General features: G+C 64.6%; 51 protein-coding genes and 1 pseudogene (1 of these 52 only partly in view). 18 read left to right on the top strand and 34 right to left on the bottom strand.

The window, feature by feature from the left end; translation table 11 throughout:
* The 9 genes from hypD to Q362_RS24080 all read left to right on the top strand — a co-directional run.
* Positions 1–367: the final stretch of a hydrogenase formation protein HypD gene (gene hypD / locus Q362_RS0111220; RefSeq protein ID WP_028318772.1), read on the top strand. 734 nt of this gene lie to the left of the window's left edge; the window shows 367 of its 1,101 coding nt (coding positions 735–1,101); its start codon lies off the left edge, out of view; its stop codon occupies positions 365–367.
* Between the two features lie 57 nt (positions 368–424).
* Positions 425–1,051 (top strand): hypothetical protein, encoded by a 627-nt coding sequence (locus Q362_RS0111215; RefSeq protein ID WP_211248482.1) that lies wholly within the window; start codon positions 425–427, stop codon positions 1,049–1,051.
* 103 nt (positions 1,052–1,154) lie between these two features.
* Positions 1,155–2,168, top strand: coding sequence for a hydrogenase expression/formation protein HypE (gene hypE, locus Q362_RS0111210; protein ID WP_028318770.1), 1,014 nt, complete (start codon positions 1,155–1,157; stop codon positions 2,166–2,168).
* Between the two features lie 32 nt (positions 2,169–2,200).
* Positions 2,201–2,587, top strand: coding sequence for a hydrogenase maturation nickel metallochaperone HypA/HybF (locus Q362_RS0111205; protein WP_028318769.1), 387 nt, complete (start codon positions 2,201–2,203; stop codon positions 2,585–2,587).
* Between the two features lie 4 nt (positions 2,588–2,591).
* Positions 2,592–3,320, top strand: a complete 729-nt coding sequence (gene hypB, locus Q362_RS0111200; RefSeq protein WP_028318768.1) for a hydrogenase nickel incorporation protein HypB — start codon at positions 2,592–2,594, stop codon at positions 3,318–3,320.
* Between the two features lie 251 nt (positions 3,321–3,571).
* Entirely contained in the window at positions 3,572–6,022 is a 2,451-nt protein-coding gene (locus Q362_RS0111195; RefSeq protein WP_028318767.1) for a c-type heme family protein, read from the top strand.
* Positions 6,019–7,476, top strand: coding sequence for a sigma-54-dependent transcriptional regulator (locus tag Q362_RS0111190; protein ID WP_051554158.1), 1,458 nt, complete (start codon positions 6,019–6,021; stop codon positions 7,474–7,476). Before Q362_RS0111195 ends, Q362_RS0111190 begins: the two co-directional genes overlap by 4 nt.
* A 108-nt stretch (positions 7,477–7,584) precedes the next feature.
* On the top strand, positions 7,585–9,357 hold the full coding sequence (locus Q362_RS0111185; RefSeq protein ID WP_051554156.1) for a putative sulfate exporter family transporter: 1,773 nt from the start codon (positions 7,585–7,587) through the stop codon (positions 9,355–9,357).
* A 15-nt stretch (positions 9,358–9,372) separates the two neighbouring features.
* On the top strand, positions 9,373–9,546 hold the full coding sequence (locus Q362_RS24080) for a hypothetical protein (protein WP_169737410.1): 174 nt from the start codon (positions 9,373–9,375) through the stop codon (positions 9,544–9,546).
* 12 nt (positions 9,547–9,558) lie between these two features.
* Here Q362_RS24080 and Q362_RS0111175 read toward each other — a convergent pair whose 3' ends face one another.
* The 4 genes from Q362_RS0111175 to Q362_RS0111160 all read right to left on the bottom strand — a co-directional run bounded on the left by Q362_RS0111175 (position 9,559) and on the right by Q362_RS0111160 (position 12,643).
* Positions 9,559–9,837, bottom strand: a complete 279-nt coding sequence (locus tag Q362_RS0111175; protein WP_028318764.1) for a hypothetical protein — start codon at positions 9,835–9,837, stop codon at positions 9,559–9,561.
* Between the two features lie 43 nt (positions 9,838–9,880).
* Entirely contained in the window at positions 9,881–10,576 is a 696-nt protein-coding gene (locus tag Q362_RS0111170) for a DUF2284 domain-containing protein (protein WP_084312604.1), read from the bottom strand.
* 118 nt (positions 10,577–10,694) lie between these two features.
* The gene (locus tag Q362_RS0111165; protein WP_051554154.1) at positions 10,695–11,183 is read right to left on the bottom strand and encodes a flavodoxin family protein; all 489 of its coding nucleotides are present in this window, start codon (positions 11,181–11,183) and stop codon (positions 10,695–10,697) included.
* Entirely contained in the window at positions 11,183–12,643 is a 1,461-nt protein-coding gene (locus Q362_RS0111160) for a succinate-semialdehyde dehydrogenase (RefSeq protein WP_028318761.1), read from the bottom strand. Before Q362_RS0111160 ends, Q362_RS0111165 begins: the two co-directional genes overlap by 1 nt.
* Before the next feature lie 281 nt (positions 12,644–12,924).
* Here Q362_RS0111160 and Q362_RS0111155 point away from each other — a divergent pair, with 281 nt between their 5' ends.
* Positions 12,925–13,572 carry a metallophosphoesterase gene (locus tag Q362_RS0111155; protein WP_028318760.1) on the top strand — a complete coding sequence of 216 codons (648 nt, stop codon included), beginning with the start codon at positions 12,925–12,927 and terminating at the stop codon, positions 13,570–13,572.
* On the opposite strand, the gene Q362_RS20280 is transcribed toward Q362_RS0111155, so the two are convergent.
* Genes Q362_RS20280 through Q362_RS0111120 form a run of 7 tightly spaced genes read right to left on the bottom strand, consistent with a single transcriptional unit; the run spans position 13,563 to position 24,064 of the window.
* Positions 13,563–16,250, bottom strand: a complete 2,688-nt coding sequence (locus Q362_RS20280; RefSeq protein ID WP_051554152.1) for a PEP/pyruvate-binding domain-containing protein — start codon at positions 16,248–16,250, stop codon at positions 13,563–13,565. The two genes, Q362_RS0111155 and Q362_RS20280, sit on opposite strands and share 10 nt — an antisense overlap.
* Positions 16,237–18,882 carry a PEP-utilizing enzyme gene (locus Q362_RS0111145; protein WP_028318759.1) on the bottom strand — a complete coding sequence of 882 codons (2,646 nt, stop codon included), beginning with the start codon at positions 18,880–18,882 and terminating at the stop codon, positions 16,237–16,239. The genes Q362_RS20280 and Q362_RS0111145 overlap by 14 nt, the downstream gene beginning before the upstream one ends.
* Positions 18,883–18,888: 6 nt before the next feature.
* Positions 18,889–19,308 (bottom strand): response regulator, encoded by a 420-nt coding sequence (locus tag Q362_RS0111140; RefSeq protein WP_028318758.1) that lies wholly within the window; start codon positions 19,306–19,308, stop codon positions 18,889–18,891.
* A gap of 4 nt (positions 19,309–19,312) precedes the next feature.
* On the bottom strand, positions 19,313–21,886 hold the full coding sequence (locus Q362_RS20275) for a PEP/pyruvate-binding domain-containing protein (RefSeq protein ID WP_035216455.1): 2,574 nt from the start codon (positions 21,884–21,886) through the stop codon (positions 19,313–19,315).
* 12 nt (positions 21,887–21,898) lie between these two features.
* Positions 21,899–22,672, bottom strand: a complete 774-nt coding sequence (locus Q362_RS0111130; protein WP_028318757.1) for a TIGR02186 family protein — start codon at positions 22,670–22,672, stop codon at positions 21,899–21,901.
* 1 nt (position 22,673) lies between these two features.
* Positions 22,674–23,612 carry a TSUP family transporter gene (locus Q362_RS0111125; protein WP_028318756.1) on the bottom strand — a complete coding sequence of 313 codons (939 nt, stop codon included), beginning with the start codon at positions 23,610–23,612 and terminating at the stop codon, positions 22,674–22,676.
* Positions 23,613–23,626: 14 nt separating this feature from the next.
* Positions 23,627–24,064 (bottom strand): universal stress protein, encoded by a 438-nt coding sequence (locus tag Q362_RS0111120; protein ID WP_051554150.1) that lies wholly within the window; start codon positions 24,062–24,064, stop codon positions 23,627–23,629.
* 198 nt (positions 24,065–24,262) lie between these two features.
* On the opposite strand from Q362_RS0111120, the gene Q362_RS20270 reads away from it, so the two are divergent.
* The gene (locus Q362_RS20270) at positions 24,263–25,756 is read left to right on the top strand and encodes a sensor histidine kinase (RefSeq protein ID WP_051554148.1); all 1,494 of its coding nucleotides are present in this window, start codon (positions 24,263–24,265) and stop codon (positions 25,754–25,756) included.
* On the top strand, positions 25,753–27,099 hold the full coding sequence (locus Q362_RS0111110; protein ID WP_028318754.1) for a sigma-54-dependent transcriptional regulator: 1,347 nt from the start codon (positions 25,753–25,755) through the stop codon (positions 27,097–27,099). Before Q362_RS20270 ends, Q362_RS0111110 begins: the two co-directional genes overlap by 4 nt.
* Positions 27,100–27,105: 6 nt before the next feature.
* Here the strand turns inward: Q362_RS0111110 and Q362_RS20265 are convergent, their stop codons facing one another.
* The 5 genes from Q362_RS20265 to Q362_RS0111085 form a co-directional block, all read right to left on the bottom strand.
* Complete coding sequence (locus tag Q362_RS20265) at positions 27,106–28,566, bottom strand: efflux transporter outer membrane subunit (protein ID WP_051554145.1); 1,461 nt, start codon at positions 28,564–28,566, stop codon at positions 27,106–27,108.
* A 2-nt stretch (positions 28,567–28,568) separates the two neighbouring features.
* Positions 28,569–30,104 carry a DHA2 family efflux MFS transporter permease subunit gene (locus tag Q362_RS0111100; RefSeq protein ID WP_035216454.1) on the bottom strand — a complete coding sequence of 512 codons (1,536 nt, stop codon included), beginning with the start codon at positions 30,102–30,104 and terminating at the stop codon, positions 28,569–28,571.
* Positions 30,105–30,106: 2 nt separating this feature from the next.
* Positions 30,107–31,168, bottom strand: a complete 1,062-nt coding sequence (locus Q362_RS0111095; RefSeq protein WP_028318752.1) for an HlyD family secretion protein — start codon at positions 31,166–31,168, stop codon at positions 30,107–30,109.
* The gene (locus Q362_RS0111090) at positions 31,165–31,869 is read right to left on the bottom strand and encodes a CerR family C-terminal domain-containing protein (protein ID WP_028318751.1); all 705 of its coding nucleotides are present in this window, start codon (positions 31,867–31,869) and stop codon (positions 31,165–31,167) included. Before Q362_RS0111090 ends, Q362_RS0111095 begins: the two co-directional genes overlap by 4 nt.
* Before the next feature lie 263 nt (positions 31,870–32,132).
* Positions 32,133–32,447: a YdhR family protein gene (locus Q362_RS0111085; RefSeq protein ID WP_028318750.1), complete on the bottom strand. Its 315-nt coding sequence runs from the start codon at positions 32,445–32,447 to the stop codon at positions 32,133–32,135.
* A gap of 96 nt (positions 32,448–32,543) precedes the next feature.
* Here Q362_RS0111085 and Q362_RS0111080 point away from each other — a divergent pair, with 96 nt between their 5' ends.
* Positions 32,544–33,764 (top strand): amidohydrolase family protein, encoded by a 1,221-nt coding sequence (locus Q362_RS0111080; RefSeq protein WP_028318749.1) that lies wholly within the window; start codon positions 32,544–32,546, stop codon positions 33,762–33,764.
* Here the strand turns inward: Q362_RS0111080 and arsB are convergent.
* The 10 genes from arsB to Q362_RS0111030 form a co-directional block, all read right to left on the bottom strand.
* Complete coding sequence (gene arsB, locus Q362_RS0111075; RefSeq protein WP_028318748.1) at positions 33,761–34,834, bottom strand: ACR3 family arsenite efflux transporter; 1,074 nt, start codon at positions 34,832–34,834, stop codon at positions 33,761–33,763. The genes Q362_RS0111080 and arsB overlap by 4 nt on opposite strands.
* Before the next feature lie 13 nt (positions 34,835–34,847).
* On the bottom strand, positions 34,848–35,321 hold the full coding sequence (locus Q362_RS0111070; protein ID WP_028318747.1) for an arsenate reductase ArsC: 474 nt from the start codon (positions 35,319–35,321) through the stop codon (positions 34,848–34,850).
* Entirely contained in the window at positions 35,318–36,169 is an 852-nt protein-coding gene (gene arsM / locus Q362_RS0111065; RefSeq protein WP_028318746.1) for an arsenite methyltransferase, read from the bottom strand. Before arsM ends, Q362_RS0111070 begins: the two co-directional genes overlap by 4 nt.
* Before the next feature lie 77 nt (positions 36,170–36,246).
* Entirely contained in the window at positions 36,247–36,609 is a 363-nt protein-coding gene (locus Q362_RS0111060; protein WP_028318745.1) for an ArsR/SmtB family transcription factor, read from the bottom strand.
* 119 nt (positions 36,610–36,728) lie between these two features.
* The gene (locus tag Q362_RS0111055; RefSeq protein ID WP_028318744.1) at positions 36,729–37,070 is read right to left on the bottom strand and encodes a cupin domain-containing protein; all 342 of its coding nucleotides are present in this window, start codon (positions 37,068–37,070) and stop codon (positions 36,729–36,731) included.
* 73 nt (positions 37,071–37,143) lie between these two features.
* Positions 37,144–38,019 carry a transglutaminase family protein gene (locus tag Q362_RS0111050; RefSeq protein ID WP_028318743.1) on the bottom strand — a complete coding sequence of 292 codons (876 nt, stop codon included), beginning with the start codon at positions 38,017–38,019 and terminating at the stop codon, positions 37,144–37,146.
* Positions 38,016–40,529, bottom strand: coding sequence for a circularly permuted type 2 ATP-grasp protein (locus Q362_RS0111045; RefSeq protein ID WP_028318742.1), 2,514 nt, complete (start codon positions 40,527–40,529; stop codon positions 38,016–38,018). The genes Q362_RS0111050 and Q362_RS0111045 overlap by 4 nt, the downstream gene beginning before the upstream one ends.
* A 6-nt stretch (positions 40,530–40,535) precedes the next feature.
* Positions 40,536–43,865, bottom strand: coding sequence for a transglutaminase family protein (locus Q362_RS0111040; RefSeq protein WP_028318741.1), 3,330 nt, complete (start codon positions 43,863–43,865; stop codon positions 40,536–40,538).
* Between the two features lie 90 nt (positions 43,866–43,955).
* Positions 43,956–44,930, bottom strand: coding sequence for an alpha-E domain-containing protein (locus tag Q362_RS0111035; RefSeq protein WP_028318740.1), 975 nt, complete (start codon positions 44,928–44,930; stop codon positions 43,956–43,958).
* Positions 44,931–44,952: 22 nt separating this feature from the next.
* Positions 44,953–46,383, bottom strand: coding sequence for a circularly permuted type 2 ATP-grasp protein (locus Q362_RS0111030; protein WP_028318739.1), 1,431 nt, complete (start codon positions 46,381–46,383; stop codon positions 44,953–44,955).
* A 787-nt stretch (positions 46,384–47,170) separates the two neighbouring features.
* Here Q362_RS0111030 and Q362_RS0111025 point away from each other — a divergent pair.
* Positions 47,171–47,491, top strand: a complete 321-nt coding sequence (locus tag Q362_RS0111025) for a hypothetical protein (RefSeq protein WP_028318738.1) — start codon at positions 47,171–47,173, stop codon at positions 47,489–47,491.
* Between the two features lie 34 nt (positions 47,492–47,525).
* Here Q362_RS0111025 and Q362_RS0111020 read toward each other — a convergent pair whose 3' ends face one another.
* The 4 genes from Q362_RS0111020 to Q362_RS0111005 form a co-directional block, all read right to left on the bottom strand.
* The gene (locus Q362_RS0111020; RefSeq protein WP_028318737.1) at positions 47,526–48,314 is read right to left on the bottom strand and encodes an alpha/beta hydrolase; all 789 of its coding nucleotides are present in this window, start codon (positions 48,312–48,314) and stop codon (positions 47,526–47,528) included.
* Positions 48,315–48,425: 111 nt separating this feature from the next.
* The gene (locus Q362_RS0111015) at positions 48,426–49,211 is read right to left on the bottom strand and encodes an ABC transporter permease (RefSeq protein WP_028318736.1); all 786 of its coding nucleotides are present in this window, start codon (positions 49,209–49,211) and stop codon (positions 48,426–48,428) included.
* Positions 49,208–50,146 carry an ABC transporter ATP-binding protein gene (locus tag Q362_RS0111010; protein ID WP_028318735.1) on the bottom strand — a complete coding sequence of 313 codons (939 nt, stop codon included), beginning with the start codon at positions 50,144–50,146 and terminating at the stop codon, positions 49,208–49,210. Before Q362_RS0111010 ends, Q362_RS0111015 begins: the two co-directional genes overlap by 4 nt.
* A gap of 11 nt (positions 50,147–50,157) precedes the next feature.
* Entirely contained in the window at positions 50,158–51,204 is a 1,047-nt protein-coding gene (locus Q362_RS0111005; protein ID WP_028318734.1) for a hotdog domain-containing protein, read from the bottom strand.
* Between the two features lie 322 nt (positions 51,205–51,526).
* On the opposite strand from Q362_RS0111005, the gene Q362_RS0111000 reads away from it, so the two are divergent.
* Positions 51,527–52,132 carry a superoxide dismutase gene (locus tag Q362_RS0111000; protein ID WP_028318733.1) on the top strand — a complete coding sequence of 202 codons (606 nt, stop codon included), beginning with the start codon at positions 51,527–51,529 and terminating at the stop codon, positions 52,130–52,132.
* Here the strand turns inward: Q362_RS0111000 and Q362_RS24270 are convergent.
* On the bottom strand, positions 52,125–52,295 hold the full coding sequence (locus Q362_RS24270; protein WP_211248480.1) for a hypothetical protein: 171 nt from the start codon (positions 52,293–52,295) through the stop codon (positions 52,125–52,127). The two genes, Q362_RS0111000 and Q362_RS24270, sit on opposite strands and share 8 nt — an antisense overlap.
* A gap of 44 nt (positions 52,296–52,339) precedes the next feature.
* Between Q362_RS24270 and Q362_RS0110990 the strand changes: the two genes are divergently transcribed.
* The 3 genes from Q362_RS0110990 (at position 52,340) to Q362_RS22840 (ending at position 54,263) form a co-directional block, all read left to right on the top strand.
* Positions 52,340–52,894, top strand: coding sequence for an NADPH-dependent FMN reductase (locus Q362_RS0110990; protein WP_028318732.1), 555 nt, complete (start codon positions 52,340–52,342; stop codon positions 52,892–52,894).
* Between the two features lie 90 nt (positions 52,895–52,984).
* On the top strand, positions 52,985–53,710 hold the full coding sequence (locus Q362_RS0110985; RefSeq protein ID WP_051554141.1) for an MgtC/SapB family protein: 726 nt from the start codon (positions 52,985–52,987) through the stop codon (positions 53,708–53,710).
* 145 nt (positions 53,711–53,855) lie between these two features.
* Positions 53,856–54,263 carry a bacteriohemerythrin gene (locus Q362_RS22840; protein WP_169737409.1) on the top strand — a complete coding sequence of 136 codons (408 nt, stop codon included), beginning with the start codon at positions 53,856–53,858 and terminating at the stop codon, positions 54,261–54,263.
* Positions 54,264–54,376: 113 nt separating this feature from the next.
* Here Q362_RS22840 and Q362_RS0110975 read toward each other — a convergent pair whose 3' ends face one another.
* From Q362_RS0110975 to Q362_RS23585, 3 genes and pseudogenes are all read right to left on the bottom strand, one after another.
* Positions 54,377–55,180, bottom strand: coding sequence for a family 1 encapsulin nanocompartment shell protein (locus Q362_RS0110975; RefSeq protein WP_028318729.1), 804 nt, complete (start codon positions 55,178–55,180; stop codon positions 54,377–54,379).
* A gap of 24 nt (positions 55,181–55,204) precedes the next feature.
* Positions 55,205–55,576 carry a ferritin family protein gene (locus Q362_RS0110970; RefSeq protein WP_028318728.1) on the bottom strand — a complete coding sequence of 124 codons (372 nt, stop codon included), beginning with the start codon at positions 55,574–55,576 and terminating at the stop codon, positions 55,205–55,207.
* Positions 55,577–55,878: 302 nt separating this feature from the next.
* Positions 55,879–56,145, bottom strand: a pseudogene (locus Q362_RS23585) (hypothetical protein); the annotation flags it as partial.

Here is a 56,145-nt window from a genome sequence, read left to right as displayed (position 1 = left end):
CTGTTACACCAGGGCGGTAACCGCCGCGGGCAATGGCCGGGCCCTGGACCTGATCGACCGGGTTTTCGAACCGGCGGACAGCGAATGGCGCGGCCTGGGTACGATTGCCGGCAGCGGCCTGCGCCTGCGGGAGCGCTATCGTCGCTTCGACGGCATCGCCCGGCTGGGCCTCGACGTGCAGCCGGCCCAGGAACCCAAGGGGTGCCGTTGCGGCGAGATCCTCAAGGGCCGGATGCTGCCGCCCGACTGCCCGCTGTACGGCAAAGCCTGCACGCCCCTGCGGCCAGTCGGCCCCTGCATGGTCTCCAACGAGGGCACCTGCGCGGCGTATTACAGATATATCGGTGTCGCTCAAGAAAGGGTGTGAATGCGCGTAGAACAGCCGGCGGGCTCGCGGGGAAGCCTCAAGTGGATACAACGGCTCGTGGAGCACAATCCAAGCGCTCTTGATTCACGATTGCAGGAAGTTGGCGCACTGGCCGGCCGGCGTCTTGTTTGGCTGTCACCGCTCTTCGAAGATGCCTATGCAGAGTATGGGGATACGGACTTCCTCAATCGCATAGGCCAGGGACACCTCGCCTTGGCACTGAAGGGATTCTGGCCGCAACGGGGTCCGCAATGGGATGCCCTGGCTTCGGACGGGGACGAGCGGGTCTTTCTGTTTGAAGCGAAGGCTCATGCAGCGGAGATGGCATCGACCTGCCAGGCCGGAAGCTCGTCACGCCAGAAAATAATTGCCGCGTGTAACGAAACAAAACATGTCGTTGGCGCCGGACCTCACACGGATTGGCTTGATGGCTATTACCAGTACGCAAATCGGATCGCCCATTTATATTTTCTTCGGAAGCACCAGGTGGAGGCGTGGCTCGTCTTTTTGTATTTTCTTGGTGACAAGGACATGAGCGGACCGGATTCAGAGGCAGGATGGGGGCCGCACATCGAAGCGGCCCATCGCCACCTCGGATTGAAAAGCCAGGTGCAGTGGGTTGCTTCGCTCTTTCAGCCCACGGCGGATTTGCAAGGGGCGGATTCCGTCCGTCCGACAATATGACAATACGGCCGTCTTTCCGCCCGGCATCCGGCCCCGCCAAAAATTGCTATCGAAAACCTTATTTCTTCAACGCCCAACCATTTGATTCTGTTAACGCTTGCGCATGGACACCTTCATCAGCCTCGACCACGGCAGCGGCGGCCTGGCCAGCCAGAACCTGATCGGCAACCTCTTCCTCAAATACCTGACCTGTCCCCAGTTGCGCGACCTGGAAGACTGCGCCGTGCTCGGCGAATATTCCGGCCGCATCGCCCTGTCCACCGACAGCTATGTGGTCGACCCGCTGTTTTTTCCCGGCGGCGACATCGGTTGCCTGGCCGTGCACGGCACCATCAACGACCTGGCCATGCGCGGCGCCCGGCCGCTGGCCCTCAGCCTGGCCCTGATCATCGAGGAGGGGTTTTCCCTGCATAGTCTGGAAAAGGTGATCGCCTCCGTGGCCGCCGCCTCCGAGGCGGCCGGGGTGGCCGTGGTCACCGGCGATACCAAGGTGGTGCCCAGGGGCAAGGCGGACGGGCTGTTCATCAACACCACCGGCATCGGCCTGGCCTCGCACCGGCACGACATCTCGGGCAAGAAGGCCCAGCCGGGCGACGCGGTCATCCTCTCCGGCACCCTGGGCGACCATGGCATCACCATCATGAGCCGTCAGGCCGGCATCGACATCGGCGGCGACATCGCCAGCGATACCCGGCCGCTGCACCGTCTGGTCGGCGCCCTGCTCGAAAACGATGCCGGCGAGGTCCATGTGCTGCGCGATCCGACCCGGGGCGGCCTGGCCACCACCTTGTGCGAAATCGCCGCGGCCTCCGGGGTGGATATCGCCATCGAGGAAGAGCGGTTGCCGATCCGGCCCGCGGTCGGCACCGCCTGCGAGTTGATCGGTCTCGATCCGCTCTACCTGGCCAACGAGGGCAAGTGCATCGTGGTGTGCGACCGCGATCGGGCCGAGGAGATTTTGCAGATCATCCGCCGCCTGCCCGAGGGCCGGGACGGTGCCCTGATCGGCTGGGTGGGCGAGAGTCGGACCGGTGGGCGGGTCAGCCTCACCACCGGCATCGGCGGCTCCCGGCTGCTCGAACCGCTCGCCGGCCAGCCGCTGCCGCGCATCTGCTGACCGCGAGCCACGGCAAAGGAGAAAGCAGCCTCATGCACGAACTGTCCCTGGCCCAGAGCCTGATCGAACAAATTCTCGCCCTTGCCGCGGAACACCGGGCCCGGCGGGTCAACCGGGTGGTGGTGACCCTGGGGCCGTTTTCCGGCGTGGTCCGCGATTCGTTCGAGTTCGGCTTCAACATCCTCAAGCAAGAGCAGGAGCCGGTGCGGGAGGCCGTCCTCGAGTTGGAGACGCCCGATCCGGAATATGTCTGCCGCGATTGCGACAAAGTGGCAGTCATTCCCTTTCCCCGGCAGAGCGAACGGCTGGAACTGGCCCGTTGCGGCCTGGCGGCGAAGAAATGTCCCTGGTGCGGTTCGAACCGCCTCTCACCCCGAGGCGGCACCGAACTGATCCTCAATCAACTCGAAATGGAGTAGCGTCATGTGTGATACCTGCGGCTGTCAACTGCACGAGCACCATCATCACGACACCAAGGTGGTCGAGGTCAACCGGAGCCTTTTGGAGGCCAATCAGAAACAGGCGGAGTCGAACCGCCACCATATCGAGCACATGGGCGCGGTGGCCATCAATCTGATCTCCAGTCCGGGCTCGGGCAAGACCACGCTGCTGGAGCGGACCATCGACGAGCTGAAGGCGAGTTGCAGCATCGGGGTGATCGAGGGCGACATCGAGACCGAACGCGACGCCGACCGCATCCGCGCCAAGGGCGTGCCGGCGGTGCAGTTGACCACCGGCGGCGCCTGCCATCTCGACGCCCCCATGGTGCACGGTGGCCTGCACGTGCTCGAACATTTCGCCAAGGGCCGGCCGCTCGACCTGATTTTCATCGAAAACGTCGGCAACCTGGTCTGCCCGGCCACCTTCGATCTCGGCGAACACCGGCGGGTGGTGCTGCTCTCCACCCCGGAAGGCTCGGACAAGCCGGCCAAGTATCCGGCCACCTTCAAGAGCGCCGACCTCATGCTCATCACCAAAGTCGACCTGCTGCCCCATTTCGATTTTTCTGTGGAGGAGGCCGCCGGCCAGGCACGGGCGCTCAAGCCGGAGCTCGAGATCATCACCCTGTCCGCCACCACCGGCGACGGTTTCGCCGGGTGGCTGGCCTATCTGCGCGGCCTGCTGGCCCAGCGAACCGCGCATGAACATTGACAGATCCCGCCTGCCAACCCTCTCGTCGTTCAAAGTGACAACACAAGTTTTCGTACAATGAAAACTCGTGTTGTCACTTGAGCGCCGCCCGCATTGATCCGGACAGTTTCCTTATTTTCAACATCTCGTTATTCCGTTAAAAAATAAAATACAGCGACTGGCACGCCTTTTGATTGGCATTGTCTGACGTGCCGCGTCCGCGCGGCGTGCCATCCCTGACCCGAGAACGGACGAATACCCGCTGAAACGCCATGCATCTGCCCAAGCCACACACGATTCAAACCAAATTCCTCTCCGGTTTGATGCTGGCAGCCCTGTTTCTCGGGATCGCCTTTTCCGTCGGCTTTTATTTCCACATGCGCAATGTCCTGGAGGAAGAGGTGCGCGACAAGGCCAGACTGATCCTCACCCACGTGGATTCGGTCCAGCACTATGTGCGCGACGTCCTGCGGCCGGCGATGTACGAGCGGCTGCCGTCCAGGTTCATCATCCAGGCGATGTCGTCGTCCTACATCTCCCGGCAGATCATGGCCACCATCAATGCCCCCCAGGAAGGGACCATCTTCCGCCGGGTGGCGGTCGATGCCCGCAATCCCGACTACGAGGCCAACGACCAGGAGCGCGAGCTGATCCGCTACTTCCGCGCCAATGCCAGGCAGGATCTGTGGCAGGGCTACCGGGTCATCAGCGGCGAGCAGTACTATCTCATGGTGCGGCCGGTCCGTTTCGACGAAAGCTGCATGTACTGCCACGGCCGTGCCCAGGATGCGCCGGCGGAGCTGATCAACCTGTACGGCGAGCGCGGTTTCGGCAAGCATCCCGGCGACGTGGCCGGCGTCGATTTCGTCGGTATCTCGGTGCACGGCAGCGTCGGCCGGCTGGAACAGACCATTCTCAGCTATTTCGCCTTTTTCGCCCTGGCGATGCTGCTGGTTTTCTTCAGCGCCAACCTGCTGTTCCGGGTGCTGGTGGTCAATAACCTAAAGCGTCTCAACACCGTGTTCCGCCGCAATGTCACCGATGCCGAGGGCTCGGCCCTCTTGCACCGGCTGGAGCAGGGCGACGAGATCGAGGAACTGGTGGACGGCATGGAACAGATGGGCGAGCACCTGTTCGAGGCGCGCCGCCAGTTGCAGAATTACGCCGAAAACCTGCGCAAGATGGTCGACGAGCGCACCGATGCCCTGAGCGGCGAGGTGGAGGCGCGGCGGGCTGACGTGCATCTTTTTGTCCGGCTGCTGGAGGACATGTACCGCAGCCGCTCGCGGGCCGAACTCTGGCATTTCTCCCTGCCCAGGATCTGCCGGCGGTTCGCGGCCGAGCGGATCGCCTATGTCTGTACCATGGGATCGCAGAGTTCCTTTGTCTGGCCGGAAACGGAATCGTTGCCCCAAATGCCCGCGAATTTTGTCGAGGTGCTGACCGGCAGCACCTGCGTGGCCATGGACCGGCGCATCTTCGTGCCGGTCGAGTCGAGCACCGGCAACGCGGAGGGGCTGCTCGCCCTGCAATGGCCGACCGAGGCCGAGGCGGCGCGGCACGACCGGGATGTCCTTCTGGCCCTGGGCCGGCAACTGGGCATAGCCGCCGAGAACCTCACCGCCATCGACAGTCTGTTCCGGCAGATGAACATCCTGGAGTCGATCGTCGAGGGCATTTCCGATCCCCTGGTGCTCATGGACAACAACTGCGCCGTGCTCATGGCCAACGAGGCCGCCCGGACCCTGGCCCAGGAACTGACCCACGGCGAGCGGACCGACGGCAACATCCTGGTCCTGTTCGGCGATCTTCGGGCGGAACATTGTCCCTTGCGGGAGATGATCGGCCGCGGCGTCCCGGATCTGCGCGAGGTGAGCCTGGAGGGAGGGCGGACCTTCGCGCTTTCCCTTTATCCGGTCCGGGGACGCGAGGGCGTTGCCGATCAGGTGGTCGTCTACCTGCGGGAAACGACCATGGAAAAACGGATGCGCATGCAGGTGTGGCAGTCGGAGCGCATGGCCACCGTGGGCAAGCTCACCGCCGGCCTGGCCCATGAGATCAACAATCCCCTGGGGGTGATTCTCTGCTACGCCGGCCTGTTGCGGCAATCGATCGTCGATCCGCAGCAGGTCACCGACCTGGAGGTCATCGAGCGCCATACCCGCCAGGCCCAGCGGGTCCTGCAGGACCTGCTCAACTTCGCCCGGCCCAAGGCCGCCGGCTCGGGAACCGCCGACGCCGGCGCCGTGGCCGCGGCCATCGTCGAGGTTTTTTCGGTGCAGGCCGTGAAGAAGGGCGTGCGCATCACCCTGGTCTGCGCGGAACAACCACTGATGGTCCGCATGGGGGTCGGCGAACTGGAGCAGGTACTCGGCAACCTGATGATCAACGGGCTCGACGCGGCTGCCGAACGGACCGGCGTCATCCGCGTCCGCGTGGCCCCGGCGGACAACGACATGGTCGGTATCGAGGTCGAGGACAACGGCCCCGGCGTGGCCGCCGAGCACGAGGCCCACATCTTCGACCCCTTTTTCTCCACCAAGGAGATCGGCGCCGGCAGTGGCCTGGGGCTGACCGTGGTCTACGGCATGGTCACCGACGTCGGCGGCACGGTCGAGATCGACCGTTCGCCCGATCTGGGCGGGGCGCGATTCATGGTGACGCTGCCGCGCGCGCTTGCGCCGACGGCCCCTGAAACAACCGCAACGGAGGGTACGGCATGAACAGTTTGACCGCGCCGCCGCCCCACGGCCCGGCGGACCAGATCAACATCGTCATCGTCGACGACGAGCAGGACTTCGCCCGCGGCCTGGTCCGGCTGGTGGCCGGTCATTTCGGCGGGACACGGGTCGAAGCGGCCCACAGCGGCAAAGAGGCCCTCGGGCTGCTCGCCAGCGGCCCGTTCCACCTGATGATCACCGATCTGCGCATGCCGGAAATGAGCGGCATGCAGCTGCTCGCCGAAGCCCTCGCGCTCCAGCCCGACCTGAGCGTGGTGGTGCTGAGCGCCTACGGCACCATCGAGACCGCGGTGGAGGCCCTGCACGCCGGCGCCTACGATTTCCTCACCAAACCCATTGAGCCGGAGCAGCTCTTCCGGGTGGTGGCCAAGGGACTGGAGCGGAGCCGGCTGCTGGCGGAAAACAACCGGCTGCGCCAGATCGTCTCCCGCCAGGAAACCCAGGAGGAGCTGATCGGCGAAGGCCCGGCCATGCGCAAGCTGCGCCAGACCGTGGCCGCGGTGGCCCAATCGGAGTACGCGGTGCTGATCCGCGGCGAATCGGGCACCGGCAAGGAACTGGTGGCCCGGCTGATCCACCGCACCGGCCCCAGGGCGGCCCGGCCGTTCCTGGCGGTCAACTGCCCCTCCATCCCGGAGAATCTGCTGGAAAGCGAACTGTTCGGCCATGTCAGGGGCGCGTTTACCGGCGCGGACCGGGACCACAAGGGTCTTTTCTCGGCGGCCCACACCGGCACCATCCATCTCGACGAGATCGGCGACATCAGCCCGGCGGTGCAGATCAAGCTCCTGCGCTGCCTGCAGAACGGCGAGATCCGGCCGGTGGGTGCCAACGGCAATCAGACCGTGGACGTACGGGTCGTTTCCTCCACCAACCAGGACCTGGAGGCGAGCCTGCACGCCAAAACCTTCCGCGAGGATCTGTACTACCGTCTCAACGTCCTCACCGTCACCCTGCCGCCCCTGCGGGAGCGGGTCGAGGACATTCCCCTGCTGGCCCAGCATTTCCTGCGCCGGACCTGCCGGGAGATGGGGTTGCCCGACAAGGAGCTGACCCCGGAGGTCTTGCAGTGGATGTCGGCCTGCCCCTGGCCGGGCAACGTGCGGGAATTGCAGAGCTTCATCCGCAGGATGACCGTGTTCTGCACCGGCGAGCGCATGGATCTGGCCCTGGTGGAGACCGTCCTCGGCAAAACGGACCGGCCGCAGCAGAGCCACCAATCAGGCTCCAAGGGGAGGCCGATGGCATACAAGGAGGCCAAGGCGGAGGTGGTCAACGCCTTTACCCTCGAATATGTCCGCGATCTGCTGACCCGAACCAGGGGCAACGTTTCCGAGGCCGCCCGCATCTCGGGGCTGTCGCGGGTGGCGGTCCAGAAGATCCTGGCGCGGTTGGGCGAGCAGGCGGCCGCCTTCCGTACCAAGAGCAATAGGTAACATCCTGTTCCGCGTGCACCGGGCGGTGGGCGCGGCAGGGACGCAGGGAAAAGACCGTGAAATCACAGCCGGTTTCGCGGGATTGTCACTCACAATAAAGGAGGTTGTATGTCACAAGAAAACACGCACGGCAAACTGGAGGGAGGAGGAGGCTGGATCAGCGAGGATTGGCTGGCGCTGATCCTGGGTCTCGTCATCTTCGCCCTCAGTCTGGGGTCATTCAAGGGAATGGATATCCTGGGCTGGGGCGCAAAAATGGGCGTCTGGGTCGATCCGGGCAAGGCGGTCAGCGCCATTTCATCCAAGTACAAGGGGGTGGAAGGGGAGATCGCCAAGATCGACGGCCAGAAACTGACCCTGAAAACCAAGGACGGCAAGGAAGCGACGGTGACCGCCGACGGCGATGTCTCCGCCCTGCAGGTGGGCCAGCAGTACAAGAAGGCGGGCATGGCGCCCATCGTGACGGTGGTGCTGACCTACCTGTTCGCCCTGGTGATCATGACCCTGGGCGCGGTCGCCCTGGGGGCCAACGTGCCGAAATTCATGTTCGGCTTCACCCTGGCCTTCTGGCTCAGCTACCTCTGCTGGTTCATGGGCCATTGGGGCTACATCGCCGCCACCAAGCAGCAGGCCGCCAAGTTCGGCATCCCCTGGGCGCTGAGCATGAGCGGCGAGTTCGGCTACATCCTGGCCCTGATCCTCGGCCTGCTCATCGGCAACCTGTTCCCGGGACTCGCCAACCTGATGAAGGAAGCGGCCCGGCCCGAGCTGTACATCAAGACCGGTATCGTCATCATGGGCGCCGGCCTGGGCATCAAGGCCGCCGAGTCCTTCGGTCTGGCCTCGAACATCATGTTCCGGGGCTTCTGCGCCATTGTCGAGGCCTATCTCATCTACTGGGCCGTGGTCTACTACATCTCGCGGAAATATTTCAAGTTCAGCCGGGAATGGTCGGCACCGCTGGCCTCCGGCATCTCGATCTGCGGCGTGTCCGCTTCCATCGCCACCGGCGGCGCCATCCGCGCCCGGCCCATCGTGCCGATCATGGTTTCCTCGCTGGTGGTCATCTTCGTGGCCATCGAGATGGTGATCCTGCCGTTTCTGGCCAAGTTCTTCCTGTGGACCGAACCACTGGTCGCCGGCGCCTGGATGGGCCTGGCGGTGAAATCGGACGGCGGCGCCATTGCCAGCGGCGCCATCACCGACGCCCTGATCCGCGCCCAGGCGCTTGATGCCGCCGGCATCAACTATGCCGAGGGCTGGATCACCATGACCGCCACCACGGTCAAGATGTTCATCGATATCTTCATCGGCGTCTGGGCCTTCCTGCTGGCCTACATCTGGGTGGCCAAGATCGACGTCAAACCCGGCCAGAAGGTCGATGCCGGCGAAATCTGGCACCGGTTCCCCAAATTCGTCATCGGCTACGTGCTCACCTTCGCCATTCTGGTGGCCATGTGCTGGCCGGCCGCCAAGGTGTTGGGACCGGCCGACAAGGAACTGGCCGAACTGAAGGCCTCGGTTACCTCGATCGAGACCAAGATGAAGGCCACCACCGACGCCACGGTGCTGGCCGGTTTGAAAACGGAACTCGATGGCGTCAAGGCCAAGCAGAAGGAAGTGGGCGAGAAGATCAAGGAACCCAAGAGTTTCCTGGGCAAGGCCAAATCGTCCAGCAGTCAGGGCGATGTCTTCAGGGGGCTGTTTTTCCTGCTCTGCTTCTTCACCATCGGCCTGGTGTCCAACTTCAAGAAGCTGATGCAGGAGGGGCTGGGCAAGCTGGCGGCGGTCTACTGCATCAGCCTGTTCGGCTTCATCATCTGGGTCGGCCTGTTCATCTCATGGCTCTTTTTCCACGGCGTCAAGCCGCCAACCATTTAGCACGGAGGTTTCACTATGGCACAACAGCAAGAGCAGCAACCGAAAGTGGCTGACGAAATCAAACAGATGGAATATGAACCCCTCCTGCCCGCCGAATTGTCACTGATCCGGTGGTCCATCGGCATCGGGGTCGGTTCCCTGTTCATCCTCTACTGGCTCAGCCATCTGCTCTTTCCGGGCGGCCACTGATCCGTCTGTCACTTAAGACCGCGAGGCCGTGATCCGCATCATGGCCAGGGCCTTGCGATACTCTTCGAGGCGCTGTTCCCATTGGGGCAGCGCCTCGACGTCTTCCTGCCACGCGGCCAACTCCTTGGCCGTGATGTCCAGGCGGCCCTCGGCGGCTGCCCGGACCGCCTCGGCATAGTCCATATTGTAGCGCTGCCGCCGCTTTTCCAGGTCGGCCCGGATTTTTTTGACCACATGCTGATGATGGTTCAGTTCGCGGCCAATGGAGATTTCGTATTCGTCGGTATGCATCGTTATGCTCTTTGTTCTGAAAGGACGGAAAAATAAGCTGTTGTCAATCGAGCAGCACCAGGCCGGCCATAAGGCCCATGGCCGGCTCGCTGCCGACCGCCGCATCGGCATCGATGCGGGCAAAGGGCCAGCCGGCTTGGGCGGCCAGTGCCGCGAAGTCGATGCCCACGGCGGAGATCGAGGGCCGGGCTAGGTCCGGATGGCGGCAGGGCCGGGCGCCGTGCAGCACGGCGCAGTCTGCCTCATCGGCACAGAACAGCTCCCGGCAGGAACCGGCGGCCATGCCGCGGGCGCGGGCAAAGCCGGATGAGCGGGCGGCCTGCTCCAGACCGGCGGCAATCCGATGGATGGCTTGGGCGACTGATTTGCGGTTGTCGCTGAGCAGGTCCGCGGCCGGGGCGTCGATCTTGAAGACCAGCACAAGGCGATAGCCAGCCAGGCAAGCGCGGAAGGCGGCCGGCGACGGCGCGTGCGGCGGGCATCCGGGCGTGAGGCCATAACTGGGGCAGCGATGCGGCGCGGCGCACAGGGCGGCATATCGATCATTGATGACAAGAACGTCGGCCGGCAGCAGCACCGCGGCCGTGGCGCCAAGGTCCTGAGCCAGGGCGAGAAATCGGTCGGGCGCAAGTGAGGCCGCCTGCGGGCCGCATTCCGCCAACCGCCCCGCTGAACGTTGGGCTTCGCTCCGTTCCGCCCGACCTTGCTGCTGCTGTTGCATGGATGGTCTTCGCTGCATGATAGTTTCCCGGTCAGGGATGAGAAATCCGCAAGAGAATTGCCTGCAGGGCGGGCATAACCAAAAAAACACGGGTCACGTCAGTTCGGCGGTTATCCGGGAGGTTACGGATCATTGCTCAGAAGATGCCGAAAGCCAGCCCGGCGGCCAGGGTCTGGCCCAGTTCTTCCATCGCCGCGCAATCCTGCGCCGTGGGCGGGCCGACCACCCTCGCGTGCTCCTGCACCTTGCGCCACTTGTATCCGGCCGCGAGCCGTTCCATCTGGGCGAGGGCGCCCCGGCCGTCGTTGCCGGCACAGACAAAGAGCACGAACGGCAGGCCGACGGTTTTGTCCCGGGCCGCCTCGAAGGTGCGGTCGAAGAAATCCTTGATCATGCCGGCCATGGTGCCGAAGTATTCGGGCGAGCCGACGGCGATGGCGTCGCAGCCCAGCAGGTCGTCGAGCCCGGCCTCCCGCGCCTGTTTGAGGCTGACGGCGACTTCCTCCTCCCTGGCCGCGCCCTGGGCAAAACAGTGGGCCAGCCGCGCCATGGTGCCGGACTGGGAGTGGTAGAGCACCAGAATTTTTTTCCTGCGGGCCACGCGCTCAGAAACCGGCAGGCCCATTACATCCCGGCCAGGGCAATGTATTTTAGTTCCAGGTACTCCTCCAGCCCCTCCCTGGCGCCCTCGCGGCCCAGTCCCGATTGCTTGACGCCGCCGAACGGCGCCACCTCCGTGGAGAGCAGGCCGCTGTTGACGCAGACCATGCCGGCCTCGATCGCCGTCGCCACCCGGAGCACGCGGCCGATGTCGCGGGCGTAGAAATAGGCGGCCAGGCCGAATTCGCTGGCGTTGGCCATGGCGATGGCCTCCTGATCGGTACGGAAGCGGAACAGCGGTGCCACCGGGCCAAAGGTCTCCTCGCGCGCCACCTGCATCTGCTGGGTGACATCGGTGAGCACGGTCGGCTCGAAAAAGAGACCGCCGCGCGCGTGGGGTTTGCCGCCCACCAGCACCCGCGCGCCGCCGGCCAAGGCGTCGGCGATGTGTTCCTTCACCTTGGTCAGCGCCGCCGGCTCGATCAGCGGCCCGATCGCCACGTCCGGCTCGGTGCCCGCGCCCACCTTCATAGCCCGGACCCTGGCTGCCAGCTTGTCGGCAAAGGCATCGTAGACGCCGTCCTGGACATAGAGCCGGTTGGCGCACACGCAGGTCTGGCCGGCATTGCGGTATTTCGAGGCCAGGGCGCCGTCGACCGCCGCATCCAGGTCGGCGTCGTCAAAGACGATGAACGGCGCGTTGCCGCCCAGCTCCAGCGACAGCTTCTTCACGGTGTCGGCCGATTGCCGCATGAGCAGCCGGCCGACCGCGGTGGAGCCGGTGAACGACAGCTTGCGCACCAGGGGGCTGGCGCAGAGCACGCGGCCGACCTCCGGCACGCGGGCGCCGTCGCAGGTGACGATGTTCAGGACCCCCGGCGGCAGACCGGCCCGTTCGGCCAGCACGGCCAAGGCCAGGGCGGTCAGCGGCGTCGCCTCCGCCGGCTTGCAGACCACGGTGCATCCCGCCGCCAGGGCCGGCGCCACTTTGCGGGTGATCATGGCCAGGGGAAAATTCCACGGGGTGATGGCGGCGCAGACGCCGATCGGCTGCTTGATGGTCAGCAGCATGCGGTCGTTCTGGTTGCTCGGAATCACCGTGCCGTAGGCGCGCCGGGCCTCCTCGGCGAACCATTCCACGAAAGAGGCGCCGTAGCTGACCTCGCCGCGGGCCTCGGCCAGGGGCTTGCCCTGTTCGGCGGTGATGAGCTGGGCCAGGTCCTCGGCATGGGCCAGGATCAGCTCGAACCACCGTTTGAGCACAGCGGCCCGCTCCTTGGCGGTCAGGGCGCGCCAGGCCGGCCAGGCTTCGCTGGCCGCGGCAATCGCCGCCTCGGTCTCGGTGGGACCCATGTCGGCCACCTCGGCCAGCAGGGCGCTGGTGGCCGGATCGATGACCGGATAGACCGCACCGTCGCAGGCCGCCTGCCAGCGGCCGTCGATGTAACCCAGGTTTCGGAGCAGGGTCGTGTCGGTGAGTGGCATGGTCATGACGAAACCTCCCGCGTTGTGGTGGAATTATGTCATCGGCATAGCTTTATTAAAATACCGCGATGCATATGGGTACAATTTTCTTCCCCGGCAACCGTCCCCGCCGCAGGTCCAGGGAACGAGCGTCAAAGGGGGTGCAATCGCCCTTGTTTTCATCTAAAATGCACGGAGTTTTGATAACGACGGCAGGGGCGGCATCGGTGCCTGTTCCCGCAGACGTCGTTTGACTCGCCCCGATAAAGGGCCCGAGCAACGCTTAAAGGAGCGCCCCTGATATGCCGAAGCTTTTCGCCATCGGCGATATCCACGGCTGCCATCGGCAATTACTGTCCCTGCTGGATCGCCTGCCGCTGGACAAGGCGGAAGACACCCTGGTTTTCCTGGGCGATTACATCAATCGCGGCCCGGACTCGCGCAAGGTGCTCGACACCCTGCTCGCCCTGGAGCGCAGTTGCCGGCATGCGGTTTTTCTGAAGGGCAACCATGAACAGGCCCTTCTGGAGTATGCCCTGAGCGGAGAGCCGGAGGGCCTGCACCTGCTGCGGGTCATGGGGGTGGAAACCACGGCCGGAAGCTACGGCGCCCCCCTGCGCCGTCTGCTCGATCTCTCCTGCCTGCCGCCCGAACACCAGCAGTTCCTCTTTGCGCTCAAACTGACCTTCGCCTGGGACGGCTATCTCTTCACCCATGCCGATTACGATCCGTCCGCGCCGCCCGACACCGAGGCCACTTTACTGGCCAGCCGGCGCCTGGCCGGGGAGGATCGCCTCCTCGCCGCCGCGGGGCCGGTGGTGGTGTTCGGCCATCTGCCCTATGCCATGCCCCTGGTCAAGCCGGACCGCATCGGCATCGATACCGGCGCGGTGTACGGCAACATGCTGACCGCGGTTCAACTCCCGGAACGAAAATTCTATCACGCCTGAGCGTCGTCCATCGCCGCCAGGACGACCAGACTGTCGTACTGCCCCGCCAGAAAGGCGTCGGCCAGGCGCAGCGGCACCTCGTCATCGCGCATCGCTCCGTCCAGAAAACGGCTGAAGCCGAACAGCCGGCCGACCATCGCCAGTTGGCCGGCAATGCGTTCCCTGCCGGCGCCGCTCAGGGATGCGGTCACCAGGTCACCGGCCACCGTGGTATAGAAACCGTTGCGCTCGAGCACCTGCTGCAAGAACAGCGCCCGCCGGTGGCTGCGCGCAAGACCCGCGCCGCCGCCCTTGAACCGGAAGCGGATGTAGTTGGCGTGGCTGTCCCGGCCGCAGACCGCGTCTACCATGGCGAAATGGCATTCCACCCGGGCGTTGAGGTTGAGATAGTCGCGGGCGACCAGGGCGTAGTTGCAGGCGCCCACGGGCCGGGCGCCGCGCTGGTCGTGCATGGTGCGGGAAAGGATTTCCGGCAGGGCGCCGAGATCGGCGGGGACGTGCCAGCGCAGGCCGGGCGTGGTCATGCCGTCGCAGAGGGCGGCCAGGGGCGCGGACAGCACGTCGTCCCGGCCCAGGGTGCGGCGCAGGGAAAGACGTCTGCGCCCGGTTCGGGGGGTGGCGCGGCGGATGCCGCCGCCCAGGTCGATCACCAGGAAGGAAAAGGGCACGCCGATGTCCATGGGCCGCAGCAGGCCGCCCGCATCCTCGATGACCTGATCGCCGGCGGAAAACATGGTCAGCACCGCCATCTCGTGGGCATAGCGGACGATGTCGTGCAGGGAGCGGCATTCCGCCAGGGAAAAGGTCGGGCCGTAGGCATCGGTCAGGTTGAGTGCGACGATCCGCTCGCGTAGGTTGTGGCGGGCTGGGGAAAGCGCGAGCGCCGGGGAAGCGGCCGGTTCCGGTCGGCCGGTCTGGCGGCGGGGAGACGAGAGAACCTGCTGCCGCACCGATTCCGGCGCCGCCACCACCAGGCCGTGGTCGGCATCGACCATGAGCCATTGCCGGTCGTGCAGGTCGGCCAGCCCGGTCTGCATGCCGGTGACCATGGGCACGGCGTGCTCACGGGCCACGCAGGCCAGGTGATCGGTGGGATTGCCCATGTCCACCAGGATGCCGGCGCAGTGCGGCAGCAACCGGGCCGCGTCGACAATGCTGTGCGGCAGCACCAGAATGAGCGGCCCTTCGGCGATGGTTTCGGGCAGCCGCTCCTCGAGCCGGTGCAGTTCGGCGACGGAACGGACCAGCCGCACCCGGCCCACCGCCTTGCCGGACGAGGCGCAGAAGCCGGTGCCCAGCGGCGCGGCCGGGTGCGGCGCCTGCGGCCGCTGGCCGGAACCTGCCGCCAGCCGCAGGGGCCGGGCCTGGAGGATATGCAGCCTGCCCTGGACACAGGCCCACTCCACATCCTGAGGCAGGCCTTCCAGCTCCTCGATGGTGCGGCCGATCTCGACCAGCTGCGCCAGCAGCGGCCGGGAGAGCAGGGGTTGGTCCGCCTCCGCCCCGGCGACCGTCTCCCGGCGCAGGCCGCCGGCCGGATCGGGGACTTCCCGCTGGGTTTTGCGGGCGATATGTATGTCCACCCATTCTGCCTCGATAGGGGAGCGGTCCTGTGGCGCAACGCGCAGCGGCCGGTAGAGGTCTGCCGGCGCGGCCCCGCCCACGGCGGTGGTGCCCAGGCCGGGCACGGCGCTGATCAACATGCGGCCGCTCTCCGGTTGCGAGGGATCGACCGTGAACAGGACCCCCGCCGTCTCGGCCGCCACCATAACCTGCACCAGGACCGCCAGATCGAAATCAAAGGGCGGCAGGCCGGCATTGATGCGGTAGGCGATGGCCCGAGTGCTGAAGCCGCTGGCGATCACCTGACGGCAGGCGGCCAGCAGCGCCTTCTCCCCCCGGACATTGAGCAGCGAGGTGAACTGGCCGGCAAAGGAATGCTCGATGTCGTCCTCCGCCGCGCCGCTGCTGCGGACCGAGACCGCAAGCGATGTTGTGGCATCGTCCCCCTCGGCCTCGGCCAAGTGCCGGTAGGCGTTCGTCACGGCAATCACCATGTCTGGCGGCAGCGGAGCGGCGAGGACCAGTTCCCGGATGCGGGTTGCGGCCGCCGGAACGGCTAGGCGCCCGATTTCCGCCTCGTGCAGCAGGTGCCGGAGGCGCTCGGCCAGTTGGCCGCCGCGGAGAAAATTTTTGCAGGCCCGCACCGTGCAGACAAAACCGTTGGGGACCGGCAGGCCCATCTGCCGCAGGCGGGCCAGGTGAACCGCCTTGGCTCCGGCCTGGAGCAGGGCTGTGGGTTCCAGCTGGTCCAGCCCGATGCAGGCCGCGCGCGCCAGGGCTATCTGTCCCAGGTTGCGCAGGTCGGCGTCGATCTGCTCCGCCAGGCGACCATGCAGGGCATAGAGGACTGCGTAGCGGTCGGCGGCCAGCAGGTTGAGGCCATCGACCATCTCGCCGCTCACTTCGATGAATGTTTCGACCGCGGCGCGGACATCGGCGGGTTCGGCCCGGTGCAGCAGGCCGTCTACGGCGACGATCGACTCCAGCGCCCTGCCGTTGTTTTCGAGAAAGACGCGAAAGGCGTGGTAGCGGGCCTTGAGTTCGGTCAGGGCGGCCTGCTCGCGGGCCTGCCGCCGCTGTTTGAACCGGCGCAGCACGGCATCAACGAGCTTCATCGCCGCCTCCTGCGCGCGCCGCCGGATGGGGCTGGCGGAAGGCCGTGAGAAAGGTGGCGGCAAAATCGGCGAAGCGGTCCTCGATATCCGCCTCGCTGCGCATGTTGGTGTCCTGCTGGCGGGTCGAGGCGGTCAGGGCGCCCAGGGCAACGAGCGCCTCCTGAAGAATGGCGGTGTCCGCCAGCTTGAGGCGGGCGGTGACCAAATCTCCTTTGATGGCGGTCTTGAACTCCATGGCGGCCAGCACCCTGGCGATGAACCGCGCCCGCCGGTTGCGCCGCTCCTGGTCGGCAAATCCGCCGGCGAACCGGAAATAGACGAAGTTGCGGCTGCTGTCCTCGCCCAGATAGGCGTCGATGACACTGAAGTGATAGCCCATGCGCAGGCTGAGGTTGAGGTATTCGGCGCCGATGATGGCCAGATTGGCCCCCAGGGTGTCGGCCGGCGCGGCGAGCAGCCCCACGCTGCGGGGCATGCCGGCCAGGATGTCGCGCATCCCCAGGCTGGGGGCGGCGGTGTCCCAGGCCTGGGGAGCGAGCAGACCCCGGAGAAAGGCGGCAAGGGGGAGGGAGCCGATCTGCTCCGGCAGGGGATTGGGGGCGGCCTGCGGTTGGATGCCGCCGCCGATGTCGAGGAGGCGGATATCCATGGGCAGCCCCAAGGCCAGGGGGCGGATGCACAGGGCGCCCAGCTCGTGCCGCCGCTCCTGGAAATGGGCCAGTTCGTCCACCGCCATCTCGTGGCAGAAGTGGATGATGTCGTGGAAGGTGCGGCAGCCCTCGGCGGAAAAATCTGGCGCCTCCGGGTTGACCAGGTTCAGGGGCTGGATAAAGCGGAGCAGGCGGCGCAGCATCCGGTATTCCCGGTCCTGGGGGGTGAGATCCATGGGCTGGGCGCCGTATCGCAGCAGCTCTGCGACCGCGCCCGCGTAGACCGTGGCCTCGCCGCCATCGACCGTGACCTCGGTGCCGGGAGGCAGCAGGGCGAGGGCGGCGGGCAGGCCGAAGACGGCAGGCAGGCGGAGTTCCCGCGCCACCGTGGCGAGATGCCCGGCCGCCGAGCCGAATTCGGTGACCAGCGCCGCGGCGCGGTGCAGTATTGGGGTCAGGTCGGGCGAGGCGGTCCTGGCCACCGCCACCGCGCCGGGCGGAAAGGTTTCCGGGTCCGTGGCCTCGTTGACATGGACCACCGGGCCCGCACCCACGCCGGCCTGGCCGGACTGCCCGCCCTGGCAGAGGACGACCGCCTCGGGTGGCTGGCCGGCGGCTGGCGCGGACTCTGCCCCGGCAGCAATGGCCAGCGGCCGGAGCCGGACGATCCGGCAGGCACCGTCGGCCCAGAGCTGCCAGTGGATGTCCAGGGGCGCGCCGAAGAGCCGTTCCAGGAGCATGGCTGTTTTGGCGAGCGCCTGCAATAGGCCCGGTGCAAGGAGGGCGGAACCCCGGCTCAAATGCGGCTGGTCGCCCGCCGCATCCGAGGCGCGCCGCTGGTCGGCGAACCGGTGGCCGTTGGGCCTGGGGGCAATGCGGGATTGGAGCAGCGAGAAGGGATGGGTCCGCCGCAGCAGGTAGGTGTCACCCGCTGCTCCGTCCGCCGGCGCGGCGTCAACGACCAGGCCGTCCGTTGCCGCCAGCGCATCGTTGCTGCCGACGCGGGTATGGATCGTGCCTTTAAGCAGCGCCTCGGGCTGGGGGCAGACAAAGAGGCAGAGGTTGGCCAGGCCGGATTGGTCGGTCGCATGGATGGCCGCAGCGTGGGCGATCTGCTCGAGGGCGTGGGCAAGAAGCGCCACGACCGCGCCCGCCTCCGGCTCCTGGACCGCGTTGCCGCTAGACTGGCGGTCGTCGGCCAGGACAATGCGGCTGTTGGCCGGCACAAGCGGAACTTCGCCGCGCAGGGTTGCAATCAACGCTTCCCGGCGCTCGCCGTCCACGTCGATCCGGCAGCAGCCGATCTCGCGCAGCGGCTGCTCGTCCCCGCCGACCAGGGTCAGGGTGGCGGTCAGGGCCGCGCCGGCACACCGTTTGGTCAGGTTGCGCAGATGGTCGGTCAGGGCGGCCCGCGTCTCCCCGGCGCGCTGACCGTCGTCCGCCCGTGCCCCGGAAGAGGGAGGAACATTGCCGGCCAGGGCGCGGAGTCCTTCGGCTGTGACGACAAAGCCGTCGACCGGGGCGATTCCCGGATGGTTGCGCAATTCGGCCAGGCACACCAAGTCCATGCCCACCAGCGGCTCGTGTTCCCAGCCGATGGCGTCCAGGGGCAGCACCGCCTCGTCGGCCAGGGCATGCACGTTGTTGGCGAGGATGTCGTCCAGCAGGGTGCGGATTTCCTGATAGCGGTCGTACAGGGGGACATGGCGGTTGGCGGTCAGGGCGTTGAGGCTGTAGGCGACGTGGTGCACCCGGTTGGCGATGGTGCTGACCGAGGATTCCAGAAAGGCGCGGTCAAAGATGTATTCGCCGCCCAGGGCCCGTTCCATCTTGGCCATCTCTTCGAGGACGGCATTGTTGAGCGTCAGGATCCGCTTGAAATTGTTGAACAGGGCGTGCAGGCGCCAGAGGTCGATTTGCGGGCGTTCGCCCTCCTGCGGCGCGGTCGGCCGGCCGGCCCATCTGCGGATGGCGGCGAACATGCCGGGCTACCGCTCGGCTTCGGTCGGCAGGCCCCGGCGCTTGTCCTCGATCCGCTTGACGCAATCGAGGATGTCCCGCAGTTTGAAGGGCTTGGCGATGAAGTCGAAGGCGCCTTTGCGGTAGGATTCCTTGGCGGTTTCCAGGGTGGCGAAGCCGGTGATGACGATCACCTGGGTGTCGGCCGCGGAATCCTTGGCGCCGTTGAGGATCTGCATGCCGTCCGCCCCCTCCATTTTCAGATCGGTGACGACCACATCGAAGCGCGCCTCCCGCAGACGGGCGAGCGCGGCGTTGCTGTCGGTGAAGGTTTCCACCTCGTGCCCCATTTTCTGGAAGGCCGGCTTGAGCCGCTTGCAGACGATGGGCTCGTCGTCCAGGATCAGAATCCGCAGCGGGGCCGCTGCGCCGTCGGTTGCCGTTGTCATCCCGTCATCCTCCCGTCCGTTCCTGTTCCTGCATGACCTGAAGGAAATGCGCTACATGGTGGTCGATATCGCTGTCGGCGTGCATGCGGACGTCCAACTGCCGGGTGTAGCCGATCAGGCCGCCCAGCATCCGCATCCGTTGAACCATGCGCGGCAGCGAGAGCTTTTTCAGCCGGCCGACCACCAGATCGCCATGCACCTCGACCCGAAAGTCGTACCGCGCCAGCACCTTGGCGATGAAGGCCACCCGCCGCGACCGGCGGATGAACCCCGTCACCCCGCCCAGGAAACGGAAATAGATAGAGTTGTCGTTGACCGCCTCCGCGAGGTAGGCGTCGATAATGGTGAAATGATAGCCCAGCCGCATGTTGATGTTCATGTAATGCGCCAGCACCACCGCCAGGTTTCTGCCGATTGCGCCGGGGCCGGACAGCGAGGCGGGAACGGTGCGGGTGAAGCTCGACATGAAACTGCCCAGGTCCACCGCCACCGGCTCCGTGCACCACATGCCCATGCCGGCCATGCCCTGGAGCAGCTCCCGCAGCGGCAGGCAGGCGATCTGCTCGACGGTGAGGGTCGGCGATTCCGGGGCGCAGGTCGTGCCGCCGCCGCCGTCGATTACCATCAGCCCCAGGGGTAGCCCAGTTTCCAGCCGCTTCGGCGCGGAAAGGTGCCGGGCTCCCTGCTTTTCGCTGAGATGAATCAGTTCCTCCACCGCCTTTTCATGGATGAAGCGGGTGATGTCGTGGTAGGTGCGGCAGGCCGCCGGGGTAAAGCCCTCGCTCTGCGGATCGAGCAGGTGCAGGGGGCTGATGCATTTGAGCAGGCGCCCCAGCAGCCGGTATTCGTAGGAATCCTCGAACACCTCCTCCTCGATCAGCTGGAAATGATTCAGCGCGACGATGATGCCACGATACACGATATTCTGGGTGGCATCCAAGGTGATTTCATCGCCGGTGCGCAGAAGCGAGGTGGCGACTTCGGTATTGACCAGGGTCGGCAGCCGGTATTCGCGCGCCAGGGTGGCCATGTGGCCGGTGTGCGAGCCGACATCGGTGATGATGCCGCGGGCGATGGGCATGACCGCGGCATAGCGGGGCGAGGTATAGCGCGACAGCAGAATGGCGCCGTAGGGAAAGGCAGCCAGATCCTCGTCGTTGTCCACGCGATGGACCCTGCCCACCGCGATGCCCTGCTGAACGACCAGCCCTCTGCCGGAAAAGACGATTTCCGCGTCGCGGGTGGCCTCGACGAGTTCCCGGCCCGGAACGGCAGCTTCTTCCTGCAGGCGGAGCGGCCGCGACTGGAGAATGGTGAGGGTGCCGCCGGGGCCAAAGGTCCACTCGATTTCCTGAGGCCGTTTGTAATAGCGTTCGATGCGCATGGACGCACGGGCGAGCGTCGCCATCTGCTCCGGCGTCATGCTGGCGGCCCGCTGGAGATGCCCGGGCACCGCCTGCCATTCGGTGCCGCCATCGGCTGCTGGCACCAGTTGCCTGGGTTTGTCGGCAATGGCGAGGTCAAGCAGCGGATAGGGCGGCTTGCGGCCGAGCACCATGGTATCGGCGGGCTGGTCGCCCTGGACGATCGGGGCGCAGAGGCCCCAGGAGGCATTGACCAGCATGGCGCCGTCGGCGCGATGCGGGGCATAGGTATGCAGCACGCCGCTGGCCGGCCCCTCGATCACCACCTGGCAGCCCACCGCCATGGCGGTCTCGCTTTCGTGGAAACCTTTGCTCAGGCGGTACTGCCAGGTCTCGAACGAGTAGGCGCTGGCCACGACCCGGCGGTAGGCGTCGATGAGCCGGTCGCGGCCGACATTGAGCACGGATTGGTACTGACCGGCAAAACTGCTGCCGCCGTCTTCGCCCCAGGCGCTGCTGCGCAGGGCGACCAGGAGACGGCGCTGTCCCTGCCGCCTGGCCAGGTCGTCGAAGGCGGCCAGAATCCGCTGACCGAGCCGGCGCGGCAGGGTCGCCGCCAGAATGCGCTGCTGCATTTCTTCGGCCAGGCGGCGCAGGGCGTCGAGGTCCTGATCCCGCCAATACTGTTCCGCCGCCTCGGTCCTGGCGAAGAGGTTGTTGCGCTGGAAGAAGTCGAAAAAGGTACGGGTGGTGATGACAAAGCCATCCGGCGCGGCCAATTCCAGGCGGTTGCGGATATCGCCCAGGGTAGCCATCTTGGCGCCGACCAACTCGCTCTGCTCGTGGCCGATGGCCGCCATGTCCAGAATCGGTTCGCCGGCGGTCAGGATGCGGTGGCCGGCGAGTTCCTCCTGGATGGCGAAGCGGATTCGTTCGAAGGCGAGAAAGAGATCGGCGTTCTGGTGCTGATTGAGAATGCTGTAGTCGGAGATCAGCTTGAAGACATGATCGCCCAGCTTTTCCGAAACCTCGACGAGATAGTGGCTGTCAAAAACATACTCGCCTCCCAGCTTGTCCCCCATGTCTGCCATGAGTTCCAGGATGAGGTTGTTGCGTTCGAGGATGCTCTGGAATTTCTTGAAGAGCACCGTGAACGGCAGCACATCCCGTTGGGGACGCCAGAAGGCGAGTCGTCGCATGAGGCCGCTGGCCATGCCATCACCACGTCAATGGGCACCCTTGCTCTGGAAGACGAGGCCGATCGCCAGGCCGCTGACAATGGCGATCACCGTGGCCATGACGCCGTACAGCGCGCTTTTCTGGTAGGCCAGTTCGCTCAGCCACTTGGGAAACCCGGCCAGGGCCGCGGTGATCGTGGCGCTGGTACTGCCGACCACGGCGTTGTCCCGCAGGGCGATGGCCTCCACCTGATACGTGCCCGGTTTCAGCGAGGAAGGCATGCCGACGCGGGCGGTGAAGGGCTGCATCCCGCCCTGCTCCGGTCCCAGGGAAATACCCTCGGCACCTTCCCGGTACAGGCCTTCCCTGGACTTGAGCAGCAGCAGTTCATGAGGGATATCGACGGATTGATCGCCACCCTGCTGTTCCACGCCGATCGCCTTGGTCAGGGCGTCGAGGCGGAAGGATGCCGCCACCGGACCCAGTTGCGCCAAGGGGCGGCTGGCGGCGATCAGGCAGACAGAGGGAACATTGCTCAACGTCACCTTGCCGACATTCATCCACAACAGGCCGAAGACCTTGCCCTTTTCCCGCAGATGCAGCTCGCCGGGCGTGCCGGTCACCCGGACCAGTACATCCGCGCCGGTGGGCACGCTACCGGTTACCGTGAGATCGACGCCACTGTACTGCGCGTCCATGACGATGCTGGCCGGGGTCACATTCAGGGTGTTGGCAGGTCCCGCCGCCGCGAGGCAGGGAACGGCCGCGAGCAGGGCCGTCAGGGCCAGCCGTTTGAAAAAAACCGAAACCGTGGGTCGCATGTCAATGTCCTCCCGCGTAGGTGAGCAGAATGTCCGGCCGGGCCAGCAGGTCGTAGAGCATTTTCACCATGACGACGAGGACCAGCGAGGCCAGCAGAATTTTGAGATGTTCGCCGCCCAGCTTCTTGCCGACCTTGGCGCCGAGCTGGGCGCCGATGGCCGAGCCGAGCAGCAGCAGCAGCGCGAGGATGAAATCCACGGTGTGGTTCTGCGCGGCCTGCATGACCGTGACGTTCATGCAGGTGAAGAGAATCTGGAACAGGCTGGTGCCGACGACCACATGCATGGGCATGCGCAGCAGGTAGACCATCACCGGGACCATGATGAAACCGCCGCCGACGCCCATGATGGCGGCCAGCACGCCCACCAGCATGCCGAGCAGGAACGGCATCATCACGGACAGGCGGATGCCGGAGCGTTTGAAGTCGAGCTGTAGCGGCATGGTGCGCATCATCCGGGCGTACAGGGATTCGCCCCTGGGCGATTCGCTCCGGCCTGCCGCATCGGAGGACTTGCGCATGGCCTGCAAGCTCTCCAGAAACATGTAGCCGCCGACAAAGCCCAGCATGAGCACGTAGGTGATGCTGATCAGGAAATCGGCGTTGCCCATGCGGCGGAGCACGGCGATGATCTGCACTCCCAGGGAGCCGCCGACGATGCCGCCGACCAACAGCAGCAGGCCCATCTTGATGTCCACGTTGCCCTGGCGGAAATGGGCCAGGGTGCCCGAGGTCGAGGCGCCGACGATCTGGTTGGAATCCGATGCCGCCGCCACGGTCGGCGGAATGCCCATCATGATCAGCAGCGGGGTCATGAGAAACCCGCCACCGACGCCAAAGATGCCGGACAGCAGGCCGACGACGCCGCCAAGACCGAAAATCGCCAGGCAATTGACACTGGCGCCGGCGATGGGTAGGTACAGACTCATTGAAAGACTCATGTGCTCCTCTTGTGTTATTCAGGTATGTTTTTGATCGGTGCCACGATTTCCATCGTGCACATCAGGCGATGACGGAGGGCGCGCAGCGCCGCGACTTCCCTGGCCGCCAGGCGGGCCTCCCTTTCCCTCGCTTCATGGATCAACAGCGCCACCTTGTGCTGGGCGACGAAGGTGATCACCTCCTCTTCATACTGACCCTCCGTCATGAAATAGTTGATGGCGATGCCTTCGCTCTTCGCGGTTTCCAGGAGCAGTTCCAGCCGTTTCCTGATGGCCTCGCCTATGCCGTCGTCCCGGTCGTCTCCCTTGCCGGGAGACGGCGGCGCGACCAGCAGCACGTTGAGATCGACCTGGACCCGCTTGGCCAGGGAGCAGGCATGGGAAAGCGCTGCCCATGCCCCGTGCCGGCCGTCAATTGCCACCAGAATTTTCTCCATGTTCCCCCGGTGCATTTCTCGTCTGCTCTGTGCAGAGCAAGCATGGTGCCAAACGAAGCGACTTTGAATATTCTGTATTTTCAAGTTGTTGCAAAAAAGAAGATGGGTGTGCCCGGTTTTTTCGTTTCATTATGGAATAAAATTGCATATTGTTGCCGATGTTTGTTTCAAAATGAAATGAACGAAAGAGCCGACTGCGACGGGAGGAACAGAATGGAGACCTGTGTGGGAAAATGGGGGCGGCAGGTGGTGGGCGCCGGCAGCCGGCTGATCAACCCCGGCTCGATCAAGGGGAAGATCTTTATAGTCTTTTCGGTGGCGTTTGTGTCGATTGCCGCGCTCGCCGGCCTCAACCAATGGAACCTCATGACCCTCAGGGCGCGGTTGCTGCTCAGCGAGCGCTACGACGATCTGCTCAACAACATTCTCGAGGTTCGCCGCTTCGAGAAAAATTTCCTGATCTACGGCGATCAGCACAGCCTGCTGGAAAGCAAGGGGTATCTCGAGCGCATCGACGAGCTGGTGGAAGAACTCTCCACGGATCTGACGCAACTGACCAGCCAGCGCTCCTTTCAGGAGTTCAAAGGCAATCTGCACAGGTATCGCGGCATGGTCGAGAGCCTCAGCGCCGATGCCAAAAGTTCGCCGGAAGCGCTGCGCACCATCGGCAAGCAGCTGACCGACGATGCCGATCATTTCCGCGAACTCAAGCGCACGCGCATCCATGCCGCCATCCTGCGCATCTCGACGCTGCCTTTCGCGTTTTTCGCGATCCTGCTTTCGCTGATGATCCTGGTGGGCTGGCTCATTTCCCACGGACTGCTGCGCCCCTTGAACGTGATCGTGAAGACCACCCGCTCGGTGGGACGCGGCGATTTCAGCCCGATCCGCTACGATGGCGTGCCTTTGGAGGAAATTTCCGGCCTGATCGAGGCCTTCAACCACATGGCCAGCGAGTTGGAGGCGCACCAGGAAGACCTGATCCAAGCCCGGAAAATCGCCGCCATCGGCACCTTCACCGCCGGCATTGCCCATGAGCTGAACAACCCGATCAACAACATCGCCCTGACCGCGGAGAGCCTGCAGGAAACACTGGAGGAGCAGGCGGAGCCGGACACCATGGAAATGCTCGACGATATTCTCGATCAGGCCCGGCGGGCGGCGGACATCGTCAGGAACCTGCTCGACTTCAGCCGCACCGAGAAGCCGGTGTTCAGCGAGCTTGCCCCGGAGCAGATCCTCACCAGCAGCATCAACCTGGTCAAGAACCAGTTCAAGATCGTGGGCCTGCAATTCGAGACCTCAATGGCCGAGGGACTGCCGCGCATCCGCGGCAACCTGGGCAACCTCCAGCAGGTGTTCACCAATCTGCTGCTCAATGCCATCCAGGCCACGCCCCAGGGCGAAACCATCCGCATGCGGGTCGAGTATGCCGACAACAGGCCGGGGTTCATCAGCTTTGCCGTGCAGGACAGGGGCGAGGGCATTCCGCCGGATATTCAGCATAAAATTTTCGAGCCCTTTTTCTCGACCAAGGAGGTCGGCAAGGGCACGGGGCTCGGGCTGGCGGTGAGCTACGCCATCGTCAAACGGCACGGCGGCCGGATCGAGGTGAGCAGCGAGCCCGGCCGCGGCACCACTTTCACCGTGCTGCTGCCCCATGTGGCCGGCCCCGTTCTCAGCGATCTGCCGTGGGGGATCATATGACCAAGCTGCGCCTGGCCATTGTCGACGACGAGGAGATTGTCTGCCGCCGCCTGAGCCAGGCGCTGGCGCGGGAGGAATTCGAGATCGAGCCGTTCATCATGGGACGTTCCTTTTTGGAACGCATGATGCAGCAGCCCTTTGACATCGTTCTGCTGGACCTGCGCCTACCGGACATGGACGGCCTGGACATCCTCAGCCGTATCAAGAAGCTCCGTGCCGAAACCGAAGTGATCATCGTCACCGGCTACCAGAGCGTGGAGACGGCGGTGGAAGCCATCCGCAAAGGGGCGTTCCACTACATTGCCAAGCCGGTCAACCTGGCCGAGATTCGGCTCTTGGTGAGGAGCGTGCAGGAAAAAATCGCCATGCGCCAGGAGAACCAGCGGCTGCGGGAGGCGCTCAAGGGCGATTCGGGCCTGACCGCGATCGTCGGCACCAGCCCGGTGATCCAGGAACTGTTTGCTCTGATCCGCAAGGTGGCCCCGGTGGACTGCAACGTGCTCATCCAGGGCGGCAGCGGCACCGGCAAGGCCCTGGTCGCCCGCGCCATCCATCAGTTGAGCCCGAACAAGGACCATCCCTTCGTGGCTTTCAACTGCGGCGGCTTCACCGACGAACTGATCAACAGCGAACTGTTCGGCTACGAACGCGGCGCCTTCACCGGAGCGGCGGCCACCAAGGTGGGCCTGTTGGAGTCCGCGGCGGGCGGCACGGTGTTTTTGGACGAGATCGGCGAGATGCCGCTGGCCATGCAGGTCAAGCTGCTGCATGTCATCCAGGAGCGGCGCATTCTGCGGGTGGGCGGCACCAAGCCCATCGAACTCGATATCCGCATCATCGCCGCCACCAACAAGGACCTCAAGCACGAGGTGGAGATCGGCGCCTTCCGCGAGGACCTCTATTTCCGCCTCAACGTGGTCTCGATCGCCCTGCCGACGCTGTCCCAGCGGCGGGAGGACATCCCCCTGCTCGTGCGCTTCTTCATCGAGAAATACAGCCTCGCCTTCCATAAGCAGGTGACCGGAATCGAACCGCAGGCCCTGGATATCCTGTGCAATTACAGCTATCCCGGCAATGTGCGCGAGCTGGAGAACATCGTCGAGCGGGCCGTGGCCCTGACCGACGGCCGGGAGATCGGCCCGCAGGATCTGCCCAAGGACCTGCAGAACCTCGAATTCGACACCCTGGAAGGCGGCGGCATGCCGACCCTGGCGGAGATGGAGCGCCGCTATATCGCCAAGGTGCTGGCCGACACCAACCGCAACAAGGGCGTCACCGCCCAGATCCTCGACATCCCGCGGACCACGCTTTGGCGCAAGCTCAAGGCCTACGGTCTGGAATAGCCGGCCTCAGCGCGCAGCGGTTGCCTCGGTGGCCTGCGGCTGGCCGCCGCCCAGGGCGAGATAGAGGAGGGCCGTGTCCTGATAGCGGCGAATCCGGGCCTGGGCCAAGCCCAGACGGGCCTGGTTGGAGAGCCGCTCGGCGTCCAGCACCTGGAGCACGCCGATATTGCCGGCACCGTAGCTGAGCCGGGCCAGGCGCAACGATTCCTGGGCCGTGTCCAGGGCATGCTGCTGGGCCTCGACCTGCTGGGCATCGTGCTCCAGGGCCTTGAGCACATCCGCCACCTGGGCAAAGGCCGCGAGCACCACCTGGCGGTAATGGGCCAAGGCCGCGCGACAAGCCTGTTCGGCGGCGCGTTTTTGGGCCAGCAGGCTGCCGCCGTTGAAGATCGGCGCGGTCAGATGGGCGCCGAAATCGAAGGTATGGCTGGACGACTCGAACAGCGATCCCACGGTCAGCGACTCCTGCACCGAGTCGGCGCTCAGGGTCAGGCTGGGATAGAGTTGGGCCGTGGCCACGCCGATGGCGGCGGTGGCCGTGTGCACCTGGGCCTCGGCGGCCTGGATGTCCGGCCGGACCCGCGCCAGTTCCGAGGGCAGCCGCAGGGGCAGATGCTCGGGCAGGGTAAAGGAGGTGAGCGCAAACGGCGGCGGCTGCCAGTTTGCCGGGGATTGCCCGACCAGGAGAGCGAGCGCATGCTCGGCCACACTCAACTGCTGGCGCAGGGGCGGCAGCAGGGCCTGATCGCTGGCCAGTTGGCTGCGGGAGCTGAGCACGTCGGTTTCGGTGGCGGCACCCGCTTTGCGGGAGATTTCAACCAGTTCTTCGTTTTTGCGGTCATCGGCAATGATGTCTTCCAGGACCGCCAACTGCTCCCTGGCCGAGGCCAGGACCAGGGCCTGATCCATCACCTGGCCGGTGAGGGCCAGGCGGGCGGCGTCATACCGGTAGCGCTCAGACTGCGCCAGGGCGCCCTGCCGCTCCACCGCCCGCCGTTCGCCGCCGGCGAAGTCGAGCAGATAGCTGATCCGCGGCCCCAGGGTGTAGGCGGTAAAAGCGGGGATGGTGACGTCGGGGCCCAACTCCGCCACGCCGAACTTCTGCCGCCCGGCGGAACCGTCGAGCGTCACCTGCGGCCAGAGGGCTTCGCCGGTAACGGCCCGCAGTTCCTCTCCGGCCCGGGCCAGGGTCGCCTGGGCCTCCTCCAGGCTGTTGTTGCTCTGCAGGGCCTGAGTCATGACCCGGTCCAGGGAAGAAGAGCGGAAGGAGCGCCACCATGCGGATTCCGGTTCATGGCCTACGCTCACCACCTGGCCGCCGTGTGGGCCGGTGTCGCCATCGGCGGTATAGGCCGCGCTTTGCGGCGGCTGGGGCGGCACGTAATCCGGGCCGACCGCGCAGGACGACAGCGCCAGCAGGGCGGCCAGGGCCACGACGGGATGATATACACATCGAAACAGCAACATACTCACTCCATGACCACGGTATGCCCGTGGTCCTCCTTCCGGCCGCGCCGGAACAGCAGCAACAGCGGCGCCATCAGCAGGGTCACCACCATCATCAGGTAAAAATCGTTCAGATAGGCGATCATGCTTCCCTGGCGGGTGACTTCGCCGTTCAGCAGGATCAGGCTGTGCGGGTCGGCCAGCTTGAGGCCGGTGGCGTGCAGGCCGAAATTGCCCTCCGCGTTGTAGGGGAGGACCCGGCTGGCCAGACTGCTGTGCAGCACCTGGATGTTACGGGTCAACAGGGCCTGCACCACCGAGATGCCGATACTGCTGCCGAGGTTGCGCAGCAGGTTGAAAAAGGCGGCACCCTCGGTGCGCAGATGGCTCGGCAGGGTGGCAAAGGCCACGGTGGCCAGGGGGATGTAGACGAAGCCGATGCCGAATCCCTGCATGGCGCCGGAGACGATGACCGGCCATTTGTCCATCAGCAGCGAAAAATGGGCCATCTGATGGAGTGAGGTTGCGGTCAGGGCCAGGCCGATGGCCATCAGGATGCGGATGTCGACCCGGCCGATCACCCGGCCGACCACGATCATCGCCAGCATCAGCCCCATGCCCCTGGGGGCGGTGACCAGGCCGGTGATCAGAACCGGATAATCGAACAGCCCTTGCAGCATCGGCGGCAGCAGAGCCAGGGTGGCGAAGAGGACCACCCCGATGATGAAGATGAAAACATTGCCGACCACGAAGTTGGCGTCGGCGAACAGGGCGGTGTTGATGAACGGCCGCGCGTGGCTCAGGGTGTGAACCAGGAACACGTAGAAGCCGCCGGCGGCGACGATGCCCTCCGCCAGGATCTCGGGCGAGGCGAACCAGCCCTTGAGTTCGCCCCGGTCGAGCATGAGCTGCAGGGCGCCCACGGCCACGGAAAGGGCGATGAAACCGAAGAAGTCGAAGCGCTTGGCGGTGCGGTCACGATTGGCCGGCAGGAAGAACAGCAGGCCGCAGAAGGCCAGGATGCCGATGGGGATGTTGATGTAGAACACCCAGCGCCAGTTGTAGTCCTCGGTCAGCCAGCCGCCCAGCATCGGCCCCAGAATCGGCCCCAGGGTCACGCCGATGCCCCAGAACGACATAGCCCGGCCGTGCTGCTCACGGGGGTTGATGTCGAAGAGGATCGCCTGGGACAACGGCACCAGGGCCGCGCCGCTGATGCCCTGCAGCAGGCGGAACAGCACGATCTGTCCCAGGTTGACCGACATGCCGCACAAAGCCGACGCCACGGTGAAGCCGGCGATGGACAGCAGGAAGACCAGCTTGCGGTCGTAGCGGGTGGCCAGCCAGCCGGTCAGGGGGATGGTGATGGCCGCGGCCACGATATAGGAGGTCAGCACCCAGACCATCTGGTCCTGGCTGGCAGCGAACGACCCTTGCATGTGCGGCAGGGCCACGTTGGCGATGGTGGTGTCCAGCGACTGCATGATCGTGGCCAGCATCACCGAAAAGGTGATCAGGAGCCGGTTGGGCACCGGGGTGAAGGAGGCGGACTTGTCCATGGTCAGCGGCTCAGGCCCAGGCGGCTGTGGCCGGTGTCGACCTCGGCGGTCACGCTCAACCCGGACTGCAAGGCCAGGTTGCCGGCATCCTTGTCCAGTTCGATACGCACCGGCACCCGCTGCACGATCTTGACCCAGTTGCCGGTGGCATTCTCCGGCGGCAGCAGCGAAAACGAGCTGCCGGTGCCGGGGCTGAGGCTGACCACCGTCCCGGAGAGGCTGCGGTCTGCGTGGGCGTCGACCAGGATGCTCGCCTTCTGGCCGGGGCGCATGTGGGCGAGCGCGGTTTCCTTGAAGTTGGCCTCCACCCAGCGGTTGGTGGCGGAGACCAGGGCAAAGAGCGCGGCCCCCTTGGTGATGTAATCGCCGACCTGCAACTGCTCGACCTTGGTGACGATGCCGTCCATGGGCGCCGCCACGGTGGTGTAGGAGAGGTTCAGCCGGGCCTGGTCCAGCTTGGCGTGGGCCGCCTGGACCGACGGATGGTCATCCACCTGGATCTCCGCGTTGCCGCCGAGGTTGGCCAGGGCGGTATCCGCTTCCTGCCGCCGGGCCACGGCCTCCTGCCGGGCGGTCTGCGCCAGCTGTTCGGCCTTCTCCAGCTGGGCCTGGGAGGAAATGCCGGACTCGGCCAGCTTCTTCTGGCGGCTGTAATCCCGCTCCTGGTAGGCAAGCGTGGACTCGGCCGCCCGCAGATCGGCCAGCTTCTGCCGGTAATTGGCCTTCATCGCCACCACCTGCAGCCGCGCCCCCTCCAGTTGCGCCGAGGCTTCCTGTTCGGCGATGGCAAAGGGGCGGGCATCGATCCGCACAAGGACGTCTCCCGTGCGGACCTGCTGGTTCTCCGCCAGGGGAATCTCGCTGATCCGGCCGGAGATATCGGCGCTCACCGCCACCCGCGCCGCCCGGATGTAGGCGTCGTCGGTGCTGACATAGCGGCCGCCGGTGAGATACAGCACCAGGCCGGCTCCGGCCAGAAGAAGCGGCACGCCGTACAGGAGCAGCCGCCGGTGCCGTCCGATCCAGTTCTGTTCATTGTTCAATGCACTCTGACTGGTGTTCATAGTTCGCTGTCCTTGTTGCGATGGGCCGCCATCACGGCCCTGACGTTGTCGGAGACGATCCGTTCGATGGCCGCCATCCGCTCCTCGCCGTACTTCTGCCATCCCATGTGCTGCAACACGGTGACCCGCGAGGATTTGAAAATCACCACCTGCCCGATTAGGGTCTGGGTGATCAGCTTCACCTCCAGGCTGCGGACATCCATGCCGAGGATGACGGCCACCAGCGCCTCGTGCGTCTCGCGCATCTTCTTGATGAAGCCGTTATACAAGCGCTCGAAGCCGCTGGTCGGGTCGAGTTGCTCGCGGATGTAGATCCGCGAAATTTGCGAGCAGTCGTCGCTTTCGCGCAGGACGAAGTGCACCATCAGGCGCATGTACTCGTCCAGCAGGGCAAGGTAGCCGTCGCGGGTGGTCGTCGGTTCGGCCAGGGCCTGCTCGATCCGTTCGAGGCAGGGGCCGAAATGGGTGAGATAGTGCGCGACGATGTGGTCGAGCACCGCATGGTAGAGCCCTTCCTTATTGCCGAAGTAGTAGGGGATGGCGGCAATGTTGACCCCGGCGGCGGAGGCCAGGCGGCGGGTCGGGGCGCTCTGGTAGCCCACTTCGCTGTAGATCTTCAACCCGGCCTCGATCAGTTTCCTGCGGGCGGTGTCGCCGCGTTCCCGGTTGGCGCAGTCCGGCGGTTGTGCGTTGGTATTCATGGTCGTTCCGTTGAAATGATGTACTGGTTGTGTTCGGGAGGACAGGAAAATAAATCAATCGATTGATTTAATCAAGTGCTGAGATAAAAACGGGTGGGAAGAGGGGCAGCGGCCCCGAACAGGGCGTGGTGCGGGAGGAGGGGACGGCGATGCAGGACGCCCGCCGGCGGGCAGGGTGCCCGGCATGCTTTGATCAAGTTGCCGGCATCACCTGGGGGGATGCCGGCAACTTTTTCCGGTTCGTCTTGTTTGAACCGGTGCCGCTATTTTTCGGCAACGATTTCGTGGCTCAGGTTGTCGACCACCACCGGTGTGGCCAGGTAGGTCAGGGAGGGATCGGAGCCGTACTTGGCGCGGACAAACGCCTTCCATTCCTCGGTGTACACCCGCTCCGCATCCTGCCGCGATTGCCACAAATAGATGCCCCCGGCCTCGGTGCCGCCGTCGTTGAGGAAATAGTATTTCCGGATCAGCCCCGGCTTGTCCAGGTATTTGGGGGCCGTGCCCAGGAAGATTTCCTTGGCCTGCTGGAGAGAAATCGGTTGCGGCAGTTTGAAGGCAACAAGTACGGTGATCATCTTCGTCCTCCGTTTGGCGTGAAGAAAGGGGCAGAAATCCATTTTCCCGGGTGATCGCATAAGTAGCATGACCGTGAGGAGAAGCAAGCACTATCCATGGACCGGACACGTTTTATAGTGGCAGGAAGCCTGATCGACGGCACCGGCGCCGGCGTGCGCCGCAATGCCGTGCTGATTGTCGAGGACGGCATCATCACAGCCGTGGGCGGGAGGGAGAATCTGCCCCGCGATCCCGGCGCACCTGTCGACGATCTGTCGCCCTGTACCATCGTGCCGGCGCTGGTGGACGGCAGCGTCTTCCTGGGCCGGTCGCCGGCTATTGACCCGAAAATGCGGGGGCTCCCGGAAGAGGCCAGCAGGGAACAGCGGCTCGCGCTGCGTGCACGGCACCTCCGTTACTGCCACGACCACGGCGTGCTCGGCGTGGTCGATGGCGACGATCCCTTCGGTCTGGCGCGGCACCGTGCCGATGGCACCATGCCGGGCGGCCCGGTCGCCCTGCGCACTGCCGGCCCGTTGTGCCGCAGTTGGGATGAGGCGGCAGGTGGCAGCTCGGACCGCGATTTCCTCAGGATCGGGTATTCCCCCGACATTAATGCGGCCGAGGCGACTCAACCCCGGATGAGCCGGGAAGAACTCCGTCGCATCGTGCAGCACGGCCCGGACTGCAAGAAGATCGTGGTGGCCAACGGCCGCGAGGCTGTGGCCGAGGCGCTGGCAGCGGGGTGCGACGCCATTGAGCAGGGCTTTGGCATGGGCGAGGACAACCTCAGGACCATGGCCGCGAGGCAGGTGCTGTGGCTGCCCGGCGTGGTGCGGGCCAAGAACGGGCTGGACGGCTCCGCTTCGGGCGGCGAGGTGTGCTGCCGCTTTTCCCTGCGGTTTGCCGCGCCGGGCCAGGCGAATCCGGGCGCGGAGGCCTTTTGGAAGGCGACGCTCGCCGGCCAACTCGCGCAACTGCGGCTCGCCCGCGCCCTGGGCGTGCCCACGGCGGTCGGCACCGGCGCCGGCAGTCCGGGCATCCTCCACGGCGAGTCCGTGGTCGAGGAAATCAAATTGTTCATCAAGGCCGGCTTTCCGCTGGCAGAGGCCATCGCCGGCGCCTCGGCTGTGGGCGCCGGATTTTTCGGCATGGAGGCCTTGGGGCCGCTCACCGTCGGTCGACGGGCGACCTTCCTGGTCACCAGGGGCACGCCGCAGCAACTGCCGCGAAAGCTCGGCTATCTGGAAAACATCTACATTGACGGCGCGCCCAGCCGCGCCTACCGGAAAGATCCGGTGAAGGCGGCAGGGCAGGGGGCGCAATCTTCTTTTTAGCTGCGCGGCAGCTCAAGGGGCGCAACCGCCACGAACCACCGCTTCTTGAGCCACAGGGCCACATTGACCAGACCTATGAGCACAGGCACCTCCACCAGCGGCCCGATGACGGCCACGAAGGCCTCGCCCGAGTTCAGCCCGAAGACCGCGATGGCCACGGCAATGGCCAACTCGAAGTTGTTGGATGCGGCGGTGAAGGACAGGGTCGCCGACTGCTCGTAGTTGGCGCCCGCCCATCTGGAAAGAGAGAACGAAAGCAAAAACATCGCCAGGAAGTACACCAGCAGGGGGATGGCGACCTTGAGCACGTCCAGGGGCAGGTGCACGATGTATTCACCCTTGAGGGAGAACATCACCAGGATGGTGAACAGCAGCGCCCTGAGCGTCCAGGGGCTGATGCGGGGGATGAACACCCGCTCGTACCAGTCCAGGCTCCTGACCCTGAGGCCGTACCAGCGGGAGGCCACGCCCGCGAGAAAGGGGATGCCGAGGTAGATGAACACGCTTTCGGCGATCTGCCCCATGCCCACATTGACCACGGCCCCGGACAGGCCGAGCCAGCCCGGCAGCACGGTGATGAACACGTAGGCGTAGACTGGGAAGAACAGCACCTGGAACACGGCGTTGAAGGCCACCAGCCCGGCGCAGTATTCCCGGTCGCCGCCGGCAAGGTCGTTCCAGACAATGACCATGGCGATGCAGCGGGCGAGCCCGATAAGGATCAGGCCCACCATGGAGCTGTTGTTGCCGGAGAGAAAGGCGATCGCCAGCAAGAACATGAGCACCGGGCCGATGATCCAGTTCTGCGCCAGGGAGAGCAGCAGCACTTTTTTATCGCGGAACACCCGGCCGAGTTGCTCGTATTTCACTTTCGCCAGGGGCGGGTACATCATCAGGATCAGCCCGATGGCAATGGGAATGTTGGTCGTGCCCACCTGGAAAAAGTGGATGACGTTCTTCACGTCCGGCGCGGCCCAGCCGAGCCCCACCCCTGCGAACATGGCCAGGAAGATCCACAGGGTCAGGTAGCGGTCGAGGAAGGAGAGCCGCTGCAATGTCGATGGGTTCATGGGTTACGCTCCCTTACATGGCGGCAATGGCATCGAGCACGGCCTGGAGCCGGTCCGGGTTCATGCCCGGCGCCGCTGCAAGCCGGTTCGCCAGGGCGCCTATCCGTCTGCGGAGCACGGCAAGGGTTTCGGCGAAGGCGGCCTTGATCGCCGCCTCATCGCCCTGCACCCTGGCCGGATCGGGCATGCCCCAATGACTGCGCACGACCGTGCCGAAGGAGAGCGGGCAGGATTCGCCCGCCGCGTTGTCGCACAAGGTTATGACAACATCCGGCTTTGCCGGCAGATCGTCCCATGACTTGCTGAACAGGCCCGTCGTGGCAAAGCCGGCTTCCCTGAGCACGTCCAGGGCGCGGGGATGCACGAACCCGGCGGGCCTGCTGCCCGCGCTCTGCACGCTCACGCCAGCCGGAACCATGGACTTGAAAAGCGCCTCCGCCATGATGGAGCGGCAGGAATTGCCCGTGCAGAGAAAAAGAATGTTCATGGCCGCCCCTCTTTCCGGGCCTCGATGGACAGGCTGACCACGTAGTCGGCCAGTTCCTCGCCCGGCGGCAAGGCGTGTGCAATTGCCTTATACAGGGGGTCGTTCCATGCCTGCATGTTTTTCACATAGTCCGGCTTGGGCGTCAGCACGATGGCGGTGAAACCGGCCTGTTCCAGCAGGGCCCTGGTTTGCTCCACCAGCACGGCCCCGGCCACGCAGCCCACCAACGCCGCGGCCATGGCCCGGATCGTGTCGGGGAGCGGCCGCAGCAGCGCCAGGTCGGAAACGGATACCCTGCCGCCCGGCTTGAGCACGCGGAAGATCTCCCGCCAGACCTGGGGCTTGTCCGGCGACAGGTTGATGACGCAGTTGGAAAGCGCCACGTCGACGCTGCTGTCCGCCACGGGCAGATACTCGATCTCGCCCAGACGGAACTCGACGTTGTCCAGGCCGGTGCGCCGCCGGTACTGCTCGATGTTCCCGCGGGCCTTGGCAAGCATTTCCGGGGTCATGTCCACGCCGATCACCCGCCCGGAGGCCCGCACCTTTTCACCCGCCTGAAACACGTCGAAACCGCCGCCGCTGCCGAGGTCGAGGACGGTCTGCCCTTCCCGGAGGGCGGCAATGGCAACGGGATTGCCGCAGGAAAGCCCCATGTTGGCGCCCTCCGGCAGATTGGCCAGGCTCACCTCGTCGTAACCCACGGCCCTAGCCAGCCGGACGGGATCGGCCTGGCCGCTGCGCTGGCCGGAACAGCAGGAACGCTGCCCTGTGGCAATGGCCGCGTAGCCGGTGCGGACCGTCTGTCTGACGTCATCTTTGTTCGGAAAATCGTCGTGTTGGTTCATTGTCTGTGCTCCTTTTCACAATATGAAATTTCAAGAAATCTTGACATATTGCTGCAAAATTTTTTAGGGGTGCACCCTCATTTTTTGGAATCGCATACCGGCAACACGGCGGCGGAAACGGCACTGGCCGCGCGAAAGTCGCGGCAGAGTTCGGGGCGTCCGGAACAGCATTCCGCCGTGAGATAGGCGATGGTCTCCAGCATGAGGGGGATGTTTGCCCGGTAGCGCAAAAACCGGCCCTCCTTTTCCACCGTGATCAGGCCGGCATGCAACAGCGCCTTGAGGTGGAAGGACAGATTGGTATTGCTCACCTTGAGGTACTTTGCGATTTCGCCCGCCACCAGGCCGTCCGGCGCATATTTGACCAGCAGCCGGAACAGGTCCAGGCGCAGGTCGGCGGAAAGCGCTAAAAAAATGGCTGTGGCCTGCTTGGTTTCCATGGGAGAACAATTCAACAATTATTGAAATGTGTCAAGGCGATTGTGGTCCGCTTCTGGGTTTTTTCCGATACCTTGCCAGAAATCTGTAAAATATTTATCGCAATTCCGACAGGATGCTCTCATGGGCACTCCTGCGGCCGGTAATGAATGGCCAGCCACAGCGAGGGCCGATCCGGATCGGTCCAGGTGACCCGGTGGCGGCGATGCGGGGCGATATCGATCCAGTCGCCCGGACCGAGCCGGCGCGGCGCGGGCTCGTCCTCGAACTGGAGTTCGGCCGCGCCGGTGAGCAGCACCACCCACTCGGCCCATTCCTGGTCGTACCAGAAACCGGGCGGACTGGCCTGGCCGCTGGAGACGATCCGCTCCATCCGCACGCCGTCGGTCGACAGCAGCCGCTCCAATCGTTCCTCCGGCCCGGCGGCGGCCGCGAGTCCTGCAAAGAGATTGCCCTGATCCATCGTCGTCTCCCGCTTTTTTGCCGAACCCGTGTAGGTACGCGGCCGTTCGGTCCGGCCATCGCCAGGCGCGGTCTCAGTCCACTCTCGCCACGTCGACCGCCACCGCGAGGGTGTGCGCGCCGCCGCCCATGACCACGCCCCTGACCGGGGCCACGTCGCCATAGTCCCGGCCCCAGGCCAGAGTGAGGTGCGACTCGCCGGGCACGACGTTGTTGGTCGGGTCGAGGTCGATCCAGCCCGCCCCGGGCACGTAGAGCGACAGCCAGGCATGGGAGGCGTCGGCCCCGACCAGCTTGGGCGTGCCCGGCGGCGGCAGGGTTTCCAGATAGCCGCTGACGTAGCGCGCCGCCAGCCCCAGGGAGCGCAGGCAGGCGATGGCCAGGTGGGCGAAATCCTGGCACACGCCGCGGCGGCCGGCCAGCACCTGGGCCACCGGCGTGTCCACCGTGCTGGCGGTCTTGTCGTAGGCGAATTCGGCGAACATGCGCCGCATCAGATCGATGGAGCCGGCGAGCACCGGCGTGCCGGGCGGAAAGGAGATGCGCGCATAGTCGCGGATGCCGGGCGCCTCGGCGATCATGGGACTGGCGAACACGAACTGATAGGCGTCCAGTTCCTCGGCCGTGGCATGGGCTTGCAGGCGGCGGCCGACCTCCTCCCAGGCTGGGGTCGCCTGCGGTTGCAGGCGCGAGTTCCGGGCGGTGCGCACCACGCTGGCCGCGGTCAGGGTGAGGCGGCTGTGCGGCTGCTGCACCATGAACACATGGGCGATGTTGCCGAAATAGTCGATGCGGCGGTGCAGGTACTGGGGCTGGGGATCGAAGCTCAGCTGGCTTTGCAGCACCTGCTGGCGGGCCGTGGCCCTGGGGGTGAAAAACAGCTCGTTCTGCGACAGCGAGGCCGGTTCCGAATACTGGTAGGTGGTGGTGTGGGTGATGCGGTACTTCATGCCCCGTCTCCGAGCCGCAGCGAGAAGTGGGGCGTGGCCGCCACCCTGGTCAGGTAGTGGGCGCCGACCTGTTGGGCAAAGGCCAGCAGGCGGGTTGCCATGGTTTCGAGAAAACGGTTGAGCGGGTCGTCGTTTTCCGGACCGCCGCTGTTGCAGGCCAGACCGGTGAGGTCGAGCAGCCGGATGGCGGTCAGCATCTCCAGGGTCATCCGCTCCTCGGCGCTGGCATAGCGGCGTTCGCCCGGCCGGGGCAGTTCCTCGACATGGGCGGCCAACTGGTCGAGCTGAAAGGCCAGCGACTTGGGATTGCTCTCGTCGAGCAGCAGCAGGTCGAGCACCGGCGCCAGTTGGAAGGCGGTACGGTAGCGGGCCCGGTAGGTCATGATGCTGTCGGAGACCTCGAGCAGGGCTTCGAGGGCGTTGTGCTGCGCCCGGCACACCTGGGGCAGGCCGTAGCGGATCAGGTCGATTTCGTGCAGGGCCCGCTCAATGCGGCGGCCCATGTCCATGAACCGCCAGCCCAGGCCGCGGGTCATGCCCTCCATGGCCAGGCCGCTGAAGGCGCTTAAGGTGAACAGGGTGTTGTCGAGCAGGTCGAGCGGATCGGCGGCCGGGTTGTCGCCGAAATCCTCCAGGCGGTTGATCACCCGCCAGGAATCGCGGCTGAGGCGGTCGCGGACGTTGCGAGCCGCCTCCTGTACCTGCTTGAGCACCACGGCGACGCTGGCCGGCCGGTCCTGGCGGTAGAGCGCCTCCGTGAGCTGGCCGGCCAGTTCATCCTGGGGCACCTCGCCGTTTTCAGGCAGGGGCGGAATCATGCCGATGGCCCGCACCAGGTCGAGCAGAAAGGCGAGTTCCGGGATATCCTCGGGCCGGGCCTCGCCGGAGAGACGGCGGAACACCGACCGCAGCAGGCGGACCTGCCCCTCGGCCCGCTCCAGGTAGCGGCCCAGCCAGAGGAGATGATCGGCCACCCGGCTGGGCAGGTCGCTGGAACGGCGGAACTCGCCGACGCTGTGCAGCGTGCCGAGCATGCTGAAAGGTTCCACCGGCTCGTCGGACAACACCCAGATATCTTTGCTGAGCAGCCGTTCGGGCACGGCCGCAAGCAGGGTGTCGACGTCGTGGGCGGTCATGGCCAGACCGCCGGGCAGCACGGCAAAACCCTCTTCGGTGGCGCAGACAAACAGGCGCAGCAGCGTCGGCCGGAGGTGTACGCCCTCCTGGGTCCAGACCGGCGTCAGCGACGGCTGGACCGTCTCCTGCGCCATCACCGCAAAGGCGGCCTCATCGAGGGCACGGTGCGGATCGGCCGCGAGGCGGTGGGCACGGTCCAGGGCCGGCTGCCATCGCACCGTCTCCAAGCGGGCGAGCGCCTGGACGCGCCCTTGCTCTTCACCGCACCACCAGGCCGGATGGCTGGCCAGCATGAGCGGCTCGCCGAGCAGATGGTCGCAGAGTTCGGCCAGAAAGACCGGCAGGACCGGCGTGTCGATGAAGCCGGCACCGATGGGGTTGACGATGTCGATGTTCTGCTCGCGGGCCACCTGGATCAGGCCGGCGACACCGACCACGTCGCCGCGGCGCAGGGCAAAGGGATCGCTGTGGGGGTCGTCGATGTGGCGGAAGATGGTGTCCACCGGTTCGAGCCCGGCCAGTTTTCTGAGAAAAAGCCGGCCGTTGCGCACGGTCAGGTCCTGGCCCTCGACCAGCGGATAGCCGAGGTAGCGCGACAGGAGCGCCTGTTCGAAGTAGATCGGGCTGTCCGGGCCGGACGAGAGCAGCACGATGTTGGGATCTTCCCGCCGCAGCGAGGAACGCTGCACCAGGCTGGTGTGCAGGGTCTGGAAAAAGGGGGCCAGCCGCCGGATCTGGGTGCGGTGGTACAGTTCGGGCAGGAGACGGGAGATCACGATCCGGTTTTCCAGGGCATAGCCCAGGCCCACCGGATGGCCGCCGTATTCGCGCAGCACCCGGAAGCGGCCATCCTCACCCCGGTAACAATCGGCCGCATAGAGGCTCAGGAAGCGGCCGCCGTTCGGCTGGATGCCGTGGCAGGCGTGGAGGAAACGGGGGTTGGCGTAGATCAGCTCCGCCGGCATCCGGCCGTTTTTCAGCAGAAGCTGCGGGCCGTAGACATCGGCCAGCACCTGTTCGAGCAGCCGGGCCCGCTGGAGCAGGCCGCGTTCCAGTTCGCTCCATTCCGCGGCGGTGAGCGGCAGGGGCACCATCTCCAGGGCCCAGGGCGTGCCGCGGCCGTCCGGGGCATCGAAGGGGTTGTAGGTGGCACCGTCCTCGTGCCGCATGCGCTTGACCCGCTCCTGGCGCTGGCGGAGCCGTTCCGGCGTGGCCCGGTCCATGGCCGCGACAATGGCGCGCCACTGTTCGCGCGGCTGGCCGTCTTCAGCAAAGGCCTCGCAGTAGGCCCCTTGCGGACAGGTGAGGCCGGCGAACAGGCCGCTGCCGGCGAAAGCGGCGGCTGGCCCGGATGGCTTCGGCTGGTGGTCCATGGCGGCTCAGATGCCCGCGGCCGACGATTGCCGGCGCAGGTCGAGGGTATAGGGAAACAGCGGATTGCGTTCTTCGGGCGGCAGCGGCCGCCGGTCGCCCGGCGTGTGGCCGTGCGGCGAGAAGCGGGCATGGCGGCGGCCCTCGGCCTCGTGGCCGTTGACCGGCAGGGTGTCGTAATTGCGGCCGCCGGGATGGCCGACATGATAGGTGCAGCCGCCCACGGCCCGGTTGTTCCAGGTATCGAACAGATCGAAAATCAGCGGCGTGTGGACGCCGATGGTCGGATGCAGGCAGGACGGCGGCTGCCAGGCCCGGTAGCGGACCCCGCCGATGGCCACGCCGTTGGTCCGGGTGGGATGCAGGGGCACGCGCCGGCCGTTGCAGGCGAGCACGTAGCGGTCGCCGCTTGCGCCGGCGACCTTGACCTGGAGGCGCTCCACCGAGCTGTCGACAAAGCGCACCGTGCCGCCGCCGCCCGGTTCCTCGCCGAGCACGTGCCAAGGCTCCAGGGCCTGGCGCAGTTCGATCTCCAGGCCCTCGATTACCAGGCGGCCGTGGATCGGGAAACGGAACTCGAAGTGGGGATGGAAAAATTCCATGGCCAGCGGGAATCCGGCCTCGTTGAGGTTGGCCACCACGTCGGCCAGGTCGTCGCGCACCGGTTCGGGCAGCATGAAGCGGTCGTGCAGGCTCGTGCCCCAGCGCACCAGGGGCCGGCGATAGGGCGTTTGCCAGAACCAGGCGAGGCAGGCGCGCAGCAGAAGCTGCTGGGCCAGGCTCATGCGCGCGTGCGGCGGCATCTCGAAGCTGCGGAATTCGAGCAGCCCCAGGCGGCCGCTGCCGCTGTCCGGCGAGTAGAGCTTGTCGATGCAGAACTCGGCCCGGTGGGTGTTGCCGCTCACATCCACCAGCAGGTGGCGGAAGAGCCGGTCCACCAGCCAGGGCGGGCAGCCCCAGGGCGAGGCGGCCTGGCGGTCGAGTTCGGCGAAGGCGATCTCCAGTTCGTAGAGGCTGTCGTGGCGGGCCTCGTCCACCCGCGGCTGCTGGCTGGTCGGGCCGATGAACAGCCCGGAGAAGAGGTAGGACAGGGCGGGATGGTTGTTCCAGAAGGCGAGCAGGCTGCGCAACAGGTCGGGCCGCCGCAGGAAGGGGCTGTCCGCCGGGGTGGCGCCGCCGACCACGATATGGTTGCCGCCGCCGGTGCCGGTCTGGCGGCCGTCGACGAGGAATTTTTCCGTGGCCAGGCGCGACTGGCGGGCAGTTTCGTAGAGGGTGGTGGTGCAGTCGACCATCTGCCGCCAGGTGCGCAGGGGCTGGATGTTGACCTCGATCACGCCGGGGTCGGGGGTGATTTTCAGGCATTCCAGCCGCGAATCGAAGGGTGGGGTGTAGCCCTCGATCACCACCGGCAGGCCGGTTGTCCGGGCAGTGGCCTCGATGGCGGCGATCAGCTCCAGATAGCCTTCCAGTTTGGCGATCGGCGGCATGAACAGGTAGAGCCGGCCGTTCCGCGGCTGCACGCACAGGGCGGTGCGCACCACCCAGGCCGCGGATTCGCCGACAACCGGCTGGGGATCGACAAAGGGCGGCGGCTGGGGGCGCATGCCTGCCGGGGCTGTTTCTTCCGGTTGGCCGTGCAGGAAACGCTGACCAGCATAGTCGGGCAGGGGGCCTCGTTCGGCCAGCGGGTCCGGGGTGAAATCCAGGGTCCGATCCTGCGGCGCCACCCAGGGCAGGGAATCCAGCGGCAGCCGCAGGCCGGACGGACTGTCGCCGGGCAGCAGGAAGAGATGCTCGCCGCGAAACGGCCAGGGGCCGCTGATCCAGGAACCGTGCTGAAGCGGCAGCACGTAGCCGACCACCGCCCCCAGCCCGCGTTCAAAGGCGCGGGCCATGCGCGCCCTGGCCTCGGCATCATCCAGGCGCGGGTCGGTGGGCGCCACGTTGAGCGGCAGCCGCTGCTCCTTGTACAGGTAATAGGCAATATCCTCGTAGCTCTCGCGGATGAAGCGCGTGCCCACGCCCAGGCGTACGGCCAGCGAGTCGATGAACCGCCTGGCCTCGGCCGTACCGAAGCCGTAGTTCTCGCTCGGGTCGGCCAGCCACCTGTCGTCGCGCCACACCGGCACGCCGTCCGTGCGCCAGTAGCAGGCCAGGGCCCAGCGCGGCAGGGACTCGCCCGGATACCACTTGCCCTGGCCGCAGTGGAGCAGCCCGCCCGGTGCCCACTGGCGGCGCAGCCCCTGCATGAGGCGCAGGGAAAGGCGCAGTTTTTCCTCGCCCAGGGCCTCGGTGTTCCATTCCGGCGCATCCGGACGGTCGATGCCGACAAAGGTGGGCTCGCCGCCCATGGTCAGACGCACATCGCCGGCCTCCAGCGCGCGGTCGACCAGGTCGCCTGCCGCCACGATCCGCTCCCAGACCTCCTCGGGATAAGGACGGGTGGAGCGCGGTTCCTCGCGCACCCGCGTCACGCCCATCGCATGGCTGAAATCGACTTGGCAGGCCTCCAGATCGCCGGTGATCGGGGCCGCGCTCCGCGGCTCGGGCGAACAGGCCAGCGGGATGTGGCCCTCGCCGGCGAACAGCCCCGAGGTCGGGTCCATGCCCACCCAGCCGGCGCCGGGCAGATAGACCTCGGTCCAGGCATGGAGATCGGTGAAGTCGGCCGCGGGCCCGGATGGGCCGTCCAGCGATTTGACGTCCGGCGCCAACTGGATCAGGTAGCCGGAGACGAAACGCGCCGCCAGGCCGAGATGGCGCAGGATGTTGACCAGGAGCCAGGCCGAGTCGCGGCAGGAGCCGCTGCGCAGGCCAAGCGTCCGCTCGCAGCTCTGCACGTTGGGCTCCATGCGGATCAGGTAGCGGATGTCGCGGCTGAGCTGCCGGTTGAGATCGACCAGAAAACTGATGATCTGCCTGGGACTGCGGTCGATCCCGGCCAGATAGGCGGCCAGCACCTCGCCCGCTGGAGCGCAGGCCAGATAGGGACTCAGGTCCTGTTCCAGCCGCGGCTCGTAGGCAAAGGGGAACTGCTCGGCCTGGGGTTCGAGGAAGAAATCGAAGGGATTGATGACGATCATCTCGGCGATCAGATCCACCTCCACCTCGAACCGGTCGGTCTTGTCCGGAAAGACCAGCCGGCCGAGATAGTTGCCGAAGGGGTCCTGCTGCCAGTTGATGAAATGCGCCTCCGGCGTGACGGTCAGCGAGTAGCTGAGGATGGGGGTGCGGCTGTGGGGCGCCGGCCGCAGGCGGACGACCTGCGGCCCCAGGACGACCGGGCGGTCGTAGCAATAGGTGGTGCGGTGATGCAAGGCAACGTGGATGCCCACAACGGCTCCTTATGGACTTTTTTCAGGTCAATCGCAGGCGGCATCGCTGCGGACGCATCCCGGTCCGGGCACCGGCCGCCCACCGTCATGCTACTGCTGGCCGGATGCCGCTGACACCAAGGGCTTGATGTTGAAGAAGGTCGTGCCGACGGCCGTGTCGATCCGGTTGAGCCTGGTCTGGAGGTTGTCCAGGTACTCGTGCATGCCCTGTTTGATCACATCGTCGATGTCGGTGTACTCGAGATCGGCCTTGAGGCGGCCGAGCAGCTTCTCCGCCGGGTTGATCGCGCCGCCCGCCGCGCCGTTCATGATCCGCTCCAGGCAAACCTGCGCCTTGTTGACGCAATGGCGGATCGAGCGCGGGAAATGGGTGTCGAACACGAGAAAGCTGGCCACCATCCGCGGCGTGATCAGGTGATGTTCCTTGCGGTACATTTCAAAGGCGCTGGCCGATTTCAATACCGCTGTCCACTGGATGTTGTCAATGGGCGTGTTGACCAGGTCGGCCTGGGGCAGGAGCATGAAGTACTTGACGTCGAGGATGCGCGAGGTCTTGTCGGCACGTTCCAGCATCATGCCCATGCGGGCGAAGTTCCAGGCCTCGCCGTGGCTCATGGTCGAATCCATCAGGCCGGTGAACAGGTGGCTGCGCATCTGGATGATCCGGAAAAATTTGTGCGGGTCCTGCAGGGCCATGGGATGGTATCTGGGGTCGGCCATCTCCAGGTAGAAGGTGTTGAGGTGCTCCCACATCTCCGAGCTGATGATCTCGCGGATGGAACGGGCGTTTTCCCGCGCCGCCGCCAGGCAGGAGACGATGGAGTTGAAGTAGCGGCGGTCGAAGGTGAGGAAGCTGATCACCGCCTCCTTGGTGTATTGCCTGTACTGCTCCTCGAAATATTCCTGGTCGCCGGTGATCAGCACCAGCGGTTCCCAGTGCTTGCCGCCCTCCGAGGGTAAGTCGAGCAGCAGGTTGAGGTTGACGCTGATGAAGCGGGCGACGTTTTCCGCCCGCTCGATGTAGCGGCACATCCAGTAGATCGAGTTGGCCACGCGGCTGAGCATACTTTTCTCCTTGTCGTCTCGCTTACAGGACCCAGGTGTCCTTGGAACCGCCGCCCTGGGACGAATTGACCACCAGCGACCCTCTGGTCAGGGCTACCCTGGTGAGGCCGCCGGGCAGGACGTAAATCTCCCTGCCGAACAACACGTAGGGCCGCAGGTCGACGTGGCGGCCCTCGATGCGGTCGCCGACGATGGTGGGCACCCGCGACAGCGAGATGGTGGGCTGGGCCATGTAGTTGCGCGGCTCGGCCTTGATCTTCCCGGCAAAGGCGTCGCGCTCGGCCTGGGTGGAGTGCGGGCCGACCAGCATGCCGTAGCCGCCGGACTCGTTGGCCGCCTTGACCACCAGTTGGTCGAGATGCGCCAGCACACAGGCGCGGTCGGCGTCGTCGCGGCAGATGTAGGTGGGCACGTTGGGCAGGATGGGCTCCTCGCCGGTGTAGTAGGCGATGATCTTGGGTACGTAGGCGTAGATCACCTTGTCGTCGGCGATGCCGGTGCCCGGCGCGTTGGCCATGGCGATGCGGCCCGTCTTGTAGGCGCCGATCAAACCGGGCACGCCGAGCAGGGAATCGGGCCGGAACACCTCGGGATCGATGAAGTCGTCGTCAATGCGGCGGTAAAGCACGTCCACCCGCTTGAGTCCCTTGGTGGTGAGCATGTGGACGCAGCCGTCGGCCACCACCAGGTCCTGGCCCTCGACCAGCTCCACGCCCATCTGCTGGGAAAGGAAGGAGTGCTCGAAGTAGGCGCTGTTGTAGATGCCGGGCGTGAGCACGCCGATGGTCGGTTTGGCGACGTGGTCCGGCGCCAGATATTCGAGCATTTCCAGCAACTTGTTGGGGTAGTCGTCCACCGGCCGCACCTTGGAGGCCTCGAACACCTGCGGAAAGGTGCGCTTGAGCACCTGGCGGTTTTCGAGCACGTAGGACACGCCCGACGGGCAGCGCAGGTTGTCTTCGAGCACGTAGAAGCGGCCGTCGCGGTCGCGCACCAGGTCGGTGCCGGTGACGTGGCACCAGATGCGCCGGGGCGGGGTGAAGCCCTCGCACTCCTTGCGGTAGGTGCGGCTGCTGAGGACCAGATCCTCGGGGACGACCTTGTCCTTGAGGATTTTCTTGTCGTTGTAGATGTCCTGGAGAAACTCGTTGAGGGCGAAGATGCGCTGCTTGAGCCCGGCCTCGATCTGGGCCCAGTCCGCAGCGGGCACGATGCGCGGGATGAGGTCGAAGGGAAAGATTTTTTCGGTGCCCTCGTCGCGGCCGTAGACGTTGAAGGTGATACCCATCTTCAGCAACAGGGCTTCGGCAGCCCGCTGGCGCATGGCCAGGTCGCCCGGCGGCAGGGAGGCGATCTTGTCGATCAGGAGTTGTGCTCCCGGCCGGGGCGTGCCGTCCGGGGCAATGAGTTCATCGAAAAAATCTCCCGGATCGTAACCGGCAAAGCTCTGCATGGCCATGGCCCTCCCACGAAGTGACGACTCATCGAGAATGCGGCGGCTTTCCGCCGCAGCGGACAAAGCGGTCGAACCGGCTCGGCGCGCCAGCGCCCGGAACGGGATGCAGGCGTTGCCGGATGGTGCCGGTCCTGCCCATGACTGGCAAAAGGAATGCCATGCTCGCTTGCCAGCATTGGCATGCGCTGTTTTTGCCGGCTATCCGGTTTGTCCCCCGGCAGCCGATGGTGCATGCCTGTGCGCAGTTAAGCAATAAAATGAACATATATTCAATAGATTGTTGTGGCGAGCCCTGTTTGCGGTCCGCTGCGCATGGCTTGGCCGGGAGGGGCGCTTTCCGCTCTCGATACCGGGAAAAACAGAAAAAACGGTCATCACGCACAGTTGACGGACCCGGATACCGGCGCGCTTTCTTGCAATTTTGTCGAAAGCGCCAAGGGATCGCTCACAAAAGAAGATAAAAGAAAGGAGGGGATTCTGACAACCGCGCCGCCGATTTCGTTTCTTGGTTTGTTCCTTGGGACGAGGTGAATGTGGCTTGACCGGACAAAATTGTTGAGAGCGCTTCTGTTTCGTGCGGCCTTGTCGTCAATTTTGTTGCTTGCCGGGGCGGGCTAAGGAGGGAGTGCGGTCGTATGTTTAACTGCCCAACAATACTTGATCAATTACGCGGGACTTTTTGGCGCGCCAGTTGCAACGCACTGACGGTCAGGAAAAGCGGGGGCAGTGCCGGTCGGGACAGTCCCCGGATTTGTGAAAAGCCATTGTCACAAGGAGTCACGCCATGGCACTTCCATTGCGGCCATTGGGCACGGTGCAGGACATGCTCGCTCAACTCGGCCATGAAATAACCTATGCCTACGACGATCTGGTATTTGTTCAGCACAACCCTTTCCTGCTCCAGTTCGGCGTCACCGGCGACCGTCTTTTTTTCTACGCCAATGTCGAGGAACCGGCGGTCGAGACGGGCAGGCATTTCGACAGCCTCCTGGCGCAGGCCGAATCGCGGGGCATCACCCTGATCAACCGGGGCAGCTACAAAATTTCCCAGGGCGAGGGGGAAAACCTTTCCCTGGCCTTCTTCGACCGCGAGGAGCGGCACTGACACGCACGGCCGCAGGCGCGGAAATGCCCCGTGCTTACGGCCGGCCCACCCCCGGCAGCCAGGCGAGGACTTGCTCTATCTGCGCATCCCAGCAGGACCACTCGTGCCCGCCCGGCCCCTCTTTGTACTGCACCGTTACGCCCAGCGCTTCCGCATGCCGCCGGAATCGCGCATTGTCCGCATACAAAAAATCCCCGGTGCCGCACCATTGATACAGTTCCGGCCGGGGCGCTCCCTGCCGGACCAGTTGGTGTGCCAGGAAGAACAGGTCGTTGGGGCTGCCCGCCAAGGCGTCGGCCCCGCCGAAAATGTGGCGCAGTTCGCCCTGGCCGGCCGCCTGTTCGTCGCGGGCGAGCCGGGCGACATCCAGCGTCCCCGACAGGCTCGCCGCGGCCGCGTAGCGGTGCGGATGGGTCAGAGCCAGTTTGAAGGCCCCGTAGCCGCCCATCGACAGCCCGGCGACAAAGTTGTCCTGCCGGGCAGCGGAGAGCGGGAAAAAGTGGCGGGCCACGGCGGGCACCTCTTCGCTGATGCAGGTCCAGTAGCGCGGCCCGCTGACCATGTCCGCATAGAAGCTCCGGCCCGCCGCCGGCATGACCACGGCCAGGTTCAGGCCGGCCACGTGGCGCTCGATGGCCGTGCGGCGTTGCCAGACGGTGTGGTCGTCGGACAGGCCGTGCAGCAGGTAGAGGGTCGGATAGAGCCTGCGCCGGGGATTCGGGGGGCCGTCGATGGCGGCCGGTTCGGGGTCGGGAAGAATGACGGTCATGGTCGACATCATGCCCAGGACCTGCGAAAAGAAATGACAGTCGATAAGCGCCATGAAACCTGCTCCGTGCTGAGGTGTCGGTTGGGCCGGGCCGCGTGCTCTTGACCGTTCTCCGGCCGCTTCCCGTTCTGCCGCCATCATCGGTGGCTTCCCTGAACGGCTCCGCTATTTGATCAGCCGCCGCCGCATGGCCATCAGGCCGAGCACGAGAAAGAACAGGGCAAAGCAGACCAGGTAGGCGAGGCTGGCGAGGGGGCTGGTTTCCACCAGGCCCAGGCAGCAGAAACGGGTCAGTTCCACCAGATGGTAGAGCGGGAAAAAATAGGCGGCGTGCTGGGCCCAGAGCGGCAGGCCAGCCATCGGGAAAAAGGTGCCGCTGAAGAGGAACATCGGGGTGATGAAAAGAAAAATCGGCAGGTTGAACATGTCGATCGAGGGCGTGAAGCCGGTGAAGAACATGCCCACCGCACCAAAGGCGAGACCGCCCAGGAAGGCGAGGGGCACGATCAACAAGCCCTGAGGAAAGAGGACGAAGCCGAACAGCCCCAGCACCAGGGTCATGAGCAGGGCCGCGGCGGTGGCCTTGGTGGCGCTCCACACGATTTCGGCCAGGATGATTTCTTCCAGGGAGAGCGGCGTGGTCATCATGCCGTCGAAGGTTTTCTGATAGTACATCCGCACGAAGGAGGCGTAGGTGGTCTCGAAAAAGGAGTTGTACATGATCGAGATGGCGACCAGGGCCGGGGCCATGAACCGGGTGTAGGCCAGCGGCTGGCCGGCGTAGCGCAACCCCTCGATCAGCCCCTGGAAGCCGAGGCCGAAGGCGAGGATGTAGAAGGCCGGCTCCAGGAGCGGCACCAGGAAGTTGACCTTCCAGATTTTGCGGTAGACGATCAGGTTCCGCCGCCAGACGGTGAGGAAGCGCCAGGAAAGGTTGGAGAGGAGGATCATTCGCGCAGCTCCCTGCCGGTGAGGCGAAGAAAGACATCTTCCAGGGTGGCGGCGCGGAAGGTGCACTGCCGGCTGCTGAAGCCCTCGTGGATGGCCTGCTCGATGGCGGTGTCGCCGTTGCTGTAGATGATGAGCTTGTCCGCCAGTTCGTCGTAATCCACCTGGCGCTCCCGGAGAAAGCGCCGCAGGGCTCCCTGCTCCAGGCCGCCGATCTCGATGAGCGAGCGGCCGACATGCTCCTCGATCAGGCTGGCCGGCGTTCCCTCCACCAGAATCCTGCCGTGGTCCATGATCACCAGCCGGTCGCACAGTTGGGCCGCCTCTTCCATGTAATGGGTGGTGAGGATGAAGGTCTTGCCGCGGGCACGCAGGGCGTGCAGCCGGTCCCAGAGCAGATGCCGCGACTGGGGATCGAGGCCGGTGGTGGGTTCGTCCAGAATGATCAGCTCGGGATCATTGATCAGCGCCCGCGCCAGAGTCAGCCGCCGGGCCAGGCCGCCCGAGAGTTCCCCCACCTTGGCCTCGCGTTTTTTTTCCAGGGCGAAAAAGTGCAGCAGTTCCTCGGCCCGTTCGCTGGCCAGATTCCGCGGGATGCGAAAATAGCCGGCAAAGATCAGCAGGTTCTGGAACACGGTCAGGTCGGGGTCGAGGGTGTTGTCCTGCTGGCAGACGCCGATGCGGGAGCGGATCTGCCGCCATTGGCTGGCGACATCGAGGCCCAGGATCCGGATCGTGCCCGAACCGGGTGGGGAAAAGCCGTACATCATGCGGATGGTCGAGGTCTTGCCGGCGCCGTTGGGGCCGAGCAGGCCGAAGCATTCGCCGGCCCGCACCGCAAAGGAGATGGAATCAACCGCCACCAGGCCGTTGAACCGCTTGCCCAGGTTCTCCACCCGGAGGATATACTCCGTGTTGTCCGCAACCGTTGTGTCCATGGCAGAGGCGCTCAGATCAGGTTGTCGTGGCGGAGCAGGGTGTGCAGGCTGCGGCGGGCCGCCAGGTGCCGGCCGTCCTCGACATAGGTGGTCGGATGGACCATGGGAACCGGGTGGTGGTTCAGGTCGGCGTCGACATTGGCAAAGGTGAAGAGGCAGGAGTTAGAAAGGGCCTTGGCGGTCCGGTCGCGGCTGATTCGCTCGATGCCGGCCTCGACGCAGAGATAGCAGTCCTCGGTGTACACCACCCTGGCAGTGAAGTGGAGCTTGTCGCCCATGCGGACCGGATGGAAGAAGTTGATCCGGTTGACTCCGGCGATGATCGGGCGGTGGGGCGCCACCAGTTCGGAACAGATGGAGGAGAGCTCGAAGGCCCGGCGAATCAGGTAGCCGCCGAAGATGGTGAAGGGCACGTTTTCCTGGTCGGGATAGGTCCGTTCCCAGGCGCTTGTGATTAAGTGGCCGCAGAGCAGGCCGGCAAAGCCCGGCTCGTCCTGGGCCTGGTGCAGGGCGGTCAGCATCTCGTATTCTTCCCGGCTGGGCGGTTCGCGGCGGGCCGCCTGCTGGTGGCGGTATTCTTCGCGTCGGGCCAGGGCCTTGCCGGCCCGCCGTTTCTCCATCGGGTCGGTATAGGTCAGCGGCGGCAGGGCCACGCTGGTGACATCCTCGCCGTAGCCGGAGCGGGCCACCATGGTGAAATAGCATGAGGCGATGTGCAGGGTCGGATCGCCGGGCTGCTCCACCCGGATGCCGATTTCGAGCGAACTGCGGCCGATGTGATTGATGGTGGCGGCAAAGGTGAGGTCGCGGGTCACGTCGACGGCATGGCGGACGACGATGTTGTCGATGGCGGCGGTCACCACCCTGGCAGTGGGATGAAACCGGTTGACATAGCGCAGGGCGGTTTCCTCGGCCACCTTGTCGAGGATTTCCAGCAGCAGGCCGAAACGCATGTTGCCCTGCAGGGGTTCGTCCACCACCATGTAGCGGCGGCGCAGGGCCGGGTCGCTGCCCAGGGCCAGGGTGCGGTGATATACGGTATCGCGCGGTTGGGTCATGTTCTGTTCCTTTTTATCTGCTCCTCCGGCAATGGGGAAGCGCATGGTCCGGAAAATTGTAGAGACGATACGGCCCCTTGGCAAGACCGGAGGCGCGCAATCGGCGCTGCCGCTCCATGCGCCTGGGCGGCGAATGCAGGGGTTCCCGGCCGGTGTCTGTCTTTTATATTTAGTTAAAACAGTATATTAAAATGATAAGTTATAAAAAATAATTTGCGATTATTTGACAATTACTTGTTGATATTTATGGTTGTTGACAGGAAAGATTGTCTCCGGATGAGGCGATTGTCCGCCCATCCCATATACATCCGAGAGGTACGCCATGGAACACATTCTCCCCACATTGCCGTATGCCTACGATGCCCTGGAACCGTTCATCGATGCCCGCACCATGGAAATCCATCACACCAAGCATCATCAGGCCTATATCACCAATCTGAACGCGGCGCTCAAGGAACATCCCGCCTGCGCCGACCTGAGCGTGGACAAACTGCTGCGCAACCTGAACGAGGTGCCCGAGGCCATCCGCACCGCGGTGCGCAACCACGGCGGCGGCCATGCCAACCACAGCTTTTTCTGGCCGACGCTCAAAACCGGCGTGCCGGCAAAGGGGCCGGTGGTGGAGGCCATCAACAGTCGGTTCGGCAGTTTCGAGGCCTTCAGGGAGCAGTTCTCCACCGCCGCGGTCAAGTTGTTCGGCAGCGGCTGGGCCTGGCTGGCGGTCGATAACGGCGAGTTGCGCATCGTGGCCACGCCGAACCAGGATAACCCCATCATGACCGGCCTCACGCCGGTGCTGGGCATCGATGTCTGGGAACATGCCTATTATCTGCTCTACCAGAACCGGCGGCCGGATTATATCGCCGCCTTTTTCAACGTAATCAATTGGGAGAAAATCAACGAGCACTATCTCGCCGCCGTCAAGTGATGCCGTCACCCGAAACAAAAAACAGCAGCCCCTCTCGTCTCATGCGCCATGAGGCCTGAGGGGCCTTGTTGTATATGCCTGTGTTCATAGCTGGCAGGCGAGGCATAATTGTGGTAATATACATAAAAATTTTGCCGCGCTGATCCTGTTTCGCATTTTTCATCGCTCTTTTTCATCAAAGGGATGCCCGTCCCGCAGGAGGATCACATGGACAACTACACCGTTGCCGTTATCGTTGGCAGTTTGCGCAAGGATTCGTTCAATCGCCATCTGGCTGAGGGACTGACCAGGCTGGCGCCGCCCGAGTTTGTCTTCAAGTTCGTGGAGATCGGCGATCTGCCGCTCTACAATCAGGATGACGACGGCCACGACGGTGCTGCCGTCAAGCGGCTCAAGGACGATATCAGGGCGGCCGACGGCCTGCTCTTCGCCACCCCGGAATACAACCGCTCCATCCCCGGCGTGCTGAAGAACGCGCTCGATATCGCCTCGCGGCCCTACGGCCAGAGCGTCTGGGCCGGCAAGCCCGCCGGGGTGATCGGCATTTCGGTCGGCGCGATCGGCACCGCGCTGTCGCAGCAGCATCTCCGCAACGTGCTGGCCTACCTCGATGTCCCCACCATGGGGCAGCCGGAAGCCTTTCTCCAATACCGGGAAGGGATGTTCGCCGCGGACGGCGGCATCGGCGCGGAGAGCAAGCCGTTTCTCCAGGCTTGGATGGACCGCTATGCGGCCTGGATCAAGCTCCATGTAACAAAGTGAGCGCTGCCGCCCGCTTTCGTGCAGACTCTTTCTGCTTGAGAGGAACCAAGCCGGCTGATGCCGTGATTTCCGGCCCATTGTGAGAAAAACATGGTCTTCGATGTGCAGCAACTCAAGGAACTGGTGGCAACCGATCAGATCCAGATCGCCATTCATCTTGTTTCCGCGCTGGTCGTGGGCAGCATCATTGGGGGCGAGCGGACCTTTCACGGCCGCCCGGCCGGTTTCCGCACCCATACTCTGGTCTGCCTGGCATCGAGTCTGTTGATGATGATCACGTATTATCAATGGAAATGGCTGCCGGGCGTGCCCATGGACACGGTGCGCACCGATCCGACCCGGATGGCGCAGGGCATCATGACCGGCATCGGTTTTCTGGGGGCGGGGGTCATCTATAAGGAAGGGCGCAGTGTCCGCGGCCTGACCACCTCCGCCTCGATATGGATCACCGCCGCAATCGGCATTCTCCTCGGCGTGGGTTTTTATTTTCCCGCCATCGTCGCCACGGCGCTCACCGTGGGCGTTCTCTCGGTTTTTCGCTGGATAGAAGCCAAGATGCCGGCGAACTTCTACGCGCACCACACGCTCTGCTTCGAAAGAAACAAGGTGATGGGGGAGGAAGAGGTGCGATCGTTGCTCAGACAGCACGGGTTCACGGTGGCCAACATGAGCTACCGGATTTCCGATGACGGCCGTTTCTTCGAATACAAGATGGTCATCGGCACGATCGACCAGAACAAAATCTCCCGTCTCGCCGATTCATTGCGGAATCTTGACACTGTCCGGACGTTCCGGATTTCTCCGACAGGAGACTGACACCTGACGGAGCGCTGCCGGGACTGTTCCGGTAGCGGTCAGGCTGGCGCCGTCTTCCCGCCGCCGGGAGTCCCCGGTCGAAAAAAACGCGCGGACACGCAGCGTTATTTCATGTCGATCACGTTGTTCAGCAGGATGGTGGAATGTGGAATCGTTGTATGGACTGAACTCCCTGAGGACCGGAATTGTACAGATAGACCGCGACCATGAAGCAATACTCGCACTGGTGACAGCGTTCTATGCCGCTATCCACGACAAGAAGGACCATCCTCTGATTGTCGATCTCTGCTCGAAACTTGTCGAAACGACCGAAGAGCATTTCCGACAGGAAGAGGCATACATGGAGCGCGCCGGGTTTCCGGGGCTGGGCGAACACAAGTGCGAGCACGACCGGTTGACGGAAGAAGCCCGTGGGTTCCTGATGAAAATCGAACACGAAACACCGGGGGCCGATATCGGCCTTTATTACGTGCTCAGGGAACTGTTTGTCGCGCACATCCTCGAATACGACAAAGAATTCGGCGTGTATTACATGCAGCGCGCCATGGAATGAATGCCCAGGGAATGGTCGCGGCGCATGCCGGGGAGACATCGCGGACAGGCCGGAAAACAAAAGCCCCGAAACCGGTTCGGGGCTCAAGGACGTGAAGGCAAGGGCGTTTCCGGTCAGGTGGTCAGGGTGAAGCCGACCAGGGCCTCGGGCGCGATGACACGGAAGGTGAACGATTCCGTCACGAACAGGTCGATATCGCTGACGGTGTGGCTGTGATAGCCGATGGCGAAATCCTGACCCACGGTCAATTCGAGGTCGCCGCCGCGTGCCGACACCAACAGCGCGTCCTGGACGCATTCCGAATAGACGACCTGACCGCCGATCTGGGTCTCCAAGGTGGAACGCAGGGTGCCGCCGGGCGCGCTCCGCGCCAGAAATTTCCACAGCCGTGCGGAAACAACCAGGTTGGCGGGCCCTTCGACCCCATCCTTCAGCATCCGGGTCTGCCCCTCGGCCACGGTATCGACGATCATGTCCATGTCCAGCTTCAGAGGCAGGGTCTTGTTTTTTACCGTGGCATGCAACCCGACGATATTCCCCGGTTTGAATCCCTCGAACAGGGTCTTTTCCTCGAACAGGGCGATCTCGCGGCAGGCTTCCACCAGCGAATCCAGTTGGACATCCTTGGCGCCGCGGCCGATATTGTCCAACTCCCAGGTTTCCAGTTTGAAGTTGACCCGGGCTTCGATCAGCGGCTGCACCTGATGGATGCCGTATTTGACCCGGCCGCCTTTCTGTTCGCGGGGCACCGACAACCGACCGAGGGTGACACAGGAATGGCCGATTCCGTGCGGACCATCGACATCAATGAATTTGCGGCCGGACAGATTGGCGACCAGTGTTTCCCTGGCCATGGCATCGATTTCGCTCCATCCCTGCACGCTGATGGGAGCCAGCTCCCTTCGCAGTAAGTCCATATCGATCTCCTTTCATTCAAGATGCTATTTTTTCAGGCTGCCTATGTTTAACCCCTGACCAACGGAGGGGGGCGCCTCTTCTGCCGGCGCTGCGGCGGTGCCGCCGAGAAATTCGGTTTCGACCTCCTCGGCGCCCTGCTGATAGAAACCTTCCTCGGCGGGATCGAGTTCCTTGAGCAGGCGCAGGAATTCGCCGGCATGCACCTTTTCTTCGTCGGCAATATCCAGAAGCACATTTTGCGCCAGGACATTGTCGGTCGATTCCGCAAGCTGCTGGTACAACTGAATGGCTTCATACTCGGCGGCAACCATGAACCGGATAGCGCGCACCAATTCTTCATGGGTTAACAGACGGTCGTGTTTCAGTACACTGAAAGGATGACCAAACTCAGGCATTGTTCCCTCCTCTATACATATGTTGGTTAGGTAGTGGATTGTTCAAGGCAGCAGACAAAAGTGCAAACAACACGAAAGTACTATAATCCCCTCGCGCGGAAACGCCAAGACAGGAATTTTTTCTTCGTGCAGTCATTTTCTGCCGGCAAGGCAGGGGCTACCGTTTTGGCCATCAAACGATTTTTGCATAATCCGGCTGGTACCCCATATGGTTTGGGGAGTATCCGATAGTTATGCGTTAACAGCCCGTTGAAAAAGCCATGTTTCCGGGAGCATGCACTCGGTACGGCACGCCAAGCCGATCAAGACAAACCGGCACCGGTCAAAACATGCCCTGGAGGAATTTTATCCGTAGCGCGAAATCCGGTTACGAGGAGCAATACAAGGCTCCCTACAGGCCAAAACAGACGAACAACCAGGCCGGCCATCTCTCTGGGAGTGCCGTGCCGGTACAGATGACGCATCACCAGACCAAGATTGTAGCCAGCGGCATGCATCAGGTAGCGTTTGGCAACATTGTCCATACCGCGAAGTGTCATGCGGCCCAAGTTGCCGCTGCATTTGAGGAA

Origin of the sequence: Desulfobulbus elongatus DSM 2908 (genome assembly GCF_000621145.1) — a bacterium.
In the GTDB taxonomy this organism is placed as follows: domain Bacteria; phylum Desulfobacterota; class Desulfobulbia; order Desulfobulbales; family Desulfobulbaceae; genus Desulfobulbus; species Desulfobulbus elongatus.
The sequence above is the reverse complement of the archived record's forward strand: the minus strand, read 5'-3'. Positions and strand labels throughout refer to the sequence as shown.

What these genes read in the sequence shown, in the direction of transcription:
- hypE (WP_028318770.1), top strand. Translation starts at nt 1,155, where the DNA reads ATGGACACCTTCATCAGCCTCGACCACGGCAGCGGCGGCCTGGCCAGC.
- Q362_RS0111205 (WP_028318769.1), top strand. Translation starts at nt 2,201, where the DNA reads ATGCACGAACTGTCCCTGGCCCAGAGCCTGATCGAACAAATTCTCGCC.
- hypB (WP_028318768.1), top strand. Translation starts at nt 2,592, where the DNA reads ATGTGTGATACCTGCGGCTGTCAACTGCACGAGCACCATCATCACGAC.
- Q362_RS0111195 (WP_028318767.1), top strand. Translation starts at nt 3,572, where the DNA reads ATGCATCTGCCCAAGCCACACACGATTCAAACCAAATTCCTCTCCGGT.
- Q362_RS0111190 (WP_051554158.1), top strand. Translation starts at nt 6,019, where the DNA reads ATGAACAGTTTGACCGCGCCGCCGCCCCACGGCCCGGCGGACCAGATC.
- Q362_RS0111185 (WP_051554156.1), top strand. Translation starts at nt 7,585, where the DNA reads ATGTCACAAGAAAACACGCACGGCAAACTGGAGGGAGGAGGAGGCTGG.
- Q362_RS24080 (WP_169737410.1), top strand. Translation starts at nt 9,373, where the DNA reads ATGGCACAACAGCAAGAGCAGCAACCGAAAGTGGCTGACGAAATCAAA.
- Q362_RS0111175 (WP_028318764.1), bottom strand. Translation starts at nt 9,837, where the DNA reads ATGCATACCGACGAATACGAAATCTCCATTGGCCGCGAACTGAACCAT.
- Q362_RS0111170 (WP_084312604.1), bottom strand. Translation starts at nt 10,576, where the DNA reads ATGCAGCGAAGACCATCCATGCAACAGCAGCAGCAAGGTCGGGCGGAA.
- Q362_RS0111165 (WP_051554154.1), bottom strand. Translation starts at nt 11,183, where the DNA reads ATGGGCCTGCCGGTTTCTGAGCGCGTGGCCCGCAGGAAAAAAATTCTG.
- Q362_RS0111160 (WP_028318761.1), bottom strand. Translation starts at nt 12,643, where the DNA reads ATGCCACTCACCGACACGACCCTGCTCCGAAACCTGGGTTACATCGAC.
- Q362_RS0111155 (WP_028318760.1), top strand. Translation starts at nt 12,925, where the DNA reads ATGCCGAAGCTTTTCGCCATCGGCGATATCCACGGCTGCCATCGGCAA.
- Q362_RS20280 (WP_051554152.1), bottom strand. Translation starts at nt 16,250, where the DNA reads ATGAAGCTCGTTGATGCCGTGCTGCGCCGGTTCAAACAGCGGCGGCAG.
- Q362_RS0111145 (WP_028318759.1), bottom strand. Translation starts at nt 18,882, where the DNA reads ATGTTCGCCGCCATCCGCAGATGGGCCGGCCGGCCGACCGCGCCGCAG.
- Q362_RS0111140 (WP_028318758.1), bottom strand. Translation starts at nt 19,308, where the DNA reads ATGACAACGGCAACCGACGGCGCAGCGGCCCCGCTGCGGATTCTGATC.
- Q362_RS20275 (WP_035216455.1), bottom strand. Translation starts at nt 21,886, where the DNA reads ATGGCCAGCGGCCTCATGCGACGACTCGCCTTCTGGCGTCCCCAACGG.
- Q362_RS0111130 (WP_028318757.1), bottom strand. Translation starts at nt 22,672, where the DNA reads ATGCGACCCACGGTTTCGGTTTTTTTCAAACGGCTGGCCCTGACGGCC.
- Q362_RS0111125 (WP_028318756.1), bottom strand. Translation starts at nt 23,612, where the DNA reads ATGAGTCTTTCAATGAGTCTGTACCTACCCATCGCCGGCGCCAGTGTC.
- Q362_RS0111120 (WP_051554150.1), bottom strand. Translation starts at nt 24,064, where the DNA reads ATGCACCGGGGGAACATGGAGAAAATTCTGGTGGCAATTGACGGCCGG.
- Q362_RS20270 (WP_051554148.1), top strand. Translation starts at nt 24,263, where the DNA reads ATGGAGACCTGTGTGGGAAAATGGGGGCGGCAGGTGGTGGGCGCCGGC.
- Q362_RS0111110 (WP_028318754.1), top strand. Translation starts at nt 25,753, where the DNA reads ATGACCAAGCTGCGCCTGGCCATTGTCGACGACGAGGAGATTGTCTGC.
- Q362_RS20265 (WP_051554145.1), bottom strand. Translation starts at nt 28,566, where the DNA reads ATGTTGCTGTTTCGATGTGTATATCATCCCGTCGTGGCCCTGGCCGCC.
- Q362_RS0111100 (WP_035216454.1), bottom strand. Translation starts at nt 30,104, where the DNA reads ATGGACAAGTCCGCCTCCTTCACCCCGGTGCCCAACCGGCTCCTGATC.
- Q362_RS0111095 (WP_028318752.1), bottom strand. Translation starts at nt 31,168, where the DNA reads ATGAACACCAGTCAGAGTGCATTGAACAATGAACAGAACTGGATCGGA.
- Q362_RS0111090 (WP_028318751.1), bottom strand. Translation starts at nt 31,869, where the DNA reads ATGAATACCAACGCACAACCGCCGGACTGCGCCAACCGGGAACGCGGC.
- Q362_RS0111085 (WP_028318750.1), bottom strand. Translation starts at nt 32,447, where the DNA reads ATGATCACCGTACTTGTTGCCTTCAAACTGCCGCAACCGATTTCTCTC.
- Q362_RS0111080 (WP_028318749.1), top strand. Translation starts at nt 32,544, where the DNA reads ATGGACCGGACACGTTTTATAGTGGCAGGAAGCCTGATCGACGGCACC.
- arsB (WP_028318748.1), bottom strand. Translation starts at nt 34,834, where the DNA reads ATGAACCCATCGACATTGCAGCGGCTCTCCTTCCTCGACCGCTACCTG.
- Q362_RS0111070 (WP_028318747.1), bottom strand. Translation starts at nt 35,321, where the DNA reads ATGAACATTCTTTTTCTCTGCACGGGCAATTCCTGCCGCTCCATCATG.
- arsM (WP_028318746.1), bottom strand. Translation starts at nt 36,169, where the DNA reads ATGAACCAACACGACGATTTTCCGAACAAAGATGACGTCAGACAGACG.
- Q362_RS0111060 (WP_028318745.1), bottom strand. Translation starts at nt 36,609, where the DNA reads ATGGAAACCAAGCAGGCCACAGCCATTTTTTTAGCGCTTTCCGCCGAC.
- Q362_RS0111055 (WP_028318744.1), bottom strand. Translation starts at nt 37,070, where the DNA reads ATGGATCAGGGCAATCTCTTTGCAGGACTCGCGGCCGCCGCCGGGCCG.
- Q362_RS0111050 (WP_028318743.1), bottom strand. Translation starts at nt 38,019, where the DNA reads ATGAAGTACCGCATCACCCACACCACCACCTACCAGTATTCGGAACCG.
- Q362_RS0111045 (WP_028318742.1), bottom strand. Translation starts at nt 40,529, where the DNA reads ATGGACCACCAGCCGAAGCCATCCGGGCCAGCCGCCGCTTTCGCCGGC.
- Q362_RS0111035 (WP_028318740.1), bottom strand. Translation starts at nt 44,930, where the DNA reads ATGCTCAGCCGCGTGGCCAACTCGATCTACTGGATGTGCCGCTACATC.
- Q362_RS0111030 (WP_028318739.1), bottom strand. Translation starts at nt 46,383, where the DNA reads ATGCAGAGCTTTGCCGGTTACGATCCGGGAGATTTTTTCGATGAACTC.
- Q362_RS0111025 (WP_028318738.1), top strand. Translation starts at nt 47,171, where the DNA reads ATGGCACTTCCATTGCGGCCATTGGGCACGGTGCAGGACATGCTCGCT.
- Q362_RS0111020 (WP_028318737.1), bottom strand. Translation starts at nt 48,314, where the DNA reads ATGGCGCTTATCGACTGTCATTTCTTTTCGCAGGTCCTGGGCATGATG.
- Q362_RS0111015 (WP_028318736.1), bottom strand. Translation starts at nt 49,211, where the DNA reads ATGATCCTCCTCTCCAACCTTTCCTGGCGCTTCCTCACCGTCTGGCGG.
- Q362_RS0111010 (WP_028318735.1), bottom strand. Translation starts at nt 50,146, where the DNA reads ATGGACACAACGGTTGCGGACAACACGGAGTATATCCTCCGGGTGGAG.
- Q362_RS0111005 (WP_028318734.1), bottom strand. Translation starts at nt 51,204, where the DNA reads ATGACCCAACCGCGCGATACCGTATATCACCGCACCCTGGCCCTGGGC.
- Q362_RS0111000 (WP_028318733.1), top strand. Translation starts at nt 51,527, where the DNA reads ATGGAACACATTCTCCCCACATTGCCGTATGCCTACGATGCCCTGGAA.
- Q362_RS24270 (WP_211248480.1), bottom strand. Translation starts at nt 52,295, where the DNA reads ATGAAAAATGCGAAACAGGATCAGCGCGGCAAAATTTTTATGTATATT.
- Q362_RS0110990 (WP_028318732.1), top strand. Translation starts at nt 52,340, where the DNA reads ATGGACAACTACACCGTTGCCGTTATCGTTGGCAGTTTGCGCAAGGAT.
- Q362_RS0110985 (WP_051554141.1), top strand. Translation starts at nt 52,985, where the DNA reads ATGGTCTTCGATGTGCAGCAACTCAAGGAACTGGTGGCAACCGATCAG.
- Q362_RS0110975 (WP_028318729.1), bottom strand. Translation starts at nt 55,180, where the DNA reads ATGGACTTACTGCGAAGGGAGCTGGCTCCCATCAGCGTGCAGGGATGG.
- Q362_RS0110970 (WP_028318728.1), bottom strand. Translation starts at nt 55,576, where the DNA reads ATGCCTGAGTTTGGTCATCCTTTCAGTGTACTGAAACACGACCGTCTG.